This is a genomic window from Amycolatopsis sp. NPDC041971, assembly GCF_055588925.1.
In genome coordinates this window covers 137,437-180,050 of sequence record NZ_JBVJCE010000022.1, presented here as the reverse complement: position 1 = coordinate 180,050, position 42,614 = coordinate 137,437, and the positions used below count along the sequence as shown (strand labels likewise).

The following is a 42,614-nucleotide window of genomic DNA, read 5'->3' as shown; positions in this document are numbered from 1 at the left end:
TCCGTGAAGGCCTCCTTGAGGAACCCAGAGTCCCTCAAGGAGGCCTTCACGGACCGACCACCTGACACGACACTTTTGACTTTCGGCGGCCGACAAACTCGACCTTCACGCGACCGGCAAGAGCCGAAGGACCCCCATCGCTGCATCAGACGCGGCGAAGGACGCCTTCAGCCCAGCCCAGCCCGCCCACTAGGCCCTTGACTTTCGGCCCCTAGGACGGTCACGACCGGATCAGCTCAAACTCGAGCAAGGCCTCGCATCGGGGTCCTGCGCTCCCTTGGGCACCCACCGCACGTTCGCGATCGAAGCCGAGAACCGGCCGTGGGTGTACACCAGGAACGGCGTGTTGACGTTCTCCAGGTCCAGCCCGTTGGCGAAACACGACACCGGGATCTTGACCGTCGACTTCGGCGCCCCCGCCAGATCGGTGAACAGCTTGGTCGCGTTCACCTCGGAGAAGCACGGGTAGACGCAGTGCATGCTGATCACCGTTCTGTTGACCGGGGCCTCGTGCACGACGGTGTCGAACTCCAGCGCCGCGTCGGCGTTCAGATAGCCCCGCAGGTCGTTGGTACCGGCCGGGTTCTGGAAGTAGAGCTGCGCCGGGCCAGTGCCGGTCCAGGTCGCCTTGAGCCCGTCCTGCTGGACGTTCACATCGGACTGGACGACGGTGATCTCAGCGTGTGAAGCGGTGCCGTCCGGGCCGATCTCGGTGCCGCCCCAGTTCTCCGCCGAGCCGATGAAACCCTTGTACGGCGCGACATCGGTGCGGTTGAACACCTCGAGATCCTCGGTCGCGGTGCCGCCGCCACCGGTCGAGCCGCAGGTCACCGGCCCGGCCGTCTCGTCCAGCTGCCCGACGGTGACGCGCTGGCCGGTCTTGAGGCCGTAACCGAGTTTGAACAGCGGGTCGTACTCCGCCGAGCCAGCGTTCAGCGGCGTCTGGCACGCGCTCTTCGGCCACGAGTACGGCAGGGTGCCCTTGAAGCCGCCCTTGACCAGGACGTCGGCGACGCCGCCGCCTTCGGTGCCCGGCAGCCAGGCCGCGACGAACGCGTCGGAGCGGTTGATCTCCTTGTTCATGTACAGCGGACGGCCGCCGACGTAGACGGTGACGACCGGGGCCCCCTTCCCTCGAACCTTGTCCAGCACGGCCAGATCCTCGGGGTAGAGCTTCGAGGCCTCCAACGTTTTGCGGGTCAGGTCGCCGACGCCTTCCGCGTACGGGGTCTCACCGATGACGGCGATGACCGCGTCGTAGCCCTTCGGATCGGTGTCGCCTTTCTCGTCGAAGGTGACGTTGACGTCACCCAGCTGCTGCTTGAGCCCGGCGAGGATCGACGTCGCGTTGGGGAAGTCGGCGTTGGTGTTGCCGGTCCCCTGCCAGCTCAGCGTCCAGCCCCCGGTCTGGTTCTGGATGCTGTCCGCGCTCTTGCCGACCACGAGGACCTTCGACTTCGGCTTCAGCGGCAGCACGTTGCCGTTGTTCTTCAGCAACGTCTGCGACGAACGGACGGCGTCGCGCGCCAGCCAGGTCTCCTTCAGCGCCTCATCGGAGTTCGCGTAGGAGCGATCCGACGGCTTCTGCGACTCGTACAGCCCCGAGCGCAGCTTGACGCGCAGAATGCGGGTCACGGCGTCGTCGATCCGCGAGACGGGGATCCGTCCGTCGGCGACCTGGGCGACGGTGTTGGCGATGAACGCCTTCCAGTCGTTCGGCACCATCACGATGTCAATGCCGGCGTTGATCGCCTGCGGACAGGAAGCGTTGGTGCAGCCGGGAACCTGGCCGATGCCGTTCCAGTCGGACACGACGAGGCCGTCGAAGCCCATCTTGCCCTTGAGGATCTGGTTCAGCGCCTTGTCGCTGCCGTGCAGTTTGCCCTCGCCGATGCCGAGTTCGGCGTTGGTCCAGCTGTTGAACGACACCATCACGGTCTGGGAACCGGCCGCGAGCGCGCCGTAGTAGCCCTGGCCGTGGACGTTGATCATCTCGGCTTCGGACGACGGGTTGACGCCCTGGTCCTGCCCCTTGAGGGTGCCACCGTCACCGATGAAGTGCTTGGCGGTGCCGATCACGCCGTTGTAGCCGATACGTTTGGTCGAGCCGTCCTGGAGCCCGTTGATCGCCTCGTAGCCGTAGGCCCTGGTGATCCGCGGATCCTCGGAGAACCCTTCGTAGGTGCGGCCCCAGCGGTCGTCCTTGACGACGGCCAGTGTCGGCGCGAACGCCCAATCCTGACCGGTGGCGCGGATCTGCCGGGCCGTCGCCGCGGAGATGTCGCGCACCAGGCACGGATCGTGCGCGGCGCCGAGACCGATGTTGTGCGGGAAGACGGTGGCCCCGTACACGTTGTTGTTGCCGTGCACGGCGTCGATGCCCCAGATCACCGGGATCTTCGTCCGGCCGCCCTTCGCGGCCTCCCAGTAGGAGTCGGCGAGCTTCAGCCAATCCTGCTGGGAGGCGTGCTTGTCCTTGTTCGGCCACGAACCGCCGCCGTTGAGGACCGAGCCGATCGAGTACTGCCGGACCTCGTCGGGGGTGATCGCGGCGATCTCGGGCTGCGTCATCTGCCCGACCTTCTCCTCCAGGGTCATCCCCTGAAGGATCTGGGCGATCCGCTGCTCGTCACCGGCCTTGCCCTTGAACCGGCTCTCGACCTTCGGCCAGTCCGCGAGCGTCGGCAGGCTCTTCTCGATCCGGGCACAGCCGTCCCGGCCGAGCGCGGGCTTTCCGATCACGGGCTGTTCGGCGGCGACGGCGGCGGGCGTGGCCACCACGGTCCCGCCGAGCAGGGTGAGACTCATCAAGGCGATCAGCGGACTTCGGCGCGCATGCGCACGTCTTGCCATGGTCTGGTCCATTCTGCGGGAGGCGGGGACCGGCCGATCCTCACCGGGCCCGGCGGCGGCGTCAAGAGTTTCGGACCAGTACGGAAGCTGTTAATTTTTGCCATAAACTAAGATCCGGAAAGTCACCCGGCCGCACCCCTCGATTGCGCCACTTGGCGGTGTACAGCACCAGCCCTCTTGACCTCGACATTACTTGAGCTTCTACCTTCGCTGGAAACGAAGGGAATCTACTCATGACCGTCTTGGTAACCGGCGCCACCGGGAACACCGGCCGCCACGTGGTGGCCGAACTCGTCCGCCGTGGGGAACACGTCCGGGCACTCACCAGGAACCCCGCCGCGGCGCGGCTTCCGGCGGGTGTCGAACTGGTGGAGGGCACGCACACCGCGCCGGAAACGCTGACCGACGCCCTCGACGGCGTCAACCGGCTGCACATCACCGTCACGGCGGGGCTCGCCGACGTCGGCGCAGACCTGGTCAAACGCGCCGTGGCCGCCGGGGTGCGGCGGATGACCGTCGTGTGGGGCGGCTACGTCGGGCCGACGGAGCAGGCCATGGCCGAATCCGGGGTCGAATGGACGCGGCTGGAACCCCAGGAGTTCATGTCCAATGCCCTGACCTGGACCGATTCCATCCGCACCGAAAAGGTGGTCCGAGAGCCGTTCGACCTCCCGAGCGCCGTGGTGCACGAGGGCGACATCGGCGCCGTCGCCGCCACCGCTCTCGTCGAGGACGGGCACTCGGGCAAGGTCTGCAACCTCACCGGGCCGGAAGCGCTGACCACGAGCGAACGGATCGCGATCCTCGGCAACGCCCTTGGCCACGACATCACGCTGGAGCGGATCACGCGGCAGCAGGCGATCGACCGGCTGCTGGCCGAAGGCGTCTCGGTCGCGGACGCCGAATACGTCGTCGGCTGGCACGCCGATCCGCCCGTGGAGGCGCGCACCGTCGTCGACACGATCGAGATGGTGACCGGGCGCCCGGCCCGCACCTTCGCCCAGTGGGTCGCCGAACACGCCGACCGGTTCAAGCCGTGAGCGGTCCGACCGCCTTCACGATCTCCAGCACCGGCGCGGTGTGCACCGTGTGGATCGCGCGCAGCGCGCCGAGCCGGCGCGTGAGGTAGTGGTGTAGCGCGGCGGGATCCGGGCACAGCGCCTGCGCGGCCAGGTTGGTGGGCCCGGTCGTGGCGACGACGACGGCGAGCTCCTCATGGGTGGCTAGCGTCGTCGCCACCTCGTCGAGGTCCGCCGGCGCGACGGCCATCCACAGGAACGCCTGCGTGGTCATGCCGTACAGGGCGGCGCTGATCTCGACGTCGAAGAAGAGCGCACCTCGTGCGCGCAGATCCGCCAGGCGGCGGGCCGCGGTCGCCGGTGCCAGGCCCGCCGCTGTGGCGAGATCCCCGATGCTCGCGCGGCCGTCGTGCCGGAGAGCGGCGATCAGCGCGTGGTCCGCCGCGGTCAGCGGAGCTTCCCCGGCGTGGGATTCCGGCGGCCGCAACGCCTCCTGCTGCTCTGCGGTCAGCGCGGTGACGCGCCCGCGCCAGGCCGTCGGGCCGCCGAGATAGGTGTGCAGGATGAAATGCGCGGACACCGCCGTGACGCTGGAGGTGCGCGGGATGTCGTGCAACAACATGGCGCTCTGCGCGTGCCTCGGTGTGTGCGCGATCGTCACGATCTCCGTGCCGCCCGAGGTGAGCTTGACCCACGACGTGTCCGGCCGCCTGGCCAGCGAACGGGCGAGCGTCCGCGCGGTGGCGGGCTGCGCGCTGAGCCGCACGAGCCACTGCGTCAACCCTGTCCGGTCGGGATCGGGCAGGCCCACGACCCGCAGCCCCGCTTCGGCGCGAAGCCGCTGGTAGCGCCGGGCGACGGTCTGGCTGGAGACGCCGAGCACCGCGCCGACACGGCTGAACGGCGCACGAGCGTCGATCTGCAGCGCATGGATCAAAGCGCGGTCTATGTCGTCGAGCATGGAATATTTCGTCCAACCGAGGCGGGTTTCATGGAACAGAAGACATCTTCACCGCACGGTCTCGATCATGCAACTGACGAAGACCAGGTCGGTCCCGCTCGCGACGCTGCTCGCGGCCGAGGCGATGAACGTGCTGGACTCGACGATCACGCAGGTCGCCGGCCCGGCGATCCACGCGGACCTCGGCGGCGCCCCTTCTGCCATCCAGTGGTTCGGCGCGGCGTACACGCTGCCGTTCGCGGTACTCCTGATCACCGGCGGCCGACTCGGTGACCTGTTGGGCCGCCGACGTGTGTTCCTGTCCGGTGTCGCGCTGTTCGCCCTTGCGTCGCTGTGCTGCGCGCTCGCGCCGAGCACCGGCTCGCTGATCGGCGCGCGAGCGGTGCAGGGCACGGCGGCGGCACTGGTGATCCCGCAGACGATCGGGTTGATCAAGGTCATGTTCACCGGTCCGGCACTGGCGGCGGCGCTCGGCTGGAACGGTCCGGTGGTCGGCCTGTCCGCCGTGAGCGGACCGTTGCTCGGTGCCCTGCTGACGGATCTGGTGTCCTGGCGGGCAGCGTTCCTGGTGAACGTGCCGATCTCGATCGCGGTGCTGATGGCCGGACGGCTGCTGCCGGAAGACCGCGCCGAGCGTCCGGTCCGGCTCGACGTGCAAGGCACCGTGCTCGCCTCTCTCGGCGTCGGACTGCTGGTGTACCCGCTGATCGGCCAGTGGAATTGGGGCCTCTTCGGCGCCGGTGCCGTCGTGCTGGTGCTGTTCGGGTTCCATCAACGAAACCGGCGGCACCCCCTGATCGAACCGAGTTTGTTCGGACACCGCGGTTTCCCCGCGGCGCTGGCGGCGTCGACGTTGTTCTTCGCGGTGATGAACGGGGTGATGCTCGTGGTGGTCCTGCACCAGCAACTCGACGAGGGCCGCGGCGTACTGGCGTCCGGATCGACATTGCTGCCGTGGTCGGGCGGGCTGGCGATTTCCTCCTGGGTGGCGGGCAAGGTGCTTGTGCCGCGGTTCGGATCTCGGGTGGCCTTCGCCGGGTTGACGCTGCTGCTCGCGGGAATCCTGCTGGCGATCGCGGGTCCGCTGCCGCTCGCGCTCGGGGTCGGCGGGCTCGGCCTTGGGCTGTTCACGGTGCCGTTCTTCACCGCGGCGCTGTCCGTCGTCCGTCCACATGAGACAGGTTCGGCGGCCGGAGTGCTGAACGCGGTGCAGCAAGTGGGCGCGACATTGGGCATCGCGGTGTTCGGCACCGTTTTCCTGCGCGGCCACTCTTCGGCGCAGGTGTTCTCGCTCGCGGCGGTGCTGGTGGTCGCGACCATGGCGGCCACCGCGCTGATGCCGAAGACCTCTTGAGGGAGCTGAAGGGGACTTTCCCCTCATCCCACGAGGCGAAGGACGCTTTCCTCGCATCGCATGCGGGGAAAGCGTCCTTCAGCTAGCCCTCGGCGGCCTTGAACCACGCGCCGATTCCGGCGAGGGCGCCCGGACCGTAGTCGCCCCTGACGTCGTCGGCCAGATCCGCGATGGAGACCGCGCGCAACGCCGCTCGCCACTGGACTTCGGCGTTCGCCATCGCGCGGCTGATCGCACACGGGGCCGTGCACGCCTCGGGCGGGGTCGCCATCGGGCCGCGCTGGCGGATCTCGGTGCAGACGAAGGCGGGGCCGGGCCCGTCGATGGCCTCGACGACGTCGAGCACCGTGATCTCCGACGGTGGCCGGGTGAGGACGTATCCCCCGGCCTTTCCCTGCACCGACCGGATGAGATCGGCTCGCGAAAGGGCCTGGAGTTGCTTCGCGAGGTAGCTCGGCGAGACGTCGTGCAGCTGCGCCAGGCGCGCGGCCGGCGCGGGTTCGTCGACCGAGGTCAGGACGACGCAGCAGTGCAGGGCCCATTCGACCCCACCGGACATCTTCACCCGGATGACTCTAACTCGCCCCTTGACTCGGACACAATGTGTCTGAGTATTATCTCGGACATGAGGTATCCGAGTTGCGGACACCTACCGAAGAAGGGCACGGGGTCATGAAATTCGCGATCATCGGCGGGACCGGGCTGATCGGTTCGCAGGTCGTGCGGAACCTGAACGAGGCCGGGCACCAGGCGGTGCCGCATTCGCCGTCCACCGGGGTCGACCTCCTCACTGGCCAGGGTCTCGACGCCGCGCTCGACGGCGCCGACGTGGTCGTCAACCTCACGAATTCGCCGACTTTCGACGACACCTCCCCCTCGTTCTTCCGGACGTCGATGGACAACCTCGCCGCCGCCGCGAAGAAGGCGGGCACCGGGCACTTCGTGATCCTGTCGATCGTCGGCGTCGACCAGGTGCCCGAACTCGACTACTACCGGGCGAAGACACTTCAGGAGAACATCCTCAAGAACAGCGGCGTCCCCTACTCGATCGTCCGCGCCACCCAGTTCATGGAATTCGTCGACGCCGTGCTGTCCTGGACCGCCGACGAGACCACGGTCCGCCTGCCCAGCACGCCGATCCAGCCGATCGCCGCGGCGGACGTCGCCGCCGCCGTTTCCGAGGTTTCGGCGGGGAAGCCGCTGAACGGGACCCTCGACCTGGGCGGCCCGGACGTGTACCCGCTGGACGAACTGGGCCGGATCACCTTGTCCGCCAAGGGAGACACGCGTTCGGTGACCGTCGACGAGACCGCGGGCATGTTCGCCGCCGTCAAGGGCGACGTCCTCACCACGAAGGACGGCGCCCGCATCGCCGAGACCCGCTACCTCGACTGGCTCAAGTAACGGCACTGCGCGTGAAGACCCCCTTCCTTGTGTCTAGCGCCAGAGTCCCGGCAAAGTCGAATATCCGCTGGTCGGTGGCGCTCATGGTGATGCGAACCGGGCATCGTCGACTGTCCGCAGGGGGCAGCCTGCAGGGGGGTGAGTGGCGATTCGGCTGACTCGAGGGATGAGTCGGACCCTGAATGTCCACAAAGGACGTTATCTGACGACTACGTGTCCATTTTATGCTTATATATACGGTTTTTGACTGGGGTCGTGAATGATCAGGAGGGTTCTATCGAGGGGTAAGGCAAACGTGGCGTGCCGGGGCCGGCTGCCGATGGTCCACCACCGGAGGCCGGGCGTCACAGCCGTCCCAGTGTCACCAGGGATCACGCCCGAGGGTAGCGAAAGGCCCCTTCGCTACCCTCAAGGTCAGGGTTCCGGCAAAGTCGCATAAACACTGGTCAAGTGGGTGTTGCGGTGACAGAGGCGGGCTCGTCACAGGCGCCTGACATCTTTCTCTACTGTCCACATCGGACGCAGCCGGGTCGATAGTGCCCGATTTGGGCGTTTTTCGACCGGGTCGTGAGTGAAAAAGAGGGTTCTAGCCCTGAATTTCACTCACGACCCCAGTCGAAAAACGTACAAAAACGCATCAAATGGACATCCAGCGGCCGGATGGTGTCCTTTGTGGACAATTGACGCTCGGGACACCCTGTCATCCGCCCCGTCGGAAGTCCAGTTCGAAGCGCCAAAAGCGCCACCGACCAGCGGCTATGCGACTTTGCCGGAACCCTGAACCTCAAGGTAGGTAAGAAGGCCTTCACGGACCGGAGAGCGCCGCGACCCAAGGTGTCAGGCCACTGTGACGAGCCCGCCGTCGGCTTGACCAGCTGTTATGCGACTTTGCCGGGGCCTTGCGGCTCAGCCGAGGGAAGGGGCCCTTCACCGCGTCGCATGCGGTGAAGGGCCTTCAGCCCACGTCAGCTCGGCAGCAGCGCCGGAGCGGCGAGACGGCTGGCGTTCGCCGCTTCGTCGTCCGGCTGGGCCTGGGCGGAGCGTTCCGCTTCGACCCGGGCGAGGTAATTGGTGACCTCACGCTCCCGCTTGTGTGAGTCCCAGCCCAGCAGCGGCGCCATCAGCTCCGCCACCACCGGCGCCGCCGTCACGCCGCGGTCACGCTCCTCGATGGAAATCCGCGTGCGCCGCGTCAGGACGTCCTCCAGGTGCAGCGCGCCCTCGTGCGAGACGGCGTAAACGACCTCCGCCTTCAGGTACTCCGCGGTTCCCGGGATCGGCTCGCCCAATTCGGGACGCTCCGAAATCGACTCCAGGATGTCGTCGATCGCGGTGCCGTAGCGCTGGAGCAGGTGCTCGATCCGGCCGATCGGCAGCCCCGCGCGCTGCGCGAGCGAGTGCCGCGCACCCCACAGCTCGTGGTAGCCCGTCGCGCCCACGATCGGCAGCCGCTCGGTCCACGACGACGGCGCCGGACGGCCGAGGTCCTCCACCGCGACGTCGACCGCGTCGGCGGCCATCACTCGATACGTCGTGTACTTGCCACCGGCCACGATCACCAGCCCCGGCACCGGATGCGCGACGGCGTGCTCCCGCGACAGCTTCGTCGTCGAAGTCGCCTTCGCGGCCAGCAGCGGCCGAAGCCCGGCGTACACGCCTTCGATGTCGTCGGCGGTGATCGGCGTGCGCAGGACGGCGTTGAGGTGGTCGAGCACGTAGTCGACGTCCGCCTGGCTGGCCGCCGGGTGTTCGCGGTCGAGGTCCCATTCGGTGTCGGTGGTGCCGACGATCCAGTGCCGTCCCCACGGGATGACGAACAGGACGCTCTTCTCGGTACGCAGGATCAGCCCGGTGTCCAGGTCGATCTTCTCGCGCGGCACCACCAGGTGGATGCCCTTCGACGCGCGCACGGTGAACGGCGCGGGGATGCCCGCCGCCTCGGCCATGTCGTCGCTCCACACACCGGTGGCCGCGACGACCGTCTTCGCCCGGACCTCGATCTCCGCGCCGCTCTCACGGTCGACGACCTTCGCGCCGACCACGCGCTCGCCGTCACGGATCAGCGACGTCACACGAGCACGGGTGAGGACGGAGGCGCCTTGTTCCGCCGCGGTCCGCGCGATCGTCATCGTGTGGCGGGCGTCGTCGACCTGGGCGTCGTAGTACTGAATGGCGCCGATCAAGGCGTCGTCCGCGAGACCGGGGGCGACCTTGCCCGCGCCGCGTTTGGACAGGTGCCGGTGCCGCGGCAAGGCGCGCGCTCCGCCGAGGGTGTCGTAGAGCGTGACACCCGCGCCGATGTAGCCGCGTTCCCAGACGCGGTGTTTGAGCGGCACCAGGAACTTCACCGGCCGGACCAGATGCGGCGCCAGCGTCTGCAGCAGCAGACTCCGTTCCTTCAACGCCTCACGGACCAGCTTGAAGTCCAGGTTCTCCAGGTAGCGCAGCCCGCCGTGGATCAGCTTGCTGGACCGGCTGGACGTGCCCGCGGCGAAGTCGCGGGCCTCGACGAGCGCGACCGAGAGCCCGCGCGAAGCGGCGTCGAGCGCGACGCCGGCCCCGGTCACTCCCCCGCCGACGACGAGAACTTCGACCTCTTCCCGGGCGAGCTTGCGCAGCGTCTCGGCACGGTAGACCGGGGAAAGCGGTACGGGTGTCACTCTGTTCCTCCTGTTCATCGGGCTCACTCGACCTCGACCCAGTCGAGCGTGCGGCCGACGGCCTTCTGCCAGCCCGCGTAGCCCTCGGCGCGCTGTTCGTCCGTCCACGACGGCTCCCAGCGCTTGTCCTCGTTCCAGTTCTGCAGGAGCTCGTCGGTGTTCTTCCAGAACCCGACGGCCAGCCCGGCCGCGTAGGCGGCACCGAGCGCGGTGGTCTCGGCGACGACCGGCTTCGACACCGGCACGCCGAGGATGTCCGCCTGCAACTGCATGCACAGTTCGTTCGCGGTCACGCCACCGTCCACACGCACCACGTCGAGCGTGACGCCCGAGTCGTTCTGCATGGCCTCGACGACGTCACGGGTCTGGTAGCAGATCGCTTCGAGCGTCGCCCGCGCCAAGTGCGCGTTGGTGGTGGCGCGGGTCAGGCCGACGATCGCGCCGCGCGCGTCCGAACGCCAGTACGGCGCGAACAGGCCCGAGAACGCGGGGACGAAGTAGACGCCGCCGTTGTCCTCGACCTGGCGGGCGAGGCTTTCACTCTGCGACGCCCCGCTGATGATGCCCAGCTGGTCACGCAGCCACTGCACGGCCGAACCGGTGACGGCGATGGAGCCTTCCAGCGCGTACACCGGCTTCTCGTCACCGAACTGGTAGGCCAGCGTCGTGAGCAGGCCGTGCTTCGAGCGCACGACCTCGTGCCCGGTGTTGAGCAGCAGGAAGTTGCCGGTGCCGTAGGTGTTCTTGGCCTCGCCGGGGCGGAAGCACACCTGTCCGACGGTCGCCGCCTGCTGGTCGCCGAGCACCCCGGTGATGGCCACCTCGCCGCCGAGCGGGCCGTCCGCGCGGGTGACGCCGAAGTGACCGTTGTTCGACGACGGTGCGATCGTCGGCAGCATCTGCTTGGGGATATCGAAGAACGACAGCAGTTCGTCGTCCCACTCCAGGGTTTCGAGATCCATGAGCATCGTGCGCGACGCGTTGGTCGGGTCGGTCACGTGCACGCCGCCGTCGGGACCGCCGGTGAGGTTCCAGATGAGCCAAGAATCAGTGGTGCCGAAGAGCGCGTCGCCCTTTTCTGCGTCTTCGCGGACGCCGTGGACGTTCTCCAGGATCCACTGCAGCTTGCCACCGGAGAAGTAGGTGGCGGGCGGCAGCCCGGCCTTGCGGCGGATGACGTCACCCTTGCCCGCGCGCTCCAGCGCCGAAGCGATCCGGTCGGTGCGGGTGTCCTGCCACACGATGGCGTTGCAGTACGGGCGCCCGGTTCGGCGGTTCCACACGACAGTGGTCTCGCGCTGGTTGGTGATGCCGAGCGCGGCGAGGTCGGCCGTGGTGAGGTTCGCCTTGTTGAGCGCGGTGGCGATGACCGAACGGGTCCGCTCCCAGATCTCGGTGGCGTCGTGCTCGACCCAGCCCGGCTTCGGCAGGATCTGCTCGTGTTCGAGCTGGTGCCGGGCGATCTCGTTGCCGCCGTGGTCGAAGATCATGAAGCGCGTGCTGGTGGTGCCCTGGTCGACGGCGCCGATGTAGTCAGGCATGGTTTCTCTCCTTAGGAAACGCGCTCGATGTCCTTGGCGGGCAAGGATTCCGGGGCCGGGTCGGCGGGCAGGTAGCGCTCGATGAAGAACTTGTAGATCGCGCCGCCGATGACCGCACCGATGACCGGCGCCACGATGGGGATCCACCAGTACGGATAGCCGTATTGATCGATGAACGCGGTGTCGTAACCGGTGAGCCAGGACATCAGCCTCGGGCCGAAGTCGCGGGCGGGGTTGATCGCGTAGCCGGCGTTGGTGCCCCAGGCCATGCCGATCGCGACCACCAGGAAGCCGACGACGACCGGGGCGAGGTTCGCGGCGGGCGCGGTGTTGCGGAGATCGGTGATGGCGAAGATCACCAGCGCGAGGATCGCGGTCCCGATGATCTGGTCGCGGAAGGCGCCCCAGTCGCCCACCGGGAGGGTCCCGTTACCCGGAAGGGTGGAGAAGACACCCTGCGTTTTGATCGTCAGGCCGGGGTCGGCGGCGTTGAGCACCTCGGTGTAGTTCCAGCGCACCAGCAGCGCGGCGACGAACGCTCCGGCGGTCTGCGCCAAGGCGTACGGCGCGACCTTGTGCCACGAGAAGCCCTTGAACACCGCGAGCGCCACCGTGATGGCGGGGTTCAGATGCGCGCCGCTGATCCGTGAAGCCACGTAGATACCGAGGGTGACACCGATCCCCCAGGCCCACGCGATGCTGTCGTGATCCCCGATGCCGGCGGCGACGACCTGCGCCACCACCCCGCAGCCGAACAGGATGAGGATCATCGTCCCGACGAACTCCGCCGCCAGTTCGCCCGCCAGTCCGCGAGCCTTGAGGTTTCGCACCATTGCTTCCTCCACAAAGGACACCGTTGCCCTGTTGAGGCCGAAGTTAAGTTCGCGGAAACCCGGGGTCAACGGACGCCGGTCGGCATTGTCGAACGCCCGGAGACGATGTTCGACATTGTCGAATCAGGGCCGGTCGGGCTACGGTTGGGCCGTGCCCGGTCCGATCCAGTCCATCGAGCGCGCCGCCGCGATCCTGCGGTTGCTGGCGCGCGGTTCGGGACGTCTGGGGGTCGGCGAGATCGCCGATTCCCTCGAACTCGCCAAGGGAACGGCGCACGGAATCCTGCGCACCCTGCAAGGGGTCGGCTTTGTCGAACAAGACCGTGACACCGGGAAATACCAACTGGGCGCGGCACTGCTGCACCTCGGCACGAGCTACCTCGACGTCAACGAACTCCGGTCCCGCGCGATCAACTGGGCCGACGCCCTGGCCGCCCGCAGCGGTGAGGCCGTCCGGATCGGCGCGCCACTGGAGGGCCGGGTCCTGGTGGTGCACCACGTGTTCCGGCCCGACGACAGCCTGCAGACCCTGGACGTCGGCACGCTTCTGCCGTTGCACGCGACGGCGCTCGGAAAAGTGCTTCTGGCCTACGACACCGGCCTCGTGGCATCGTTGCGCGGCGGCGGACCGGAGGCCTACACCCGCCGGACCCTGGTCACCCAGACGGCGATCAAACGCGCGTGCGGCAAGGTGCGCGAGGCGGGCTGGGCGAGCGAGAACGGCGAGATGATCACCGGCGAGGCCGGGATCGCGGCGCCGATCCGCGGCCACGGCGGCATCGTGGTCGGCGCGATCGGCGTGTCCGGCGCGACGGAACGGATCTGTGAAGCCGACGGCAGTCCGAGCCCGCGGCTGCTCGGCCACGTGCGTGACGCGGCACGGGCGGTCTCCCGCGATCTCGGCGCGTCCCGATGGTGATGGAGGTGCTCGCGTGGTCCAGCGCTACGTGATGTCGATCGACCAGGGCACCACTTCGACGCGGTGCATCCTGTTCGACGCCCGCGGCAGGCTGGTCTCGGTCGCGCAGCGCGAACACCAGCAGCATTTCCCCCGGCCCGGCTGGGTCGAGCACGACGCGACCGAGATCTGGCGCAACGTCGGCCGGATCGTGCCGCAGGCGCTCGCCGACGCCGGTGTCGAACCGGCACAGGTGGTCGGTCTCGGCATCGCGAATCAGCGGGAAACGACGGTGCTGTGGGACCGGCACACCGGCAATCCGGTCGGGCGCGCGATCGTCTGGCAGGACACCCGCACCGACGCGATGCTCGAACAACTCGCCCGCGAACCGGGCGCCGACCGCGTCCGGCGGCTGTGCGGGCTGCCGCTGGCCACGTACTTCTCCGCACCGCGAATCCGGTGGATGCTGGAAAGGACCCCTGGCCTGCGGGAACGTGCCGAGCGCGGCGACGTGCTGTTCGGGACGGTCGAGAGCTGGCTGATCTGGAACCTGACCGGCGGACCCGAGGGCGGCGTCCACATCACCGACGTCACCAACGCCTCGCGCACCATGCTGATGAATCTGCGGACGCTGTCCTGGGACGACGAGCTGCTGGAGTTCTTCGACGTCCCGCGCGCGATGCTGCCGGAGATCCGCCCGTCGACCGAGGTGTACGGAACGACGTCGCGGGTGGTCCCGGGGATCCGGATCGCGGCGGCGCTCGGCGACCAGCAGGCGGCGTTGTTCGGCCAGACCTGCTTCGCGCCCGGCGAGGCGAAGTGCACGTACGGCACGGGCAGCTTCCTGCTGCTCAACACCGGTCCGACGCCGGTGCTCTCGACGCACGGCATGCTGACCACCGTCGGGTTCAAAATCGGCGACGAGCCCGCCGTGTACGCGCTGGAAGGGTCGATCGCGGTCACCGGATCACTGGTGCAGTGGTTCCGGGACGGGCTCGAACTGATCGGCAGCGCGCCCGAGATCGAGACGCTGGCGCGGACGGTCGAGGACAACGGCGGCTGCTACATCGTGCCCGCCTTCTCCGGCCTGTTCGCGCCGCACTGGCACAGCGAGGCGCGCGGCGTGATCGCCGGCCTGACGTCGTACATCACCAAGGGGCATCTCGCCAGGGCCGTGCTGGAGGCGACGGGCTGGCAGACCCGCGAGGTCGTCGACGCGATGAACGCCGATTCGGGGCTCGCGCTGTCGACGCTCAAAGTGGACGGTGGAATGACCGCCGACAACCTGCTGATGCAGTTCGTCGCGGACGTCCTCGACGTGCCGGTGGTCCGCCCGATGGTCGCCGAGACGGTGTCACTGGGCGCGGCGTACGCGGCCGGGCTGTCGGTCGGGTACTGGCCGGATCTGGAAGGGCTGCGCCGGAACTGGCACCGGGCCGGACAGTGGCTGCCCACGATGGACCCCGCTCGCCGCGACAGTGAATACGGGCACTGGCGTCAAGCCGTGGAGCTGACCTTCGGCTGGATGCGCCCTGGCCCGACGGCCGCTCCCCCAGGCTCCGACCTGGTCGAGGTCGTCCTGGCCGATCACCGCCGGATCGAGCAGTTGTTCCGCGACCTCCGCAACGACGAAGCCGACCGTCCGGCACTGATCGCGGAACTTTCGGCGTCGCTGGTCGCCCACGCCACCGCGACGGCACGGATCATCCGTCCCGATGCGACAGAAAGCGGGCTCGCCGCCGAACTGCTGGCTGTCCTGGAATCCGCCGACTCCGAGAAAGCGTTGGCAGCACTGGAGAATTCGGTGGACGCGCATATCCGCACGGAGGAACGCGGGCTGCTGAACGAACTCCGGCGAACACTGTCCACTTCGGACCGCACCGGCCTCGGCCGCGCGTTCGTGGCCGAACGGCAGCGGCAACTGGATCTCGACTGCGGCTCCGCCGCGCATGTTCGCGAGCAGGGCTCCCGGCTGCGGCTCTCGTGACTCGCCGGTAGGTCGTGCTAGCCTGTCGCCGTGCGCCGCTGGACTCGACTCGTAGTCAAGCGCGCCGGCTGAACCAGGTCGCCGGCGCGCATTCCGGCGACCCCTCGACACGGGGCATTTTCCGGGACCTGGCCCTCCACGGCCTGTACGTTTCCCAGCCTTCGGAGCCCACGATGTCCGCTGTTTCGTTCCAGATTCCCGCCCCGCGCTCGTCCATGCTGGTCCGCCGCCGGATCGCGACCTACTTCGTCGGCGGCGTCGGACAGATCCCCGCCCTGGTGGACGCGCTCGGCTGCCTCGTCCACGACCTGTCGGTCGACGTCCGCGACGGGGTCCGGGAAAGCGCCATGACCTGCGCCGTCCTGCTCGCCGAGGACGAGGTCGAGCCCCTGCTGGACCGGCTGCGAGGGCTGAACTCGGTCGTCTCCTCCGAACTGGTCTGACGTGGGTCGTGAGTGGCGATTCGGGTTAGGGCCAAGGGTGTCTTAGGTACCTACTGCGGATGGGTCCGGAACGACACCTCGAGCCTCAGTAGCGTCACTAGTCACACCCCTCCCCAGTGCATAAAGGCCCCCATCCTTGCGCCTAGGTACAAGAAGGGCTCCTTCATGTACTGCAACCCCGCAGGTCACACAGTCGGTACCTACGAGAGGGCCCGCCCGAACCCGGAACGCCACTCACGACCCACCCGACCGACGCGGCACGAGGGTTGACCGCTCAGCGCGTGCCGGGTGTCGACGATGCAGGAATCGGGACGTTGAGTGTCCCGATTCCTACATCGTCGAGGCGATTTTCGGGTCTCGGTGCTCGATCAAGCACCCACCACCACCGAGCAGGACGATCCCGGACGGTCAACGCCCGGAACCCACCCCGCCCAACCGTCACCCAGCACGACAGCAGGCCGCCTTGGGTCGGGTGGGTCGTGAGTGGCGATTCGGGCTAGAACCCGAAACGCCACTCACGGAGTCCTCGGTTACGTGGCCATCCGGGCCGGTGCGCAAGACCACCCGGCTCCGGAAAGACGCGGCGCCACGGTGGTCTTCGACCGCACATCGGGCACGCAGGTGATCGACGAGCAGGGTTCGGAACGATTCCGGACGGCGTCGGTGGTGAAACTGTTCATCGCGCTCGACGCCATCACACGCATGCGGGCAAGACCGACAAAACGCAGCTGCGCCGGATGCTGGCGAGGAGCGACGACGCGGTCGCGAACGCTCTCTGGAGCATGAACGGAGGCCCCGCCATCGTCACCAGGACGGTAGCCGCCGCGGGTTTGAAGAACACCACGCCGCCCGTCGATCCGGGCCGCTGGGGCGACACACTGTCACATCGCGCGGTGTACCGCTGCGGGAGTCGACCAGGATCGCCGCCGACGGGTTCGACCAGTACTTCGGCATCCCCTCCGCCTTGCACGACCGGCCGTGGAAGGCGGAGCAAGGCTGGGCGGCCGGGCGGGGCGCGGTGGCGCGCACACGACCGGGCTCGTCGGCGAAGGCGACCGCTAAGTCGTCGTCATCCTGTCCGTTTTCGTCGAAGGCGCGAGCCTCGACGCGGCGACGGCAGCGGTCACCTCGGCGGCCGTGTCCCTGGCTCCCCGTCTGCGAACGTGACTTCGGCCGCGTTTTCCACAGTCGCCCTGAAAGCGCTTACCAGCAGCTCGGCGAAACAGGACCATGGAGCTGCCGAAGCGCCTCCGGTCTGGGCTTTCAGCGCTGCCAACTGCTCGCCCGCCAGCGGTGCGACCCGGTCCATGAACTGGCCGAGGAACCGAAGGACCGCGACGGGTGGGATCCCGGCGCCGGCGAGCTCCGCCACCGCGCGGGAAACGGACGGCCGCACGACGGCAGGCGCTCCCGCGTCGTCCGTACCGAGCACGCCGTGTCGTTCCAGGCACCGGGCGACGGCGGGCTGGTCGCGGGCGAGGTCGGCCATCGCCGCCTCGAGTCGTTCGGCGCCGTCCACCGTGGTCGTTCCGAGCATCGCGGCGATGGACACGAGGTTGAAGCCCTGTTTCTGCAGCATCGTGATGCGCCGCAGCCGCCGCAGATGGGCCGGGCCGTAGTAGGCGGACCTGCCGTGCCGGACCGGCGGGGCGAGCAGGCCCCTCGTCTGATGGGCCCGGATATTGCGCGCCGACATGCCGACGATCGTGGAGAGTTCTTCGATCGTGTATCCGGCCGGTTTCGGCGAAAAGGGCTTCACGCCGGACAGCTTAACCAATGGTCGGATGTGTACCCACGAAGCCGACAGAATAGTGATGCCACTGCCGACCGGCTGAATCAGCGAGTGACCACGAGTTCATCGGTTCGCCGCCCCGAGCCCAAGGCGCAGGGATGGTTTACAGGGTTTCGTGCCAAGTAATGTCGGTTTGGGGCGTTCTGCGCCTGCGGCTACTGAGACATCTGATGTCTCGACTCTGTCGACACCCGCGGAGCGCCGCTGAACTCGATGGTCGGTCGTCAAAACTTCAACCTTTTCCCAGGAGGTTTCCGCATGTTCTGGAAACGGATCGCGGTAGCGGCCGTAGCCGCGACCGGCTTGGCCACGGGACTGGTGTCCCACCAGGACACTCCGGCCGCCGCGACGGAGCCCACCGCGGCGACGGTCCCGCCTTCGACCACATCGTCCTCGTGATGTTCGAGAACAAGGACTACCAGGAGATCGGCGGCAGCTCCAAGGCGCCGTATCTCAACGAACTCGCCTCACAAGGCGCCAAGTTCACCAAGGCGTACGGGACGACGGATCCCAGCCAGCCAAATTACATCGCCCAGTTCGCGGGTTCGACGCACGGCGTCGACAGCAACAAATGCCAGGATCTCGAGAACAAGGAGTACATCGCTTCCCAACTGGCTGGGATCGGCAAGAAGTTCGTCGGCTACGCGGAGAGCATGCCCTCCGACGGCTACACGGGCTGCACGAAGGGGCAAACACGCCCGCAAGCACAACAGCTGGGTGAGCTTCGGCAATGTCCCGGCGTCGGCGAACAAAAGGTTCTCGTCGTTCCCGAACGACTTCTGCTCGGTCGACACCGGCGACAAATCGCTGAAGAACAACCTCGACGCCTACGCGCAGTGGGCCAAGACGCACAACAGCCTTCTGATCGTCAATTTCGACGAGGACAGCGGGACGTCGGTGAACCAGATCTTCACCACGTTCGTCGGCGCCCACGTGAAGCCGGGCAGTTACAGCGAATCGATCGACCACTACTCGATCCTCCGCACGATGGAGGCGGCGTTCGGCCTGCCGGGCATCGCCAACGCGGCGAACAAGCCGCCGATCACGAGCGTGTGGCGGTACCCGGGTGAACCCGCGGGTATGTCCACTGTGGACGCACCCGCGGGCGGGAAGGAATTTCGGCGCGTGTGCTCGCCGCCACCTTCGTTCTCTGGCTCCCCGCAGGAAGGCACGACCGTGAACACCCGCACCCACGTCCTGATCGCCGTCACCGGAGTACTCACGCTGGCCACGGCCGCCGTGCTTTACGCCGAGATAGCGGGCGCGCACAACCAGGCCATTCCGACGTCTGGGCCGTGGCCGCCGACGGCTAGGGGACTCCGCGCCTGCTCATCCCGGAGGCCGAGTCACCCGCCGCGCTGCCCTAGGCTGCCGGACATGAAGGCCGCGCTGCTGATCGTCGACATGCAGGACATGCTCGTTCCCCTGGTCTGGCGCGGCGAGGAACTGGCCGCCCGGATCGCCGCGCTGGCGCGCCGGGCCCGGGCGGAGGGCGTTCCGGTGATCGCCCTACGGCAGATCGGCGCGCCCGGCACCGACTTCGATCCCGCGTCACCGGGCACCCGGATCAGTCCGCTGCTCGGTCTCGAACCGATCGACGTGGTGGTCGACAAGACGGCGACGGACTCGTTCCACCGCACCGGGCTAACGGGGCTGCTCGTCGACCGGGGCGTCGACACCGTGGTGCTGACCGGGCTGGCCACCGATTACTGCGTCGACGCGACCGCCCGGTCCGCGCAGAGCCACGGGCTGGACGTCGTGCTGGTCGGCGACGGCCACGCGCCGTCCGCCGACGGCGATCCCACCACGGGCCTGACCGCCGAACAGGTCATCGCCCGGCACAACCTGCTGCTGAGCACCGCGATCCACCCGGGCGGCAGGCTGCGCGTGGTGCCCGCGGCGGAGGTCGAGTTCACCGGCTGAGCGAGCCTGCTCGTACGATCGGCTCGTCATGATCACGAACTTCCTGCTCGACCACTCCGCCCTCGTGCCGGTGGCGATCGCCCTGGTCGCGCTCGTCTGTGCCGTCCTCGGCCACCTGTTCGCGGGTAAGCGGCGGATCCTGTGGGCGCTCACCGGCGTGTCACTGGTGCCGGCCTTCGCGCTGACGCTGGTGCCCACCGTGCACACGATCGACGAGATCAGGTGCACCGTCCAGTTCTCGCTGCCCACGCTCGGCGCGGTGGAACTTCTGGCCAATGTCGCACTGTTCCTGCCACCGGTGTACTTCGCCACGCTGGCGACGAAGCAGCCGCTGACGATGCTGGCGGCGGGCTCGGCGCTGTCCGCGGTGATCGAGACGCTTCAGGCGCTCGTGCCCGCCATCGGCCGCGCCTGCGACACCAACGACTGGCTGATGAACACCATCGGCGCGACCCTCGGCGTGGCTCTGGCGCTCGGCTCGGCGTGGCTGGTGAACCGCCGCGCTCAGTCCGGCAGTTCGATGGGCGCGATGTCGTCGTAGACGTCGCCCGGACCCGGGTTCGCCGGATCCGTCTCGCCACCGAGGTGGTTCAACACGCCCCACACCGCGTTGAGCGCCGTCTGGACGGCACCTTCGGCCCAGCCCGCCGTCCACGAGACGTCGTCGCCCGCCAGGAAGAGACCGCGGTGGCGCTCATTGAGCCCGTCCTGCTTGAAATGGGTGAACAGGCGGTGCTGGTAGCGGTAGTGGCCGGGCAGGTTGGCCTTGAACGCGCCCATGAAATGCGGTTCGGCCTCCCAGGACACGGTCACCGGGTCGCCGATGATGTGCCGCCGGACGTCGACGCCCGGGTAGATCTCCTTCAGCGACTGCAACATCACCTCGACCCGCTCGGAGACCGAAAGCGGCAGCCACTTCAGCGAATCGTCGGCCCAGGTGTAGGACAGGCAGATCACCGCGGGCGCGTCCGGGTCTTCGCCGAGCAGGTAGGTGCCGCGCGGCATGCGGTCGGTGAGCGTCATGCTCATCGTGTCGCGGCCGGTCACCGGGTCCTTGTCCAGCCAAAAGGGCCGGTCCACCGGCACGAAGACCTTCGAGGACTCCATGTAGTGCGTGCGCTCGATCGCCGTCCAGTGGTCGATCGGGAACAGCGCCTCGTCGCATTCGATCTTCGACAGCAGCATCCAGCTCTGCGCGGTGAACACCGCCGCCGGATAGGTGCGGATGCGGCCTTCGGTGTCGGTCACGGTGATGTTGTTCGGCGCGGTGCGGTGCAGCCGGGCGACGCCGGGGTTCGGGCTTCCGCCGTGCAGTGAGCTCAAACTCGTTCCCGCGGGCCAGAACGCGATGTCCTCGGGCGCGTGTTCCCACAGCCGCAACGGAAGCTGCCTGCTGCCGCCGACGATGCTGCGGTGCTCGTCGTCGGCGCCGGTATAGACCACCCGCAGGATCTCCAGGATCGAGTTCGGGAAGTCGGTGTCCCAGCCGCCGGTGCCGAACCCGACCTGCCCGAAGATCTCGCGGTCGCGAAACGAGGCGAACGCGGGCGAACCGCAGAGGAAGCCGTAGAAGGTCTGGTCGTCCAGCCGCGGCACGAGTTCGTTCCACAGCCGCTTGATCGTCTTCGCGTCACGCTCGCGGATCGCCTTCTGCATCTCGGTGAACGCGGCCTGCTCGGACAGTGTGCTGTCCCAGGCGGCGGCGACCTTGCCGAAGACGGCGGGGAGTTCGTCCGCCGTCCGCGCGTAGTGGCTTTCCCCCTTGAGGTCGACGACGGTGCTCGGCGTTCCCGGTGCCAGCGGGTTCGGGAACGGCGTCGTCTCCAGGCCGACCTTGTCGATGTAGTGGAAGAGCGCGGTGGACGCCGGCGGGAAGCGCATCGCGCCCATCTCCGCGACGACGGCGTCCGGGCAGCCGGGGAAGTTCACCGTGCGCAGGCGGCCGCCGATCTCGGCGATCTCGTACACGACCGGGCGTAGGCCGAGCTTCATCAGCTCGTACGCGGTGACGATGCCCGAAAGGCCACCACCGATCACCGCAACCTCGGTGCCGTGGCGCTCGGCGGGGAGCGAGCCGAGTCCGGCGGGGTGGGCGAGGAAATCGTCGTAGGCGAACGGGAAATCGGGGCCGAACATGGTGATCGGGCGCCCCGTGGATTCGTCGTGATGGATCGCCGTGGGGAGAGCGGAGGTCATGCGGAAAGTCCTCGGTACAGATCGGGCCGTCGATCGGCCAGGTGGGTGTTCTCCAGGCGCGACGCGACGAGCGCGTCCCGGGTGACTTCGGCGCTGATCAGCTCCGGATCGGTACCCGCGCGGGCGAGCACTTCGCCGGTCGGGGCGACGACGCAGGATCGGCCGCAGTAGGTCAGTTCCTGTTCGGTGTCGCAACGGTTCGCGTAGGCGACGAACAGCTGGCTCTCGTAGGCGCGAGCGGGAACCAGCGTGTCGGCGACCAGTTCGTACGGGCTCATCAGCGCGGTCGGCACCACGAGCAGTTCGGTCCCGGCCAGCGCGTGCGCCCGCACCAGTTCGGGGAACTCGACGTCGTAGCAGATCAGCAGACCGATCCGGAGACCGTCGAGCTCGGCCTGCACGACCGCCTCGGTGCCCGGCTCGAACCAGGAGCGGTCGATGTCGCCGAACAGATGGGTCTTGCGGTAGTTCGCCAAGCGCTGCCCGCCGGAGCCGATCAGCTGGACGCTGTTGTGGACGTGGTCACCGTCGGACTCGGGGTACCCGTACGCGAGCGCGACGCCGGTTTCCCTTGCCAGCGCGGACATCCGGGCCGCTGTCGGGCCGTCGGCCGGTTCGGCGAGCTTTTGGGAACGGGCGCCGATGTGGTAGCCGGTGGTGATCATCTCCGCGGCGACCACGAGGTCGGCGCCCGACGCCGCGACGACGGACGGCAGCTCGGCGTACGAACCCTGATGGACGGCGACCTTCATACCGACGACGATATCCGCCGCTTCGATGCGCCGATAAGGGCGATTTGTTGCGTAAGATGCTGTCGAGCAGTCTAATCGATACAGTCAGGCGCAATTCGGTGGCGATTTGTTGTCTGGATCACCCTCCCGGCGGCGGTCCCTCGGCGTGGTCGTCCGCCGCCGAGCAACCGGGGCCCCATGGACGGGTAGTGAGTGTTGGGTCGTTCTGGTACCAACAGCGTGACCTGGGCGTTCTTGGCCTGATGCTGAGTGAAGTACATGAAGGCCCCCTTCCTGACCTAGGCGCCAAGGAAGGGGGCCTTCATGTACTCGGGACAGCGTGAAGGTCGAGTTTCCTCGGGAGGGTCAGGTCGACTTCTGGCCGTCGACGCTCTCGCGCAGGATGTCGGCGTGGCCGGCGTGCTGCGCGGTCTCGGCGATGACGTGCGTCAGCACCCGGCGCACACTGCGCACCGCGCCCGGCGGGTTCCAGGGCGCCTCGGGCAGTGGATGCGTGGCGGACAGGTCGGGAATCGTCGAGACGATCTCCTTCGTCCGCGCGGCCACCTGTTCGTAGCGCGCGAGGATTCCTGCGAGGGTGTCGCCGGGCAGCATCCTGAAGTTGTTCTGGTGGTCGATCGCCCACTGCGGGAACTCGCGGGCGGTCCCGGCGCCGATGTCGGCCCAGGTGACGCCTTCCGGCAGGTCGTAGTTGATCGCTGATGGGCCCTCGACCACGAAGCGCAGCCACATCTCCTCGATGGAGGCGACGTGTTTGATCAGGCCGCCGAGGCTCAGTTCGCTCACCGTCGGATGCGCGTCGAGTTGCTCGTCCGTGAGCCCCTGGACGGTGGCGGTCAGCGCGGCGCGGATGGTTTCGAGGGCTTCGAGCAGGTCGGCGCGTTCGGCGTCGAGGATGGTGGCGGTCATCGGGCCCTCCGGGTTGTCGTTTTCTGGCACACGACGACTCTCGCAGGGGTAGAGGACAGGTTGTGACCTCTACTCGGGGCATCATGAAAACATGCCGAAGACCTCCGCGCGTCTGCTGTCGATGCTCTCGTTGCTGCAGGCCCGCCGTGACTGGCCGGGAGCGCTGCTGGCCGAGCGGCTGGACATCAGCCCGCGCACCGTGCGGCGCGACGTCGACAGGCTCCGCGACCTCGGCTACCCCATCGCGACGATCAAAGGTCCCGACGGCGGGTACCGGCTCGACGCCGGGTCCGAACTGCCACCGCTGCTGTTCGACGACGATCAGGCGGTCGCGCTGGCCGTCGCGCTCCAGATCGCCACCACCAGCGGCGCGGGGATCGAGGAGGCGGCGATGCGGGCGCTGCACACCGTCCGGCAGGTGATGCCCTCGCGGTTGCGGCGCCGGATCGACACCCTGCGGGTCACCGCCGTCGACTCACCCGCGAGCCGGGCGGAACCCCGCGTCGACGGCGACGTCCTGCTGGCACTCGGCGCGGCGGTGCACGCCCGCGAGATCCTGCGGTTCGACCACGCGGACACGCCGCGCCGGGTGGAACCGCATCATCTCGTCACCTGGCACGGCCGCTGGTACCTCGTCGCCTGGGATCTCGACCGCGCGGATTGGCGCACCTTCCGGGCCGACCGGATCTCCCCCCCGCACCCCGAACGGCCCGCGGTTCACGCCGCGTGAGCTGCCTGCCCCCGACGTCGCCACCTTCGTCGCGAGCCGCTTCCGGGGCTCTTCCGAATCCGGCGAGTGGCCGTGCCGTGGGGAAGTCGTCCTCGACCTTCCCGCCGCCACGGTCTCCCCCTACGTCCGCGACGGTGTGGTGGAAGAACTCGGCCCTGATCGGTGCCGCCTGGTGCTGGGGTCGTGGTCGTGGGCGGGGCTCGCGGCGAGTATCGGCCGGTTCGACGCCGACATCGAAGTCATCGGTCCGCCCGAACTGCGAGCGGCTTTCGCCGTCCTGGCCCGCCGTTACGCGAAGGCGGCCCGGATCCGCTGACCGACGCCGAGGGCATCATCCTTTGACGGGTCGGTCCACCCGCGGTGCGGCGCCGGGCCGACACGCTGAGCTTCTTCGAACAGGGCCAGCATCCTTGGTACTGCACCGCCGCGCCCGCGGCAGGGCAGATCCTCGCCGTTCCGGGCTGGGCACCTGCCTGCCCGAACGGCCGGCCTAGGGCCTGCTCGTCCGCCAGTCGGACACCGCGCGCCAGGTCAGGCTGGATCTCGAACTCGGCCACGCGCCGATGTCGCGGGTGGCGTCGGCTGGGTCCGCACCGTGACACCGCGGCGTGACCCGGAACACCTTGTCACCGTCCGCGTCGAGGTTCCCGGCTGCGACGGCTACTCGGAGCCATTGTGGACACCCTGCCGCACCGGCAGGCCGCGGGCGTCGACCTGCCGGTCCACAAAGGACCCGAAGTCGGCGGCTGAACCGTCCCCGGTTGCCGGGGGATCAAGGCGGGTACTCCGCGCGAATGGAGATACTCCTCGCCGGAGCGGGCGTTCTGGCGCTGTGCGCCGCAGTGCTGCCGAACCTGTTGCACGAACGCGCGCTGTCGATGCCGCTGGTGCTGCTGATGGGCGGACTGCTTTTCGGGTTGCTCCCCTTCGACTACCCCTATGGTCAGGGCGTACTGGACCCGCGGTCGCATGTGGGCGCCGTCGAGGTGATCACCGAGCTCGGTGTGCTCGTGTCGCTGGTCGGCGCTGGACTGAAATCCGACCGGTTGATCGGCTGGCGGTCCTGGAACTCGACGTGGCGGCTGCTGGCGATCACGTTGCCGCTGTCGGTCTGCGCGGTCGCCCTGCTCGGCTGGTGGGCGCTCGCCCTGTCCCCAGCCGCCGCGCTACTGCTGGGGGCCGTGCTGTCACCGACCGATCCGGTGCTGGCGAGCGATGTCCAGGTGCCCGCGCCGCATACCGAGGACGGCCGGGGCTCGGACAACGAGATCAGGTTCACGCTGACCTCGGAGGCCGGGCTCAACGACGGCCTGGCGATGCCGTTCGTGTTGCTGGCCCTCGTACTGGCCGGAACGGCGAGCACGTCACCCGTGCCGTGGTTGCTGACCGAGGTCCTCATCCCGCTCACGGTCGCCGTACTGGTCGGGCTCGCCTGTGGCCGGTTGATGTCCTGGCTGATGTTCCGGGTGCGGCACGAGCGGCTGCGCCTCGGCGAATACTCCGACGGGCTGGTGGTGCTGGCCATCGCGTTCCTCCCCTTCGCGCTCTGCGAATGGTTGGGCGGCATCGGCTTCGTCGCGGTGTTCACCACCGCCGCGACCATCCGCGCGAGCGAACGGTCGCACGAGTACCACGGGGTGCTGCACGAATTCGGCGATCAGCTGGAAAGGCTTTTCGTCGCGCTGGCCTTGCTCGGACTCGGTGTGATGCTGGGCGACGGGCTCCTTTCCGGGGTGAAACTCGTCGAAGTCCTGGTGGCCGTCGCGGCGGTGATGATCGTGCGGCCGCTGTTCGGCGGGCTGGCCCTGCTCGGTGGCGCCACCACGCGTCCGGCGGCGACGGCGATCGCGTTCTTCGGCATCCGCGGGATCGGCAGCCTCTACTACCTGTCCTACGCGCTGGGGCACGGCGATTTCCCGATGGCCGACTCGCTCTGGCGGGTCACGGCGCTCACGATCGCGGTTTCGGTCCTCGTGCACGGTCTGCTGTCCGGCCCGGTGATGCGCAAACTGGAGGGCCGCGGAATGCAGAACTTCGAGAACGGGTGAGGGGCCCGCTAGTGGCGCCACTCCCGGCCCTCGAGCCGGGCCTTCACCCGCTGCATAGTGGTGGCGATGTTGGCCCGGTCCGTCCCCGCGCGGTCGGGCTCACCGGTGATGAGGATGGCGAACGGGACGAACCACGGCGGCACCCGCAGCCAGTTCGTCACGGTGACGCGGCTGCCGTCGCCGACGGGGGTGATGTCGAACTCCCAGCGGGAAATCGGCACGAAGAACGGCGTGCGCACCCGGTAGGCGAACCGGCGCCCCGGCTCGGCCTCGGTGATCTCCGCGTGGGTCACCCAACGCCGCCGTCCGTTGCGGTTGCTGCCGGCGAACCAGTTCCCGACGCGCGCCTCGGTCGCGCCGTGGATCCAGCGCGCCTTGTGCAGTTCCTCGGCGCATTCCGCCATCGAGACCGGGTCGCTGACGAGCCGGTACACCTTCTCGGGGGCGGCGTCGATCGTGACCTCGCCGGTCGCGATCGGTTCGCTGTAGGTCAGGCTGTCCTTCGGCTTCGTCGCCATCGTGCCTCCCGGTCGACTTCGTCAGCCCACCAGTACGAGGGCCCCCGGTCAAGACCGGCGCGGTCAGCTCAGCACGGACGCGGATCCCGAAGTCAAGTGGCCGGTTCCGCCGGGAAGGTGACATGGAAGCCCAGCCCCCGCAGCAGCTGCGTGAGCATCGCCTTCGTGTTGGCCTTCGCGCGTTCGAGCAGACCGGAGTGTTGCGCGGCTTCACCGATGCGTTTCTCCGCGGCGAGGTAGAACGGCCGCTGGTCCTGCACGGAGACCAGTCCACCGAGCCGGTCGATCAGGCCACGCTCCTGACCGAAGACGTAACTGCGTTCGTTGTCCAGATTGGGTTTCGCCAGCTTCGGCTCGGGTAGCCGCACCTCGACCGATCGCCGGTCCTCCGACACGGTCAGCGAATTCTCCACCAGTGGGCCGAAATCGACGTAAGCGTCGACAGAGCCCGCCGCGACGAACAGGGTGCGCTCCCCGGCGATACTCGCGGGCACCCACTTGACGTCCTTCTCGATGTCGACGACGACTTGGTAATCGCCGACCGCCGCGTGATACTGGCTCAGGTCACGGACAGCCTGGAGCACCGCGGGCTGCGAGCGATCCACAGTGGACGTTCCGAACGGGTCGAGCTTCGGCAGCAACCCGGTGATCTGCAGTGCCGCCGCGACGATCAGGAGCCCGGCCAAACCGAACGCCCCCAGACGCACCCAGCGTTTCTTCACACCCACCACCGCCTCTCCAGCGCGTGGAGTACCCGGCGGACGCGGTCCCGAAGCGTCGAAATCGGTTTCCCCTGCGTTCGGCGGAACCGGATTTCGCACTTGGAGTAGTTTGGCCGCATGCAGAACGTCTTGCCCGCGCCGGAGAAGACCGGGCTGAACATCTCGGCGTTGCACTGGGCGGGTTTCCTCGGAATCGCCGTGCTGGTGCTGGTCACGTCCGGGATCGGCCTGCCCTCGGTGCCGGTGGTGGCGCTGGGCGTCGCCGGGATGGCCACCCTGGTGCTGTCCTGGCTCGGCATCGGACGGCACGCCGCCGGAGTGCCCGAGCGGCGGCTGTACTGGATCGCGGTCTCCTGGTGCGCGCCGCTGCTGGTCGCGCGCCCGCTGTTCAGCGGCGACATCAACAGCTACCTGGCGCAGGGCCTGATCGCGGCCAAGGGGTTCGACACCTATCTCGTGGGACCGGCCGAGGCGCTCGGCGCCGATTCACCGGTGACGCTCGCGGTCAGCCACTACTGGCGGGACACGCCCGCGCCGTACGGTCCGGCCTTCGTCGCGCTGGCCCGCGCGATCGCCCACGTCGCCGGGGACGCCTTCGTGCCGACAGTACTGCTGCACCGGCTGCTGGGACTGATCGGGATCGTGCTGATGGCGTGGGCGCTCCCCCGGCTCGCCCGCCGCGTCGGGGTTTCGCCGTCGATCGCGCTGTGGCTGGCCCTGCTCAACCCGCTGGTCCTGTGGCACGTCGTGGCGGGCGTGCACAACGACGGGCTCATGGTCGGGTTGATGGTCGCCGGGCTGGAACTCGTCCTCATGGGCGCGGCGAAGACCGGCGCGGCCCGGCCGGCACTGATCGCGGCCGGTGTGATCGCGGTGAGCGCAGCCGCGAACATCAAGATCGTGGCCGTCGCGGGCCTGCTGTTCGTCGGCATCGACCTGTTCCGCCGAGCGACGCCCGTGGGCCGGGCGGCGGTGGCGCTCGGCCTGCCCGCCGGCTTCGCCGCCGTCACCGTGGCCATCTCACTCGGCAGCGGGCTCGGGTTCGGCTGGGTCCGGGTGCTTTCCGGGGTTTCCGGCCAGGTCCACAGCTGGATGGCGCCCACCAACGAACTCGGCTTCCTCGTCGGCGGGGTTGGCAAGATCTTCGGGGCGGAGCTGACCGACGGCGCGATCAAGGTGTTCTCGCTCGTCGGCGCGATCCTCGGTCTCGCCGTCGGTGCCAGGCTCTTGTGGCTCACGTACCGTGAGAAGGTGCACCCGCTCTACGGCGCGGGCCTGACCTTCGCCGCGATGCTGGTGCTCGGCCCGGTCGTGCAGCCGTGGTATCTCCTGTGGACGGTCGCACTGCTGGCCGTGAGCCTCACCACCGATCGCGGACGCTGGATCCTCGCCGGGGTCAGCGCGGTGTTCGGTGTTCTGCTCCCGCCCGCGAACGGTGGCGCCATGTCGTTGGCCCTGGGCTACTTGATCGCGGTCGTGCTCATCGGCGGCACTTTGTTCGTGCTCAAGCGAAAGGGCCTTTTGCCGGAGATCAGGCTCCGCAAGAGCCGGACGTAAAGGCTCCATCGTGCGGGCGTCTTGACCGTGCCGGTGAGTTCACGCTCGGCACGGTCGAGGCAGTCTTCCAGCAGCGCGTCGTGCATCGGCCGCCACAACAGCGGATAGGTGAACCACGCCGGATGCCGAAGCCGCAGCACCATGAGGTGAGCGAGTTCGGTCTCTCCGGTTTCGGTCGCACGCAAGGTGAATTCGTGGAAGCCGTCGAAGCCGCGGGGCGCGGTGAACCGGAACCGCACGGACCTTCCGGGTTCATGGGATTCCACGTGGTACCGCACCGGCCCGTGCCCGCCGTCGGCACCCACCCCGAGCGGCCGGTCGAACCGCAACGGCGGCCACGCGTCGACGGGCCAGAGCTTGTCGCCGTCCGCGGACAGGGTGTCGATCAGCGCGCCGACACGCTCCTGCGCCGCGTCGACGATCCGGTGATGCCTGTTCCATACGCGCATCGCGCCTCCCAGTTCTAGAGATCTTCCCCTAAAACCATAGTAGAGGATAGTCTCTGAAAATGGGACGGCCACCGCGGCACACCGCCGACGACTTCCTCGACGCCGCCGTGCGGATCTTCGCCGCCGAAGGGGTCGCCGGGGTGACCATGTCGGCCGTCGCCCGCGAGGTCGGCGCGCCGAGCGGGTCGATCTATCACCGCTTTCCCGGACGTCCGGCGTTGCTCGCCGCCGTCTGGCTCCGCACGGTGACCCGCTTCCAGCGGGGTTATCTCGAAGCCCTCGAACAGGAACCGGTCATCGAAGCCGCCGTCGAGGCCGCGGCTCAGGTCGTCCGCTGGTGCCGCGCCCATCCCGCCGAGGGGAAGCTGCTCTACGGGGGCGACAGCGCGCTCGGCGTCGACGACTGGAGCGACGAGGACCGCGCCCGCGTCGGAGACGCCGACCGCCGCCTCGATACGGCGATCACCAAGGTCGTGCGACGGCTGCGGCCACTGACCGGCCGGAGCACGGACGAACTGATGCTGGCCCTCGTGGATCTCCCGTACGCCGCGGTGCGAAGGCATCTCGACCGCGGCGAGGCGCCGCCGCCGCGCATCGTCGACCTGGTGACCAAAACGACCCGGACCCTGCTGACGGGCTGAACTCAGGTCCTGGTGGGGATCACGGCCGGCCTGCTCGTCCACCGCGGTGACCCTCGTCAAACCCGCGGGCGCCCTCGTGGCCGGTGTGCGACCCTGGTCGTGGAACCTCGTGATCGAGGTCCCCGGACGAGTGGGTGCCGTACCCGGCCAGCGACAAGACGGCGCTCTGGGAGCTCGTCATGTCGTGGCTCGTCCTGATCGTTTCGGGTGTACTGGAAGCCGTGTGGGCCACCGCCCTCGGCAAATCCGAAGGGTTGTCCCGGCCGATACCGTCGGTGATCTTCGGCGTCACGCTGGTGGCGAGCATGGTGGGTCTCGCTTACGCGATGAAGGACCTCCCCGTCGGCACCGCCTACGCGGTCTGGGTCGGGATCGGGGCTTCGCTCACCGTCGCCTACGGCATGTGGTCGGGCGCGGAAACCGCTTCGGTGGCCAAAATCCTGCTGATCGTGGGGATCGTGGCCTGCGTGGTGGGCCTGAAGGTCCTGCATTGAGCCCCGGGCAAAAGGGACCGCCCCCGACGCACGGACGACGTCGGGGGCGGTCGGGTCCGGGCGCACCCCTGCGTGTGGCCCGGACGGCTAGGCGGTCAGGCGCGTGCCCAAAGCGCCGGGACGTTCGGCGGCTCCCAACCTGCCTGTGCGGTGTGACCCTGGAGGGCCCGGTACGACGCACCGCCGTAAGTCACCGTCGCGCCGACGGCGTAAGTGGTGCCGGCCGCCCAGGTTCCGCCGGGCGGGTTGTTCGACGTCGTGGTGGTCGGCGTCGTGCTGGACGGCGGGTTCGATCCCGAGGTCACCAGGCGCAGGTTGTAGACGCTCAGGATCTCCGAGATCGGCTGGAAGTAGAACGTGCCGCCCGAGCTGCAGTTGCCGGAACCGCCGGAGGTGACGCCCTGCGCCTGGTCGCCCGCGAGCCACGAGCCGCCGGAGTCGCCCGGTTCCGCGCAGGCGCTGGTCCGGGTGAGACCGGAAACGGTGCCCTGTGGGTAGTTCACCGAGGCGTTCTTCTGCTGGATGGTGCCGCAGCGCCAGCCCGTCGTGGAACCGGAACGGCAGACCGACGCGCCGACCGCGGCCTCCTGCGAGCCCGCCACCGGCACGGTACCCGGGTAGCGGTTCACCAGCGGACGCGGGGTGTTGCCCGCGTCCACGCGGACCCACCCGTAGTCGTTGCCGGGGAAGCTGGAGCCCGCGACGCTCCCGCTCGGGTTCGAGGTCCGCGTACCGGTGGTGCCGCAGTGCCCGGCGGTCACGAAGCCACCCTCGACCGAGAAACCGATCGAGCACCGGCCCGAACCGAAGGTGTAGGCGTTGCCGCCGATGACGTCGATCAGCGGAACGGGGCTTTCGGTGCTGGTCTCGACCCGCACCGCGTCGGCACGCACGCCGGACGCGGTCGCCCACGACTTCGCGGCGGTTTCGGTGCCCGCGTTGGCCAGGACGACGATCGAGTTCGTGACGGCGTCGACGTACCAACCGGGCACGCTCTTCGGCGCGCTGGTTCCCTTGGCGTCCAACGACAGCTTCGCCGCGTCGAGCTGGGCGGCACTCCGCGTGACGGTTTTCGGGGTCGCGCCCGCGGCACGCACTGTGCCCTCCAACGCCGCGTCGGTGACCGCGACGGTCAGCGTGGTCCCGGTCGCGTCCAGCCACGATCCGGCGTAGGACGAGCCGAGCCGGGTCTTGAGGTCGCTGTCGGCGCGGGCCGCCTTCTGCTCGCCGTCGAGGCGGGTCCTTGCCTGATCCGGGCTGATCTTCAGGTCGCGCGACAAGGCGGCGACGATCTCCGACTGGACCTGGTCGGGGGAGGTCTGGCCGGCGCTGGCGTTCGGTGTCAGCGCGACGGCCGTGACCAGGCCCGCGCCGGTAAGTGCCGCCGCGGCGGCCGCTACGATCTTTCGGTTCATTTCAGGCGTTTCCTCACCGACGTTCCGGAAGAAGATCTCGTCCCAGACCGTACGAGGCACCTGCCGCAAAAGGTACATACCATTTAGGTCATATCCACCTCAGTGGACTGGACCTTTCAACGACTTCCGCGCAGGTCAGCGCACCGCTGCGTCCGTGTAGTCGACGCCGTAACCCGGGTTCAACTCCAGGTACTTCGAGTAGGTCGGCCGCCGGTCGATCAGCTCGCCGTACACCGCGCGGGACAGGGCGATCATCTCCGCGGCGAAGGGGCCCATCTCCCCTCGCTCCGACCAGCCGACGAGATTCCGCCAGCTCAGCGGGTTCCCCGCGATCGGGACCGCGACGATCCCCGGGATCTCGTGGAACAGCGGCTGACACAGAACCACCGCGTGTCCCGACTCGACCATCTCGATACAGGTCAGCACGTCGGTCTCGTACAACGAACGCGGTGTGAACCCCGACCGCGCGCACGCGGAGGCGAAACAGTCGCCGAAGCATCCGTCACCCGGCGTCGCGCACCACCGTTCTTCCGCGAGCGCGCCGAGTTCCACCTCGTTCCGCTGTGCGCGTTCGTCCCGCGCCGACATCAGCACGAACACCGGATGATGCGCGAGCGTCCGCCAGCGGAGACCGGGCTCCGGCGGCGGCGCGGCGTCACCGCAGACGCCGACGAAGCTGAAGTCCAGCGCGCCCTCGGCGGTCATGTCCGCGAGTTTGTTGGACGACCACGACGTATGCGTGGCGACGTGGATGTCGGGATGGGTGGTGCCGAGGCGCTGCAGGAGCGCCCCCAGCATCGGGCCCGTCGCCGAGCCGAGCCGCAGGGTCACCGGCTCACCGGTCCCGGCTTGCTGAGCGAGGCGGGCCGCCTCGTCGTGCAGGGATGACACGGCGGGGAGCACCATCTTGGCCCGCTCGAGGACCAGGAGACCGAGCGCGGTCGGCCGGGTGCCCGTGTGATCGCGCAGGAAGAGCTTCCCGCCGAGTGTCCGCTCGATGCGCTTCAGTTGTGCTGTCAGTGCAGGCTGCGCCATTCCGAGCGTGTTCGCCGCCTTGGTGATACTCCCGAGTTCGGCGATCGCGCACATGATGCGCAGGTGGCGCAGTTCCAGCTCCATCCCTCTACGTTAGTAGACATAACTGGACTGGACCAGACAAACAAGTGGGCCAAATGGCTTCGTATCGGTTGGTTCCCGGGATGCCATCGATGTCAGCAATCCCGGACATGGCGGGCGACCGGCCGTTATCGTCACCATGGGCGACGGGGTCCGGTGGCGGACGAGCACGTCTTCCGTGGCGGTAACGGTTCGGAAACCGCCGCCGGACGATCATCCTCAGGGCCGCCGTCAAAGGACAACGACAAGAAACACACGGTCAGCGTCGAGAAGATCAGCGGTATCAAAGAACGTTCCGCCGACAAGGTGGACATGAACACCTTCACTTGCGGCAGCATGAACTCCAAGCAAGTGAAAGAACTCGAAGCGGCCCTCAGGAAGGCGCTGAGTGCCCGGCACCGGAGCCGCTGGGGCGATGATGCAGGCGATCAGCGGCACCATCGTCCAGCCGATGCCCGGCAGCACCAGCGGGCCGACGCCCATGACGATCAGGATCGTCGGCGGCAGCGCGATCAGCAGCAGCCGCACCGCGGCTTTGGCGTCATGACCGAGATAACCGCCCTTGACCGCGGTGGCGTCCACGAACAACAGCAGCGCGAGGATCAGTTCCGCCGCGTTGAGGGCGATCTCGGTGTCGAGCCCGTTGCCGAGATCGTTGCGGGTGCTGAACCCGATCGCCAGCCCGGCCGCGACCATCACCATCGGGCGCGGCGGTCCACAAAGGAACGTCGATCACACCACCGCGCCGTTGTCTTCGCGCGACCGTGTCCGCGACGCCTTCCTCACGGGAAGTCCGGCCCCGGGCCATCGTTTGTCGAGCAGGATCGCGACGGGACCGGCGGTGGCCACTGTGGACACTGTGCCGGCGACGAGACCGAGCAGGAGGGCGAGGGCGAAGTCGGCCAGCGACCCGTCTCCGAGGAACAGCAGCGCCCCGAGGACGAACAGCACCCCGATCCCGGTGTTGATCGTCCGGGGCAACGTCTGGAGCACCGCCGTGCCGACGACGCGGGCGAACGGCTTCTCGCGGTGTCGCCCGCGCACTTCCCGGACCCGGTCGAAGACCACCACCGAATCGTTGACCGAGTACCCGATCACCGTCAGCAGCGCGGCGAGAAAGACGCCGTCCATGGATTTACCCAGCCAGGCGAAGATCCCGAGGATGATCAGGACGTCCTGGGCGAGCGCTGCCACCGTGGCCACACCGAGCCGCCAGTCGAACCGCGCCGCCAGGTAGATCAGCTGCGCGAGCACCGCGAGGCAGAGCGCGATCACCGCCTTGGTGCGTAGTTCGGCACCGAGGCTCGGGCCTATCTGCTCGTCGCGGATCTCGGTGGCGTCACCCGCGACCGACGCGACGGCGGTCCTGATCCGTTCGGTGGCGTCTTCGTCGATCGGTTCGGTGCGGACCGAGATGTCCTTCTCACCGGACATCTGCACGACGGCGCGGGAAAATCCGGCGTCGGAGACCGCGTCCCGCACCCGTTCGACGTCGGCGGGCGCCGAAGTGCTGTATTCGACGACCCTGCCGCCGGTGAACTCGACGCCGAGGTTCGGTCCGGCCACGAAAAGCCCGGCGATCGCGGCGATGACGACCGCTCCCGCCACCATCAGCCAGCGCCGCGGTTCGACGAGGAACCCGGGGTCGCGGCGGTTCACCCACTGGCGGACCCGGCCCTCGTGAGCGAGCCCGGAAAGCCGTGGCCCGCGCGCGACCACGCCCCGCATCGTCAGGTGCAGCAGCAAACGGGTGAGCACGAGCGAGATGAACAACGCGACGACGACGCCGATGGACAAGGTCACCCCGAACCCGCGCACCGGGCCGGAAGCCAGCCAGAACAGCAGGCCCGCGGCGAGCAGCGTCGTCACGTTCGAATCGACGATCGCCGACAACGCCCCGCTGAACCCGCGGCTGACCGACCGTGGCAGTGAACCGCCTTGTTTGACCGAGTGTTCCTCTCTCGCCCTTTCGAAGACGAGCACGGTGGCGTCGACGGCCATGCCGATCGCCAGGACGAATCCGGCGAGCCCCGGCAAGGTCAGCGTCGCGCCGACGGCGAGCAGCGCGGCGTAGGACACGGCGGCGTACGCCACCAGCGCGCCCACGGCGATCAGCCCGGCCAGGCGATACACCGCGAGCAGGAACAGCGCGGTCAGCGCCAGGCCGATCACGGCGGCACGCGCGCCGGCGTCGATGGCGGCGGCACCGAGCGTGGGACCGACGGTGCGCTGCTCGATGATCTCGACCGGTGTCGGCAGCGCGCCGGCGTTGATCAGCAGCGCCAGATCCTTCGCTTCGGCCGGGGAGAACCGCCCGGTGATCTGTGTGTTCCCGCCGACGATCCCGACCCCGCAGGCAACCTGCGGGCTCACCTGCGGCGACGAGATCACCTTGTCGTCGAGCGCGATCGCCACCCGCCGGGCCGGGTCACCGGGCGGCGAACAGGCGGCCTGCCCGGTCAGCCGCTCCCAGGCACGGCCGGCATCGCCTTTGAAACCGACGGAAACGAGCCAGCCGCCGCCCTGCGAATCGATCGACGAGAGCGCCTCGTCGACACCTTCGCCGGTCAGCGCGGCGGGCCCGAGCGTGATCGGCCGGCCGCTCTCGTCGGGAAGGACCCGCGAGTCACCGGAGGCGGCGCCGAGCACGGGGTGGAAGGACAGTTGCGCGGTGCGGCCGATCACCTCGACGGCTTCGCGCGGATCACGGACGCCGGGCAGTTCGACGATGATCCGGTCGTCCCCCGAGCGGGCCAGCATGGGCTCGGCGACGCCCAGCGCGTCGACCCGGCGGCGCAGCACCTCGAGCGTCCGGTCGGTGGTCTCCGCGTTGGCGGTGACGGTGGGCGAATCCTTGGTCTCCAGCACGATCTGCGTCCCACCACGCAGATCGAGGCCCAGCCGTGGGGCGGTGGTCAGCAACAGGTACACGGTCGCGGCGAGGACGACCAGCGAGACGACGGCTCGCCCGGTCATGCCTCGCCGCGCGGTTTCGCGCGGCACGAAGGTTTCTCCTCGATGATTTCCCGGTTCGGGCACGTGGAAGACGCGCCCGTGAGCTTCAGACGGCTACCGGGAAAGGAGGAGCGCGATCCCCCGACGCGAGGCGGTTCGCCGTGCGCGAGGGAGGAATGACGTCGTCGTGGAGACCGCCGAGGCGAAGCAACGTCCTCGACGCGGGCCCGTGCGGGACGGTCCCGAAGAGCGGCAAGTCACCGTGACCGTGCACACCCAAGAGCGAAGGTTCGGCGGCGAGCCTGCCCGCGGCGCGTACCGGCGCCACGGCCTTGGAGACCGAGGAGTCGACCGTCGCGTTCGCCCCGCGCGACTCGTCCGCCGAAGCGGAATCGGCCGCATGGAGCGCGAGGAACAGGCCGAGCGCGGTCAGCACGGCGGCGAGCAGCGCCGGCACGGCCTGGCCGGCCGTCCGGTACCTCCGGCTCTCCAGACTCTGCGCTGTCATCGACACTCCCGGGTCCTCGCCGACACCCTACTTGGCTCCGGCCCGCCGCCGCAGGATCGGAACGCCGTCGCCGCGGAGTTCGGCGAGATAGGCCACCCGTCCGGTCATGGCCATGATCAACGCCAGGGTCGAGCCCGAGACGAGCGGCCCGGATCCGACGGCGAAGGGGCCATCAGTGGCTTGCAACCGCAGCCCGCCGATGCGCCCCTTCGCCATCACCACCAGGTCCGCGCCCTGGTAGTACCCGGCCAGCGCGGTGAGGACGGCGATCGGATAGTCGCGCCGGATGCCGAGTGGGCGGCGGATGTCCTCGGCGTGCACGATCGCCTCACCGAGCATCGCCAACTTCGGCAGGGGTGGTTTCGTCGTACTGGCGACGACCCGCCGGAACCGTTCCAGCGTCTCGGCGCCGTCCTCCCCCAGCTGCTCGGCCAGCCGCATGGCGACCTGCTTGTCGAAGTCCCAGCGGCAGCGGATCACGCCTGCCAGCCAACGCGACGGTGTGAGACTCGCTCCCGCGGTGAGGTGCGCGAGCACCTCGCGCACCGTCAGGCCGGCGCACAGCGACGGCGTCCCCCACCGCTCCTCGCCGAGCTCCGCGAGGTCGTTCGCCAGCGCCGCTCGTTCGGTGTGGATCAGCGGCCAGACCTCGGTCTTCGCACCTGAATCCGTCATCCGGAGTCCTTCCAGTCGTCGTTGTCCGGAGGTGAGACTCCCGCCGCGGCCAGGATTCATCGGTCTTCGCTACTTTGGAGGCGAATTCTTTCGTGGACGAGAAGGGGGACCGATGATCCAGCGCTGGAATCCGGAGACCGTGGCGGCGCCGATCGGCCCGTACAGCCATCTGGTCCGCGTTCCCGCCGATCACGAACTCGTCGTCGTATCCGGCCAACTCGGCGTACTGCCCGACGGCGAGGTCGCCGGGCCCGACGCGGAGTCCCAGACCCGCGCGGTCCTCGCCAACCTCGAACGACTGCTCGAAGCCGCGGGCGCCGGACCGGAACACCTGGTCAAGGTGTTCAGCATGCTTTCCGGCACCGAACACCTCGGCGGTTTCCGCACGGCACTGCGCGAGACCTTCACCCGCTGGTACCCGGAAGCGGACTGGCCCGCCCAGTCGCTGATCGTGGTGGCGGCGCTGGCACGCCCGGACCTCGTCGTCGAGGTCGAAGCGCTGATCGCGGTGCCCGGACGCTGAGGACAGGCCGAGCCCCGGCGAGGAGCAACAGGTGGCGTTTTCGCGCGAAAACTGCCATCGTCGAACGCGTGATCGATCTTCCTTACAGTGGCTCCGGTCCTTATTGCTATGCCCATTCCCTCGCGATGCTGATGGGCTCCGAGGCGCCGGGCATCGACGTGCTCGAAACCGTCACCGGCAGCCCGTTCGGCATGCAGCTGGTCGGCGGAACGCTGCCGTTTTTCGACGCCTTCGGCTGGGATCCCGACCTCGGCATCGGCGAGGCCCTCGACGCCCTCGGCTGGAGCGCGGAAACCGTCAGCGAACCGGATCCGGACGCCGCCTTCGCGCGGCTCCTCGAAAGCCTCGCCGTCGGCCCGGTCCTGGTCGGCCCGGTCGAGATGGGGCATCTGCGTCACCAGCCGGGGATGACCGGCCCGATCGGCGCCGACCACTTCCTGGTCGTGCTCGCCGCGGACGGCGAGTCCGTCACCGCCCACGACCCGCAGGGACACCCGTACGCGCGGATCCCGCGACGGGATTTCGCCGCCGCTTGGCTCGCCGAAACCGTCGCCTACGGCAAACCGCATACGATGCGCACGAATTTCGTCCGGCACACCGTCGTCGACGACGAAGCCGCGATCGTCGCGTCGCTCCCCCGGGCCATCAGGCGGCTCGGCGGCGAGAACGACGGCGGTCTTCCGCCCGGCAGTCTCGGCAACGGCGAAGCGGCACTCGCCTTGGCCGCCCGGATCGACGCCGGCTGCGACCCGGACCTGCGCGGGCTGCTCGTCCACTTCGCGATCCGTGTCGGCGCCCGGCGGCAGGCCGACGCGGCGGCGTGCCTGCGCAGGATCGGCCGCGAAGACGCCGCCGTCGTCCTCGCCGCGCAGTCGCGACTGGTCGGCTCGTTGCAGTACGACCTCGTCACCGAGGACGACGCGCGCGCCGCCGAGACACTCCGGAGGCTCGCGCCGACCTATGAGGAACTCCGGCCGGCGCTGACGTCATCCTGACGATCACCCCGGGTTCGGTCTTCGGCATGACCGGCCGCGGTCGAGTGGGGAGGAATCGCGACGACTCGACGTCCCGATTCCTTCACCGACAGCCCTCAAGCCGATCCTCGGTCAGCACGGTCCGCGACGGGAGCCCCAATTTGCGCAGCGCCCGTCCGATGTGGATTTCGACCGTCCGCGGCGATAGGAACAGCCGTTCGCCGATCTCCCGGTTCGTGAGGTTCCGGGCGGCGAGCCGGGCGACCTCGAGCTCCCTCGGCGACAACGCTTCGCCGTAACCTTTGCGGCCGCGCCGGGGCATCTCCGGATCACAGCGTCGCAGTGACCGGCGGCAGCGGAGGGCGTCCACAGCGGCGCCGAGACTCGCGTACGCCGTCTCCGCGGTGGTGAAGGAAGCGACGGCACGCGCCACGTCCCCCGCTTCGGCGAAGCATCCGGCCGCGAGTTCGTCGGCGTAGGCGGCGAAATACGGGAGAGGCAGGGCGTAGTACGCCTGTGCGGCACCGAGCAACAGATCACCGGCGGGCAGCGTCTCGCCACGTGCCTGGGTGAGCAGCCCCCGGCACAGCAACGCCGACGCGTTCGCGACCGGGGCGTCCTTGCCGTCGATGCCCTGCCGGTACTCGCCGAGCAGCTTTCTCGCCTCGACGTGCTGCCCCAGCCCGAGCATGGTGCGCACGGCGAACGGCAACAGCTCGGCCGCCCAGACCCAATTGTTCTTGCGGCGCACGGTTTCCAGACCGTACTCGGCCAGACGCAGGGCCGCCTGCAGGTCCTTGCCCCCCTGATGGACCGCGACGCGACCGGCATAGGCCGAAGCCTGCACCGGGACGCTGCCCGCGGAAAGCGCGAACGCCGCGTCGAAACTGCGCAGAGCCGCCGCCGGCCGGTGCTGCCCGTACTCGTACCAGCCGAGCACGAGCAGCGGCTCGGCGGCCAGCGAACTGTCCTTGTCGACCCGCGTCAGCATGGCCCGCGCCTTCTCCGCGACGCACGCCCACTCCCCCATCGCGAGGTCCAGGCGCAGCTCCGTGCCGTCGGCCAGCGCGTCGAGATAGGGCTGGTGGTCGTCGCGGATCAGCCGCCGCGCGGTCGCGAGGTAGGCCCGCGCGACGGGGTAATGCCCGTTCCACGCCACCGCGTCGGCCAGATTGATGTAGGTGCGGGCCACCTGACGGCAGACCTCGGCCGACTCCGGCACGGGTGGCAGATCGGCGATGTCCTGCCACACGCCCGGATCGGCGATCTGCATCCGCGCCGAAAGCCGGTTGGCGGCGATAGCGGCGAGCACACCCGCGTCGTGTTCTCCCTTGCTCACCTGTTCGGCCTCGTCGAGCCAGCGGAGGTTCTCCTCCACCGGAACGGTCCCGATATGCGGCAGCGCCAGGGTGACCAATCCTCTGGCGAGCAGCGCCTGCCGCCTGCCGAGGTCGGCCGCGCCCAGTTCGATCTCGAGCCTGCCCGCGTCGACCTTGCCCACCTGATTGATCAGCACCTGTCCGAGATGGACCCGGATCTCGCCCCGCGCGGCCTTGCTCAGCGGCCATTCGCGCAGGATCTCCCGCAGCAGCCGGACCGTGCCCGCGTGGGCGATGCTGCGCGGAAGTTCCCTGCCGAGCCGAACGGCGAACGACTCGCGTGCGGCCCGCGGCAACTCCGCGTCCCGCAAGGCCGCTTCGAGCAGACGGCCCGCTTCCTCGGTCCGGCCGTCTTCGATGGCGTTGTCGACCGCGACGCCGGTCCACTGTGTCCACCCGGCAAGATCTCCCGCCAGCCGTGCGTGGCGGGCGATGAGCGACGCGATGGGTTCGTCGTCCGCGGTGAGCCGGGCGGCGGCGCGTCCGTGCATCGCGCACCGCTGAGGCCCGGGCAGCAACGCGTAGACCGCTTCACCGATCAGCGGACTTCCCGAGACGTACCGGCCGCGGCCGAGATCACGCAACAGTCCCGTTTCCACGGCTTCGGTGACCGCGCCGGAGATCTCCGCGGACGACGACGACGCGACCGCGCCCAGTTTTGGTTCCCCGGCGGGCGACCCCAGCACCGCGGCCGCGCGGACGACGTCCCGCGCGTCGGGGCCGATCGCCGCCATCAGTCCGGCGACCCGGCTGCGCACGACCGGCGGCACGGTCGCCGAAAGCGCCTCGGCCGTGTCACCGGCGCTTGGGACCAGAGCCGTCAGATCGACGGCGATCCCGGACGTCCGCCGGTGAGCCGCCTCGGCGAAATCCGGCGCACAGCGGCCGAAAGACGCGTCCAGCAGGGTCCGCACCTGGACGGCGCTGAACGTCCGAAGTGACAGCTGCGCGGCGGTTCCGGGCAGGGGCGGGAATCGCCGCGGTCCACACGACACCGCGCTGACCACCACGCTCAGCGACGCCGCCGGGGACGCCGCGAGCCCGCGCAGGAACTCCCACGTGTCGTCGTCGGCGGCGTGGACGTCGTCGAGTACCAGAACCGCCGGACCGCAGCCTGCCAGTACTTCGCGCACGGCCCGGAACTCCTGCTGCCGGACGGTGCCGTCGTCCGCGTTCTCGGGGAACGGCGGCAGCCACGACGACCATTCGGGGAGCAGCCGCCGCAGGACGCCGGTCACCGGGGAGAACCCCGCCGCGTGGGCGGCGGCCACGTCGCCGCTCCCCAGCAACGCGTCGACCAAGGGCGCCAGCCGGCACGGCCGGGCGAAGGGAACACACCGGGTGGACCAGACCACTCGCGACGCGATCCCGGGATGGGCGACCAGTTCTTCGAGCAGACGGCTCCGGCCCACACCCGGTGCACCCTCGACGACGGCGACCGACGGCGGGCGTGAGGCGACGCGCACCAGTTCGGCCAATTCGGTGTCGCGGGCCACGAACACCGATGCCGCACCGCTCGTCGGCATGCTCGGGACGATACCGACCGGACACCCGCCGAAAGGCGGGAACACGAACAGTGACCACGGCCCGCACGCTTTTCGCTGGTCCACCCCACCGGAGTCACGACCCTTCCGCGTCGTTGACTCGATCGGGCGACGTCGACCCTCAGTGGCACGGTCCGCGCAGCGGTAATACGGACCCTTAGGTATTGCCGTGACCCTTGCCACGGGTCCCACCAGAGGGTGAATCTCAACCTGTTCGCAGTGCCCCTCAGTCACTTCGTCACAGCGCAAGTCCCCTGCTCGCGCCGGTCGGTCACCCAGTCGGGTAGCCGAAGTCCCCACCTGTTCCGTCGGGTAGCCGCCCGCGCGTGGGTCGCGTTCGACCATCCAGTTAGGAGTGTTCCGACGGTGAAGACCTCATTCAGGCGCGGGCTGGCCACGGCCTGCGCCGGTGTCGCCGCGATGGTCGCCCTTCAGGCGCCCGCCGCCGCGGCGCCCGTCATCACGGCCGCCACCACGATCCCGATCAAGATGCAGGCACAGGAGAAGAGCAACTGGTGCTGGGACGCCAGCGGCAACACCATCGCCGCCTGGTGGGGGCACAGCCTGACCCAGACGAAGTTCTGCCAGATCGCGCACAACGAGTCCGGTATGGACTGCGCGAACAACCAGGGCTACCTCAGCGACCAGCAGCGCGTGTTCCGCTGGCTCGGGTTCAGCGACATCGGCAGTTACAGCTCTTCCGGCCAGACGTTGAGCTTCGCCTCCATCAAGGGCCAGGTCGACGCGGGGGGGGGGGGGGGGGGGAGGGGGGGGGGGGGGGGGGGGGGGGGAGGGGGGGGGGGGGGGTTGTTTTGGGGGGAGCACAAAAAGGGGGAGGAAG

General features: G+C 68.8%; 36 protein-coding genes, 1 pseudogene and 1 riboswitch. Of the genes and pseudogenes, 17 read left to right on the top strand and 20 right to left on the bottom strand.

Features of this window, described 5'->3' with window-relative positions:
* Window positions 1–231 precede the first annotated feature (231 nt).
* Window positions 232–2,808: a glycoside hydrolase family 3 protein gene (locus ACZ6DT_RS34565; protein ID WP_465603166.1), complete on the bottom strand. Its 2,577-nt coding sequence runs from the start codon at window positions 2,806–2,808 to the stop codon at window positions 232–234.
* 278 nt (window positions 2,809–3,086) lie between these two features.
* On the opposite strand from ACZ6DT_RS34565, the gene ACZ6DT_RS34560 reads away from it, so the two are divergent.
* The gene (locus tag ACZ6DT_RS34560) at window positions 3,087–3,893 is read left to right on the top strand and encodes an NmrA family NAD(P)-binding protein (protein ID WP_465603147.1); all 807 of its coding nucleotides are present in this window, start codon (window positions 3,087–3,089) and stop codon (window positions 3,891–3,893) included.
* Here the strand turns inward: ACZ6DT_RS34560 and ACZ6DT_RS34555 are convergent.
* Window positions 3,883–4,833, bottom strand: a complete 951-nt coding sequence (locus ACZ6DT_RS34555) for an Lrp/AsnC family transcriptional regulator (RefSeq protein ID WP_465603145.1) — start codon at window positions 4,831–4,833, stop codon at window positions 3,883–3,885. The two genes, ACZ6DT_RS34560 and ACZ6DT_RS34555, sit on opposite strands and share 11 nt — an antisense overlap.
* A gap of 67 nt (window positions 4,834–4,900) precedes the next feature.
* Here ACZ6DT_RS34555 and ACZ6DT_RS34550 point away from each other — a divergent pair, with 67 nt between their 5' ends.
* Window positions 4,901–6,187, top strand: a complete 1,287-nt coding sequence (locus ACZ6DT_RS34550) for an MFS transporter (protein ID WP_465603143.1) — start codon at window positions 4,901–4,903, stop codon at window positions 6,185–6,187.
* Between the two features lie 82 nt (window positions 6,188–6,269).
* Here ACZ6DT_RS34550 and ACZ6DT_RS34545 read toward each other — a convergent pair whose 3' ends face one another.
* Window positions 6,270–6,746: an Rrf2 family transcriptional regulator gene (locus tag ACZ6DT_RS34545; protein ID WP_125797055.1), complete on the bottom strand. Its 477-nt coding sequence runs from the start codon at window positions 6,744–6,746 to the stop codon at window positions 6,270–6,272.
* A 113-nt stretch (window positions 6,747–6,859) separates the two neighbouring features.
* Here ACZ6DT_RS34545 and ACZ6DT_RS34540 point away from each other — a divergent pair, with 113 nt between their 5' ends.
* Window positions 6,860–7,591 carry an SDR family oxidoreductase gene (locus tag ACZ6DT_RS34540; RefSeq protein ID WP_465603141.1) on the top strand — a complete coding sequence of 244 codons (732 nt, stop codon included), beginning with the start codon at window positions 6,860–6,862 and terminating at the stop codon, window positions 7,589–7,591.
* A gap of 965 nt (window positions 7,592–8,556) precedes the next feature.
* On the opposite strand, the gene glpD is transcribed toward ACZ6DT_RS34540, so the two are convergent.
* From glpD to ACZ6DT_RS34525, 3 genes are read right to left on the bottom strand one after another with little or no spacing between them, the layout of a single operon-like run.
* Window positions 8,557–10,269, bottom strand: coding sequence for a glycerol-3-phosphate dehydrogenase (gene glpD, locus ACZ6DT_RS34535; RefSeq protein ID WP_465603139.1), 1,713 nt, complete (start codon window positions 10,267–10,269; stop codon window positions 8,557–8,559).
* A gap of 5 nt (window positions 10,270–10,274) precedes the next feature.
* Window positions 10,275–11,792 (bottom strand): glycerol kinase GlpK, encoded by a 1,518-nt coding sequence (glpK, locus tag ACZ6DT_RS34530; RefSeq protein WP_465603137.1) that lies wholly within the window; start codon window positions 11,790–11,792, stop codon window positions 10,275–10,277.
* Between the two features lie 11 nt (window positions 11,793–11,803).
* Window positions 11,804–12,625, bottom strand: coding sequence for an MIP/aquaporin family protein (locus tag ACZ6DT_RS34525; protein ID WP_465603135.1), 822 nt, complete (start codon window positions 12,623–12,625; stop codon window positions 11,804–11,806).
* A gap of 151 nt (window positions 12,626–12,776) precedes the next feature.
* Between ACZ6DT_RS34525 and ACZ6DT_RS34520 the strand changes: the two genes are divergently transcribed.
* The 3 genes from ACZ6DT_RS34520 (at window position 12,777) to ACZ6DT_RS34510 (ending at window position 15,953) form a co-directional block, all read left to right on the top strand.
* A complete protein-coding gene (locus ACZ6DT_RS34520; protein WP_465603134.1) occupies window positions 12,777–13,544 on the top strand; it encodes an IclR family transcriptional regulator in 768 nt (255 codons plus the stop codon).
* Between the two features lie 13 nt (window positions 13,545–13,557).
* Window positions 13,558–15,510, top strand: a complete 1,953-nt coding sequence (gene glpK, locus ACZ6DT_RS34515; protein WP_465603132.1) for a glycerol kinase GlpK — start codon at window positions 13,558–13,560, stop codon at window positions 15,508–15,510.
* 173 nt (window positions 15,511–15,683) lie between these two features.
* Window positions 15,684–15,953, top strand: a complete 270-nt coding sequence (locus ACZ6DT_RS34510) for a hypothetical protein (protein ID WP_465603130.1) — start codon at window positions 15,684–15,686, stop codon at window positions 15,951–15,953.
* Between the two features lie 1,123 nt (window positions 15,954–17,076).
* On the opposite strand, the gene ACZ6DT_RS34505 is transcribed toward ACZ6DT_RS34510, so the two are convergent.
* Window positions 17,077–17,712, bottom strand: a complete 636-nt coding sequence (locus ACZ6DT_RS34505) for a MerR family transcriptional regulator (RefSeq protein WP_465603128.1) — start codon at window positions 17,710–17,712, stop codon at window positions 17,077–17,079.
* 291 nt (window positions 17,713–18,003) lie between these two features.
* On the opposite strand from ACZ6DT_RS34505, the gene ACZ6DT_RS34500 reads away from it, so the two are divergent.
* The 3 genes from ACZ6DT_RS34500 to ACZ6DT_RS34490 all read left to right on the top strand — a co-directional run bounded on the left by ACZ6DT_RS34500 (window position 18,004) and on the right by ACZ6DT_RS34490 (window position 20,209).
* Window positions 18,004–18,144 carry a hypothetical protein gene (locus ACZ6DT_RS34500; RefSeq protein WP_465603126.1) on the top strand — a complete coding sequence of 47 codons (141 nt, stop codon included), beginning with the start codon at window positions 18,004–18,006 and terminating at the stop codon, window positions 18,142–18,144.
* Window positions 18,145–18,462: 318 nt separating this feature from the next.
* The gene (locus ACZ6DT_RS34495) at window positions 18,463–19,668 is read left to right on the top strand and encodes a cysteine hydrolase family protein (protein WP_465603125.1); all 1,206 of its coding nucleotides are present in this window, start codon (window positions 18,463–18,465) and stop codon (window positions 19,666–19,668) included.
* 28 nt (window positions 19,669–19,696) lie between these two features.
* Window positions 19,697–20,209: a VanZ family protein gene (locus tag ACZ6DT_RS34490; protein ID WP_465603124.1), complete on the top strand. Its 513-nt coding sequence runs from the start codon at window positions 19,697–19,699 to the stop codon at window positions 20,207–20,209.
* Here the strand turns inward: ACZ6DT_RS34490 and ACZ6DT_RS34485 are convergent.
* From ACZ6DT_RS34485 to ACZ6DT_RS34475, 3 genes are all read right to left on the bottom strand, one after another.
* Entirely contained in the window at window positions 20,173–21,864 is a 1,692-nt protein-coding gene (locus ACZ6DT_RS34485) for a flavin monoamine oxidase family protein (RefSeq protein ID WP_465603123.1), read from the bottom strand. The genes ACZ6DT_RS34490 and ACZ6DT_RS34485 overlap by 37 nt on opposite strands.
* The gene (locus tag ACZ6DT_RS34480) at window positions 21,861–22,616 is read right to left on the bottom strand and encodes a carbon-nitrogen hydrolase family protein (protein ID WP_465603122.1); all 756 of its coding nucleotides are present in this window, start codon (window positions 22,614–22,616) and stop codon (window positions 21,861–21,863) included. The genes ACZ6DT_RS34485 and ACZ6DT_RS34480 overlap by 4 nt, the downstream gene beginning before the upstream one ends.
* 345 nt (window positions 22,617–22,961) lie before the next feature.
* Window positions 22,962–23,525 carry a DinB family protein gene (locus ACZ6DT_RS34475; protein WP_465603120.1) on the bottom strand — a complete coding sequence of 188 codons (564 nt, stop codon included), beginning with the start codon at window positions 23,523–23,525 and terminating at the stop codon, window positions 22,962–22,964.
* A gap of 91 nt (window positions 23,526–23,616) precedes the next feature.
* Here ACZ6DT_RS34475 and ACZ6DT_RS34470 point away from each other — a divergent pair.
* Window positions 23,617–24,571: pseudogene (locus ACZ6DT_RS34470) on the top strand (helix-turn-helix transcriptional regulator).
* Window positions 24,572–25,049: 478 nt separating this feature from the next.
* Window positions 25,050–26,303 (top strand): cation:proton antiporter, encoded by a 1,254-nt coding sequence (locus ACZ6DT_RS34465; protein ID WP_465603118.1) that lies wholly within the window; start codon window positions 25,050–25,052, stop codon window positions 26,301–26,303.
* Window positions 26,304–26,311: 8 nt separating this feature from the next.
* On the opposite strand, the gene ACZ6DT_RS34460 is transcribed toward ACZ6DT_RS34465, so the two are convergent.
* Window positions 26,312–26,821, bottom strand: a complete 510-nt coding sequence (locus ACZ6DT_RS34460) for an SRPBCC family protein (protein WP_465603117.1) — start codon at window positions 26,819–26,821, stop codon at window positions 26,312–26,314.
* Window positions 26,822–26,913: 92 nt separating this feature from the next.
* On the bottom strand, window positions 26,914–27,549 hold the full coding sequence (locus ACZ6DT_RS34455) for a DUF4230 domain-containing protein (RefSeq protein ID WP_465603164.1): 636 nt from the start codon (window positions 27,547–27,549) through the stop codon (window positions 26,914–26,916).
* Window positions 27,550–27,660: 111 nt separating this feature from the next.
* Here ACZ6DT_RS34455 and mptB point away from each other — a divergent pair, with 111 nt between their 5' ends.
* Window positions 27,661–29,100, top strand: coding sequence for a polyprenol phosphomannose-dependent alpha 1,6 mannosyltransferase MptB (gene mptB / locus ACZ6DT_RS34450; protein ID WP_465603115.1), 1,440 nt, complete (start codon window positions 27,661–27,663; stop codon window positions 29,098–29,100).
* Here the strand turns inward: mptB and ACZ6DT_RS34445 are convergent.
* Window positions 29,004–29,549: an SRPBCC family protein gene (locus tag ACZ6DT_RS34445; RefSeq protein WP_465603113.1), complete on the bottom strand. Its 546-nt coding sequence runs from the start codon at window positions 29,547–29,549 to the stop codon at window positions 29,004–29,006. The two genes, mptB and ACZ6DT_RS34445, sit on opposite strands and share 97 nt — an antisense overlap.
* Window positions 29,550–29,608: 59 nt before the next feature.
* On the opposite strand from ACZ6DT_RS34445, the gene ACZ6DT_RS34440 reads away from it, so the two are divergent.
* Together ACZ6DT_RS34440 and ACZ6DT_RS34435 are read left to right on the top strand one after the other, a co-directional pair.
* Window positions 29,609–30,190, top strand: coding sequence for a TetR/AcrR family transcriptional regulator (locus tag ACZ6DT_RS34440; protein WP_465603112.1), 582 nt, complete (start codon window positions 29,609–29,611; stop codon window positions 30,188–30,190).
* 99 nt (window positions 30,191–30,289) lie between these two features.
* Window positions 30,290–30,358, top strand: a riboswitch (guanidine-III (ykkC-III) riboswitch).
* Between the two features lie 11 nt (window positions 30,359–30,369).
* The gene (locus tag ACZ6DT_RS34435; RefSeq protein ID WP_465603163.1) at window positions 30,370–30,684 is read left to right on the top strand and encodes a DMT family transporter; all 315 of its coding nucleotides are present in this window, start codon (window positions 30,370–30,372) and stop codon (window positions 30,682–30,684) included.
* A gap of 95 nt (window positions 30,685–30,779) precedes the next feature.
* Here the strand turns inward: ACZ6DT_RS34435 and ACZ6DT_RS34430 are convergent, their stop codons facing one another.
* The 6 genes from ACZ6DT_RS34430 to ACZ6DT_RS34405 form a co-directional block, all read right to left on the bottom strand.
* On the bottom strand, window positions 30,780–32,099 hold the full coding sequence (locus ACZ6DT_RS34430; RefSeq protein ID WP_465603110.1) for an alpha-lytic protease prodomain-containing protein: 1,320 nt from the start codon (window positions 32,097–32,099) through the stop codon (window positions 30,780–30,782).
* A 135-nt stretch (window positions 32,100–32,234) separates the two neighbouring features.
* Window positions 32,235–33,218: a LysR family transcriptional regulator gene (locus tag ACZ6DT_RS34425; protein WP_465603109.1), complete on the bottom strand. Its 984-nt coding sequence runs from the start codon at window positions 33,216–33,218 to the stop codon at window positions 32,235–32,237.
* A 228-nt stretch (window positions 33,219–33,446) separates the two neighbouring features.
* Window positions 33,447–33,917, bottom strand: coding sequence for a hypothetical protein (locus ACZ6DT_RS34420; protein ID WP_465603107.1), 471 nt, complete (start codon window positions 33,915–33,917; stop codon window positions 33,447–33,449).
* Window positions 33,918–33,947: 30 nt separating this feature from the next.
* Window positions 33,948–36,218 (bottom strand): protein translocase subunit SecD, encoded by a 2,271-nt coding sequence (secD, locus tag ACZ6DT_RS34415; RefSeq protein ID WP_465603105.1) that lies wholly within the window; start codon window positions 36,216–36,218, stop codon window positions 33,948–33,950.
* A gap of 58 nt (window positions 36,219–36,276) precedes the next feature.
* On the bottom strand, window positions 36,277–36,678 hold the full coding sequence (locus ACZ6DT_RS34410) for a hypothetical protein (RefSeq protein ID WP_465603103.1): 402 nt from the start codon (window positions 36,676–36,678) through the stop codon (window positions 36,277–36,279).
* A 27-nt stretch (window positions 36,679–36,705) separates the two neighbouring features.
* On the bottom strand, window positions 36,706–37,353 hold the full coding sequence (locus ACZ6DT_RS34405; RefSeq protein ID WP_465603102.1) for a maleylpyruvate isomerase family mycothiol-dependent enzyme: 648 nt from the start codon (window positions 37,351–37,353) through the stop codon (window positions 36,706–36,708).
* Window positions 37,354–37,465: 112 nt separating this feature from the next.
* On the opposite strand from ACZ6DT_RS34405, the gene ACZ6DT_RS34400 reads away from it, so the two are divergent.
* A complete protein-coding gene (locus tag ACZ6DT_RS34400) occupies window positions 37,466–37,876 on the top strand; it encodes a RidA family protein (protein WP_465603101.1) in 411 nt (136 codons plus the stop codon).
* Window positions 37,877–37,944: 68 nt separating this feature from the next.
* Window positions 37,945–38,871, top strand: a complete 927-nt coding sequence (locus ACZ6DT_RS34395) for a hypothetical protein (RefSeq protein ID WP_465603100.1) — start codon at window positions 37,945–37,947, stop codon at window positions 38,869–38,871.
* Window positions 38,872–38,953: 82 nt separating this feature from the next.
* Here ACZ6DT_RS34395 and ACZ6DT_RS34390 read toward each other — a convergent pair whose 3' ends face one another.
* Window positions 38,954–41,755, bottom strand: coding sequence for an AAA family ATPase (locus ACZ6DT_RS34390; RefSeq protein ID WP_465603098.1), 2,802 nt, complete (start codon window positions 41,753–41,755; stop codon window positions 38,954–38,956).
* A 384-nt stretch (window positions 41,756–42,139) separates the two neighbouring features.
* Between ACZ6DT_RS34390 and ACZ6DT_RS34385 the strand changes: the two genes are divergently transcribed.
* On the top strand, window positions 42,140–42,614 hold a 475-nt coding region (locus ACZ6DT_RS34385; RefSeq protein WP_465603096.1), incomplete at its 3' end, for a papain-like cysteine protease family protein.

Coding starts and splice junctions, on each gene's coding strand:
- ACZ6DT_RS34565 (WP_465603166.1), bottom strand. CDS start 2,808: ATGAGTCTCACCCTGCTCGGCGGGACCGTGGTGGCCACGCCCGCCGCC.
- ACZ6DT_RS34560 (WP_465603147.1), top strand. CDS start 3,087: ATGACCGTCTTGGTAACCGGCGCCACCGGGAACACCGGCCGCCACGTG.
- ACZ6DT_RS34555 (WP_465603145.1), bottom strand. CDS start 4,833: ATGCTCGACGACATAGACCGCGCTTTGATCCATGCGCTGCAGATCGAC.
- ACZ6DT_RS34550 (WP_465603143.1), top strand. CDS start 4,901: ATGCAACTGACGAAGACCAGGTCGGTCCCGCTCGCGACGCTGCTCGCG.
- ACZ6DT_RS34545 (WP_125797055.1), bottom strand. CDS start 6,746: ATGTCCGGTGGGGTCGAATGGGCCCTGCACTGCTGCGTCGTCCTGACC.
- ACZ6DT_RS34540 (WP_465603141.1), top strand. CDS start 6,860: ATGAAATTCGCGATCATCGGCGGGACCGGGCTGATCGGTTCGCAGGTC.
- glpD (WP_465603139.1), bottom strand. CDS start 10,269: ATGAACAGGAGGAACAGAGTGACACCCGTACCGCTTTCCCCGGTCTAC.
- glpK (WP_465603137.1), bottom strand. CDS start 11,792: ATGCCTGACTACATCGGCGCCGTCGACCAGGGCACCACCAGCACGCGC.
- ACZ6DT_RS34525 (WP_465603135.1), bottom strand. CDS start 12,625: ATGGTGCGAAACCTCAAGGCTCGCGGACTGGCGGGCGAACTGGCGGCG.
- ACZ6DT_RS34510 (WP_465603130.1), top strand. CDS start 15,684: ATGTCCGCTGTTTCGTTCCAGATTCCCGCCCCGCGCTCGTCCATGCTG.
- ACZ6DT_RS34500 (WP_465603126.1), top strand. CDS start 18,004: ATGTTCTGGAAACGGATCGCGGTAGCGGCCGTAGCCGCGACCGGCTTG.
- ACZ6DT_RS34490 (WP_465603124.1), top strand. CDS start 19,697: ATGATCACGAACTTCCTGCTCGACCACTCCGCCCTCGTGCCGGTGGCG.
- ACZ6DT_RS34485 (WP_465603123.1), bottom strand. CDS start 21,864: ATGACCTCCGCTCTCCCCACGGCGATCCATCACGACGAATCCACGGGG.
- ACZ6DT_RS34480 (WP_465603122.1), bottom strand. CDS start 22,616: ATGAAGGTCGCCGTCCATCAGGGTTCGTACGCCGAGCTGCCGTCCGTC.
- ACZ6DT_RS34475 (WP_465603120.1), bottom strand. CDS start 23,525: ATGACCGCCACCATCCTCGACGCCGAACGCGCCGACCTGCTCGAAGCC.
- ACZ6DT_RS34465 (WP_465603118.1), top strand. CDS start 25,050: ATGGAGATACTCCTCGCCGGAGCGGGCGTTCTGGCGCTGTGCGCCGCA.
- ACZ6DT_RS34460 (WP_465603117.1), bottom strand. CDS start 26,821: ATGGCGACGAAGCCGAAGGACAGCCTGACCTACAGCGAACCGATCGCG.
- mptB (WP_465603115.1), top strand. CDS start 27,661: ATGCAGAACGTCTTGCCCGCGCCGGAGAAGACCGGGCTGAACATCTCG.
- ACZ6DT_RS34445 (WP_465603113.1), bottom strand. CDS start 29,549: ATGCGCGTATGGAACAGGCATCACCGGATCGTCGACGCGGCGCAGGAG.
- ACZ6DT_RS34440 (WP_465603112.1), top strand. CDS start 29,609: ATGGGACGGCCACCGCGGCACACCGCCGACGACTTCCTCGACGCCGCC.
- ACZ6DT_RS34435 (WP_465603163.1), top strand. CDS start 30,370: ATGTCGTGGCTCGTCCTGATCGTTTCGGGTGTACTGGAAGCCGTGTGG.
- ACZ6DT_RS34430 (WP_465603110.1), bottom strand. CDS start 32,099: ATGAACCGAAAGATCGTAGCGGCCGCCGCGGCGGCACTTACCGGCGCG.
- ACZ6DT_RS34425 (WP_465603109.1), bottom strand. CDS start 33,218: ATGGAGCTGGAACTGCGCCACCTGCGCATCATGTGCGCGATCGCCGAA.
- ACZ6DT_RS34420 (WP_465603107.1), bottom strand. CDS start 33,917: ATGGTGATGGTCGCGGCCGGGCTGGCGATCGGGTTCAGCACCCGCAAC.
- ACZ6DT_RS34410 (WP_465603103.1), bottom strand. CDS start 36,678: ATGACAGCGCAGAGTCTGGAGAGCCGGAGGTACCGGACGGCCGGCCAG.
- ACZ6DT_RS34405 (WP_465603102.1), bottom strand. CDS start 37,353: ATGACGGATTCAGGTGCGAAGACCGAGGTCTGGCCGCTGATCCACACC.
- ACZ6DT_RS34400 (WP_465603101.1), top strand. CDS start 37,466: ATGATCCAGCGCTGGAATCCGGAGACCGTGGCGGCGCCGATCGGCCCG.
- ACZ6DT_RS34390 (WP_465603098.1), bottom strand. CDS start 41,755: ATGCCGACGAGCGGTGCGGCATCGGTGTTCGTGGCCCGCGACACCGAA.